The organism is Pseudomonas sp. AKS31, from assembly GCF_023634765.1.
Lineage (GTDB): Bacteria > Pseudomonadota > Gammaproteobacteria > Pseudomonadales > Pseudomonadaceae > Aquipseudomonas.
Map to the genome: position 1 here is coordinate 106,216 of NZ_JAMLFX010000010.1, position 48,628 is coordinate 154,843.

Genomic DNA, 48,628 nt, shown 5'->3' on the forward strand with positions numbered 1-48,628 from the left:
CCGGACTTCAAGAGCGGTGCTAGGTTTAGCCCACCGCCCGTGTAGCTCAGCCGGTAGAGCAGCGCACTCGTAACGCGAAGGTCGCAGGTTCGATTCCTGTCTCGGGCACCAGCTTCTTCATCTCCCCACTTCTTGTCATGCGGATTTATGTTCCGCAGGTCAGCTTTTTGTGCGAGAGATGTAAAGAGCCGTGTAATTCGTCATGCAAACGTCCTATATTCGGTGCCTGCATGAGCATCGCTTAGCAGTTTTCAGATGATCCCGAATGGTTCCGAAGGCCGGTCAATCCGCGTCAGAGAGATCCTTGATGATCCAGATCCATCCTCCATTCCTAAGATCAGCGAGAACGCCATGACCGAATTAACTCAAGAGCAACGTCACGAACAAGCACTGGAAAAGTACATTCTGGACGTACCGGACCTCAAAGAAGAGATCAAGGACCTGAGTCCTGACGATCAGAAAGACCAGATCAAGTGGGCCTTCGAAGACGAGGCCGAGGCTCAGGGCCTGCAACCGTGGGAACTCGCGCTCAAGTACACGAGCACGCCGGAGGAGTACGAAACCCAACGCCTCGAAATGCACAAAGAGGCGGCCGAAGTGCTGGGTGTCGAATGGGACGAGTACTGCGAGATGAATAATCTCGTCGTATAAAAGCAGCTACGAGTTTCCAGCGGCAAGCTGCAAGTCACAGCAAAAGCGCTGTGGCTTGTAGCTCGAAACTTGCCGCTGCTGTTAAAGGCTGAGGCGCATCGACAGATCCACCGCTTTCACATCCTTGGTCATCGCGCCGATCGAGATGTAATCCACCCCGGTTTCGGCGATCGGCAGCAGCGTGCTTTCGTTGATGCCGCCGCTGGCTTCCAGCTTCGCCTTGCCGCCGTTCAGGCGCACCGCTTCGCGCATGTCGTCCAGGCTCAGTTCGTCGAGCATGATGATGTCGGCGCCGGCGGCCAAGGCTTCCTTCAGCTCCTGCAGACTTTCCACTTCGACTTCCACCGGTTTGCCCGGCGCGATCTTGTGCGCGGCGGCAATGGCTTGGGGGATGCCACCGCTGGCGGCGATGTGGTTTTCCTTGATCAGGAACGCGTCGTACAGGCCGATGCGGTGGTTGTGGCAGCCACCGCAGGTTACCGCGTATTTCTGCGCCAGACGCAGGCCCGGCAGGGTTTTGCGGGTGTCGAGCAGTTTGACCTGAGTCTCGGCAACGAAGTCGGCCAAATATTGCGCACGGGTTGCAACACCGGATAGCAGTTGCAGGAAGTTCAGCGCGCTGCGTTCACCGGTCAACAGTGAGCGGGCCGGCCCTTCCAGATGAAACAACGGCTGATTGGGGTTAACCCGCTGGCCATCAACCACCTGCCAATGCACCGCGACCCGCGGATCGAGCTGACGAAACACGGCATCAACCCACGCCGTGCCGCAGATGACGGCAGCGTCGCGCGTGATGATGGTGGCTTTGGCCAGGCGTTCGGCCGGGATCAATTGCGCGGTGATGTCGCCGCTGCCGATGTCTTCGAGCAACGCACGGCGCACGTTGGCTTCGATTTCGGCGGTCAAATCGGCGAGACGTAGATTCGGCATAACGGGCTCCACAAACAAAGTGGTTCGATTATAGGGGCATGGCGCGAGCCAACCCAAGGCGAGAACGTGCGGGCTTGCCTGCATCCGGTCGATTTTCTTTGAGCAAACGGCGCCCGGACAGGGTCACTGAGAGGGCATAGGGGAAACCCTGACGACTATGGCGCCGTGGGCAAGTTATGAAAGATAATCCGCCTTGCATTTGACGTCATGGCTTTGACGTCCTGATTGAACTTATGGGAGCGAGCCTGCTCTTTCAGTGACATTGCTGCGGCTGACACACCGCTATCGCGAGCAGGCTCGCTCCCACAGGGATCCGGGTTGGCTTGACCGAACGAATCACCGTTTCAGGAGGCCTGGATGCACAACGACGGGAAAGTGGTGCCTTTGCACAAGGGCGCTACCGATCAGGCGAATCACTCGCCGCTCGCCCGCCTGCCTGTGATTCTGCTTCAGGTTCGCGACAAGGCTGCTCAGCAACTGCGCCAAGGTTTGCAGGAGCTGTTCGATAACGCCGATGACACGCTGTTTGAAATGGCCGACCGGGCGCGCAACGACGTCGAGCAGAATATTTTTTTCGAAGCCATGCGTGACCTGCGCCTCAAGCGCAAAAACATCGAGCGCGGCTTTCTTGAGCAATTTTTCGAAGCGTTCGTCGGCCTGACGCAATACGACCCCACGCACAACACCCTGCCGCACGCCCTGGTGTACGACGAACAGGCACCGCGCAGCGACGACATGGAGCGCAGCGTGGCAGTCGAGACCATGGTCGGTCGCGTACTCAAGCGCGACGGCTTTGCCCTCGATCAACTGACCGCGCGCCTTAACGCGCTGCTCGGCAACACTCTCGACGATCAGCACAACCCGCTCGGTCCGGCGCTGCTCTGCGAGTTCTTCCTGCAGGCCGGGCGTAATCTGGGCGTGGAGATCAAGGTCAAGCTGATCCTGCTCAAACTGTTCGAGCGCTACGTCCTGGCCGACACCGAACAGCTTTACGCCGAAGCCAATCAATTGCTGCTCGCTACCGGCGTGTTGCCCGAACTGAAGGCCGCCCCGGCGCGGCGTGCGATTGATCGTGCGCTCGCCAATGTGCACAGCGAGGAAAACGACGACACGCCGGCCGTTGATGAAGGCGTGCAGGAGGTTTTCGCCGCGTTGCAGCAATTGCTCGCGCAGGTGCGCGGCAGTGTCGCGCCGACGCTGGAGCCCAGCGTTGCGGCGCAACCGATCTCCACCCGCGACCTGCTGCGCCTGCTCTCGCACTTGCAACAATACGTGCCGACGCTGGCGGCACAGGATGACTTCGATCTGCGCAATCAGCTCGAACAGCTGCTGACCCGGGTCAGCGTCAGAAGCGGCAAATCGCGGATCGTCGGCGATGCGGACGAGGACGTGATCAACCTGATCGCCATGGTCTTCGATTGCATTCTTGACGACCGTAATGTGCCGGATTCGCTCAAGGCCTTGATCGCGCGGTTGCAGATCCCGATGCTCAAGGTCGCGGTGCTCGACAAGAGCGTCTTCAGCCGCAGCACCCATCCGGCGCGGCGCCTGCTCAACGAAATCGCTGAGGCGGCGATGGGCTGGGGCGACTGCGACGGCGAGGCGCGCGATAGCCTCTACCTGCGTATCGAACAAGTGGTGCAGCGCCTGCTGACCGATTTTGTTGACGATCCGGCAATCTTCTCCGAATTGCTGGCTGATTTTCTCGCCTTCACCAGTGATGAACGCCGCCGCAGCGAGCTGCTTGAACAGCGCCTGCGTGACGCCGAAGAGGGGCGAGCGAAAACCGAACTGGCGCGGCGTCGGGTCGAACGTGCGCTGAATCAAGCGTTGCTGGGCAAGATCCTGCCGCCGTCCGTGGTCACCTTCGTCCAGGACGCGTGGAGCAAAGTATTGCTGCTGACCTGTCTCAAGCATGGCGATCAGTCCGCTGAGTGGCAGGCCGATGTGCAAACCATGGAGCAATTGATCTGGAGCGTGCAGCGTCATGACGACGCTGAATCCAGCCTGCGCTTGCTGGCGCTGGTGCCAGGGTTACTCAAGTCGCTGCGCGATGGCCTGAGCAGTTCGGCGTTCGATCCATTTGCCACCAGTGAGTTTTTCAGCGAGCTGGAAGGCCTGCATGTGCGGGTTCTGGAGCGCTCCGATCAAACTGATCAGGCTTTGCCAATGGTCGAGGTGTCGCAGCAGATCATCCTGCAAACCGCTGATGAAGGTAGCGCGGCGTTGACCTCGGTACGTTTGCCCCACGATGCCGCCGGTCTGCGCCAGGTCGAGCAACTGCGCCTGGGCAGTTGGGTGGCGTTTGAGGAAGACGATGAACACAGCCTGCGCTGCAAACTGGCGGCCATCATCGAAGCCACCGGCAAGTACGTGTTTGTCGATCGCACCGGGATGAAGGTGCTGGAGCGCAGCCGCATCGCGCTGGCCTTTGAGTTTCAGCGTGGGACGGTGCGTGCGCTGGACGATACTTTGCTGTTCGACCGCGCACTCGAATCGGTGCTGGGCAATCTGCGGCGACTCAATCGCGCCAAGTGATCGCGCGCCGGGGGCCGATCACGGCATACTGGGCGCCAACACAGTCGGCGTTGAAGGAATCGGTATGCAGTTGGATCCCGCTAGCGGGTGGTGTCACGGGGTGCAGGTGTGCCCATCGCCCAACTTCAATGAACGCCCGGCGGGCGAAGTTTCCCTGTTGGTCATCCACAACATCAGCCTGCCACCGGCGCAGTTCGCCACGGGCAAGGTGCAGGAATTTTTCCAGAATCGTCTGGATGTCACCGAGCATCCCTATTTTGCAGGGATTGCCGACCTGCGCGTCTCGGCGCATTTTCTGATTGAACGTGACGGCAAGGTCACCCAGTTTGTCTCCTGTCTTGAGCGGGCGTGGCATGCCGGTGTGTCGGTCTTCGAAGGACGGGAAACCTGTAACGATTTTTCCGTGGGCATCGAACTGGAAGGCACCGATGATCTGCCGTTCACCGATGCGCAGTATCAGGCGTTGACGGCGTTGACCCGCCAGTTGCAAAGCGCATTTCCGGCCATCACCGGCGCCCGCATCTGTGGGCACAGCGACATAGCACCCGGGCGTAAGACCGATCCTGGCCCGGCATTCGACTGGGCGCGTTACCGCGCGGCCCTGGCACAAGAGGAAGGACAATGAGTTTTCTGGTGTTACTGCTGGCGCTGTGGATCGAGAAGTTTTCGGCCCTGCGTCATCGGGTTCAACGCGATGGCGGATGGATCCGCGAACTGAACAAACTCGAAACCAGCACGCGCCTGGCCAGACAGCCCTGGCTGGTGCTGACGATTCTGGTGCTGTTTCCGGTGGCGCTGCTGGCGTTGCTGCTATTGGTGCTGGAGCCGGTGGCCTACGGCTTGCTGGCATTGCCGGTGCATCTGCTGGTGGTGATTTACAGCTTGGGTCGCGGCGATTTGCTTGGCGGTCTCGGGCCGTTCCGTGATGCCTGGCGGCGTGAGGACTTGCAAGCCGCAGCGCACGTGGCCAAGCGCGATCTGGATATCTGCGCCGACAGCGGCGAGCAGTTGCTTGAAAGCGTGCAGGGGCATCTGCTGTGGCAGGCCTATCAGAGCTTTTTTGCGGTGATCTTCTGGTATTTCGTGCTCGGCCCGGTGGCAGCATTGGCGTATCGCCTGTTGGCGCTGGCGCAAGAACACGGGCAGAACCCGGCACTGGTCGAGCGCGCCGCGCAACTGCGGCATGCCTTCGACTGGCTGCCGGTACGCTTGTTGGCGGCGAGTCTGGCGCTGGTCGGCAATTTTGTCGCGGTCAGTCGGGTGATGCTGCATGAGTTGCTGAATTGGAACATCAGCGCTGCGCAACTGATCAATCGGGTCGGTCTCGCGGCGGGAGAGATTCCGCCTCCGGTGGTCGGGCCGGAGGGCATCAACACCCTCGATTGCCTGTGGGAACTGCTGCTGCGTGCGGCGGTGTTGTGGTATGCCGGGTTTGCCTTGTGGACGGTTCTGGCGCACTGATTCAAAGAAAGATCAAAAGATCGCAGCCTGCGGCAACTCCTACGAGGAGATCTGTGTGTCCCGGGCTGCGATGTCGTTAACCTTAAGTTACAAAACCTCCCTCCGATTTGAGCTATACAGAGATGGCGTTCGATAGTGGCTATCTGCTGTCGCCCCGCGCCTGCCAATAAAAACAAGAAAAACCAAGGGAGACTTCCAGTGAAGAGCTTGCTCTATCCCGCCGTCTCGCTGATGAACCGTCTGAGCTTCGGCATGAAGTTCAGCCTGATCAGCGTGCTGTTTCTGGTGCCGATGCTGGTGACCAATTTCTATCTGGTGCGCGATTCCTATCGTGAATTCCAGGGCACCCGCGTCGAACTGCAAAGCCTCGATCTGCTGGGCAGCAGCCTGGCCCTGCGCCGGGATCTGGAAACCCTCAACAACCTGGTACAGATCAACGTCACCCTCGGCCAGTCCGGCAAGGCCGGCAACGTCGAGGCGCAGATCACCACCCTTGAGCAAGCAGTGTTGGCACGCCTGCAAGGGCTGACGGCGATGACCGACGATCCTGAACAGACTCAGCTGTTCGACGGCAAACGCGATGAAATGATCGCCGCATTCAAGGCCCAGCAAGCGGAAAATTCGTTGCAGAGCAAAAGCGCGTTGATCGGCAAATTGCTCGCCAGTTCGCAGATTTTCAGCCAGATCATCACCAGTCAGGCCGGCCTGAGTCGCGATAACCAGAGTGACATCCGCCAGCTCAGCGAACTGGTCACCCTGATCACACCGACCGTCACGCAAACCCTCGGCGAAGGCCGGGCGATGGGCTCGTATTCATTGGGCCAGGGTTTCCTCAACAGTTCGTCGAGCACCCGTTTTGATGAGTTGCTGGTGCAGATCGAAAAACTGCAGGCCGAGTACGCGCTGAAACTGCAGGACGCCCTTGGCTCAAGCAAAGCCGCGCGGGATACCCTCAGCGCGGCGGCTGACAGCAGCAAGGCCTCGCTGAAACAGGCCAGCGAATTGTTCGAAGAACAAGTGGTGATGGCCGACACCCTCGATGCGCCGTGGCAGGCGTTTTACGATGAGGTCACCGGGCTGATCGACCGGACTTACCAGCTCAACGAAGCCACGCTGAAATTCCTCGACACGCAATTGCAGCAGCGTCTGGCGCAGAACCGCACGCACATGGTGTTGCAAGCGGTGGCGCTGTCGGTAGTGTTCGTGCTGATTTTCTATCTCTACGGTGGTTTCTACGCCTCGACCCGCACCACGCTGAAACGCTTGGGCGCGATGATGGACAAGGTCGCGGCCGGCGATATGACTGTCAACTTCAAGGCCAGCAGTCGCGATGAACTGGGTGAGTTGGGCGAGGTGTTCAATGGCACGGTGCGCAAGATTCACGACTTGATCGAGCGCGTGGGCCAGACCGTCGCCGAGGTCGAGCGTCAGGCCGGGCAGGTCGAGAACGTTTCCGCACAGAGCAATCAGGCGGTCGCGGGGCAACGCACGCAGATCGAGCAAGTGGCAACGGCGATGAACCAGATGTCGGCCACCTCGCTGGAAGTGGCGCGCAGTGCAGCGGCAGCGGTGAGCAGCGCCCACAGCGTCAATGACGAGACCATCAGCGGTCGCGGTCTGGTCGAATCACAGCAGGGCAGCATTGCCGCACTGGCCAGCGAGATCGACCAGTCGGTGTTGGTCATCAACCAATTGGCCAGCGACAGCCAGTCGATCAGTCGCGTGCTGGAAGTGATCAAAAGCATCGCCGAACAAACCAACCTGCTGGCGCTCAACGCTGCGATTGAAGCGGCGCGTGCCGGCGAGCAGGGACGCGGTTTTGCCGTGGTCGCCGATGAAGTACGCACCTTGGCCAAACGCACCCAGCAATCAACTGAAGAAATCGAACAGATGATCGCCAAACTGCACGGCGGTGTCGGCGCGGCCGTGAAGGCCATGGGCGTCAGCCATCAGATGGCCAATGGCACGGTCGGGCAGTCGGAAAAGGTCCAGCAGGCGCTGGAAAACATCCTTGGTGCGGTCGGTATGATCGTCGATCAGAACCAGCAGATCGCCGCTGCGGTTGAACAACAAACAGCGGTGGCCCACGACATCGATCAGAACATCGTCGAGATCAACCGCGCTGGCGAGCGCACGGCGCAAGGTGCGCATCAGACCGAAGATGCCAGCCGGGCGCTGTCAGCCCAAGTGGTAGAGCTTAAACAGCTGATCAGCGCCTTCCGCGTCTGAGCTGTACACAAATCCCCTGTAGGAGCTGCGGCACGCTGCGATCTTTTGATCTTGATTTCAAAGATCAAAAGATCGCAGCCTCGTTTCACTCGACAGATCCTACAGGGGGAGATGTGTTACCAGCCGAATACTTCGCAGCTGTTGGCGGTGCTGGTGGCGGCCAGTTGTTCTGGGCTGATATTCATCGGCTCGGCCAGCGCCGCGCAAATCGCTGGCAAGTGTGCCGGTGAATTGCGAACGCCTGGAAACATCGCAGGTGCCATGTCCGGTGAATCGGTTTCCAGCACAATCGAATCCAGTGGCAGTTCCGCCAGCACCCGATGCATGCGCAACGCTTGTGGCCAGGTCGGCGCGCCGCCCAGGCCCAGTTTGAAACCAAGCTTGATGTACTCCCGCGCTTCTTCACGGCTGCCGGCAAAGGCGTGGATGATCCCTGCACGTTTGAGTTTGAAGCGTTTGAGCGTCGCGATCACCGCCGCATGGCTGCGCCGCACATGGATCAGCGCCGGCAAATGAAAGTCAGCGGCCAATTGCAGTTGCGCCTCGAACAGCGCCTGTTGCCGCTCGCGGTCGAGGGTTTCGATGAAGTAATCCAGACCGATTTCACCCACCGCACACAACTGCCGATGACCGCGCAATCGCGTCAGCCAATCACCGAGTGTCGACAAATCTTCGGGTCGATGCTGATCGAGATACACCGGATGCAGCCCAAACGCCGCGTACAAATCGGCATCGCTCTGCACCAGATCCCAGACTCGTTGCCAATTGCCCTCATAGACCCCCAACACCACCATCCGCCGCACCCCGAGGGCGCGGCTTTCGGCGAGCAACGCCGAGCGATCGGCGTCGAAGTCGGGGAAGTCGAGGTGGGTGTGGCTGTCGATCAGCTCCACGGCTCAGTCCCGGTGAATACGCTGCTTGAAGGTCCGCGCGATGGCCTGCACGCCGGGCTTGTACTCCGACTGCTCGACCGCCGCCAAGGCCAGTTCCAGCGCCTTGTCGGCGATCAACTGGTGTTGCTGGGCCATGGCGTTGACCGGCAGCGGCAGGAAATCCAATAACTGCGTATCGCCGAAGGTGCCGAGGCGCAGCGGGCGGGACTTCAGCGGGAAGTCATGCAGCGCATCGAACACGCCTTGCAGCAGCACGTAGGAAGTGGTCACCAGCGCATCGGGCAAATGCCCCAGACGTTGCAGGAGTTCTTCCATCAATTGCTTGCCGCATTCGCGACTGAAGGATTCGGCGTGTTCGACCAGCACTTCGCCCTTGAAGTCGACCAGCGCCTGTTTGAAACCGGCGGCACGCTCCTGACTGATGCTCAGTTCCGGGCGCGCACCGAGCAGGACGATCTGCTTCGGTTGCGGGTCGAGCAGGCTTTGGGTCAGGTGCAGGCTGGCTTCGCGGTCGTCACTGATCACCGAGCAGAAGTGCTCGGGTTCCATGACCCGGTCGATAGCGATGATCGGCAGGCCCTTGGCCTGCAACTGGCGGTAACTGTCATCCCCAGTCGGCAGGCAACTGGCGACGATCAGTGCATCGCAGCGGCGCGCCTTGAACAGTTGCAGCAACTGCCGCTCGCTGTCCGGCGCATCGTCGGAGCTGGCGATCAGCAATTGATAGCCGCGCGCCCGCGCACCTTGCTCAAGCAGTTTGGCGATCCGCGCGTAACTGGGGTTTTCCAGATCCGGCAGAATAAAGCCCAGCGTGCGCGTGTGCCGACTGCGCAGTCCGGCCGCTTGAGGGTTTGGCGTGAAGCCGTGCAGATCGACCACCGCCCGCACCCGCTCGACGGTGGCGTTGCTGATGCGTTGCTGTTCGGCCTTGCCGTTGATGACGTAGCTGGCGGTGGTCACGGACACTCCGGCCAACCGCGCGATATCACTGAGTTTCAACCCGGGATTTCCTTGTTTTTTCGAGCTTGCCGCCACATTTTCGCCAATCCTACCCGATTAGGGCAGGCGACTATTGTCGCAGCGCATCCGACAAGTTGGACTTCAAGGATGGGACATTATCGAGTAACGTGCCGATCAATCTAGATTAAACGTTTCAGCAAGCGTATTTTCTACGTTTTAGACGTCTTTGGCCGGTTCTGCCGTGAAACCGCCAAAACTGCCGCTGAAAAGCAAAGCGGTAAAACGCCTAAGCTGCAAACCATCCAAAACAATACCTGGCACTCATAAAGCGCCAAAAAGGAGATCGCATGCTCGAGCTCACTATAGAGCAGATATCCATGGGCCAATCGGCTGTGGATAAACCCGCTGCCCTGCAACTGCTCGCCAATCACCTGGTGGCCGATGGTCTGGTTGCCGACGGTTACCTCGCTGGATTGCAGGCACGGGAAGCCCAGGGCTCGACCTTTCTCGGTCAAGGTATTGCCATTCCCCACGGCACCCCGGAAACCCGCGATCAGGTATTCGCCACGGGCGTGCGCCTGATGCAGTTCCCGGAAGGCGTGGATTGGGGCGATGGCCAGATCGTTTATCTGGCGATTGGCATCGCCGCCAAATCCGACGAACACCTGCGCCTGCTGCAACTGCTGACCCGCGCCCTCGGCGAGACCGATCTGGGCCAGGCTCTGCGTCGTGCCAGTTCCCCCGAAGCGCTGCTGAAGTTGCTGCAAGGCGCGCCACAGGAACTGGCGCTGGATGCGCAGATGATCGGCCTCGGCGTGTCGGCCGATGATTTCGAAGAGCTGGTCTGGCGTGGCGCGCGTCTGTTGCGTCAGGCCGATTGTGTGAGCAACGGTTTTGCCGGCGTGTTGCAGCAGGTCGAAGCGCTGCCGCTGGGTGATGGTTTGTGGTGGTTGCACAGCGAGCAAACCGTGAAGCGCCCGGGCCTGGCGTTCGTGACGCCGGACAAACCGATGCGCTACCTCGGTCAGCCGCTCAGTGGTCTGTTCTGCCTGGCCAGCCTTGGCGAGGCGCATCAGGCGCTGCTTGAGCGCCTGTGTGCGTTGCTCATCGAAGGTCGCGGCCATGAACTGGGCCGCGCCACCAGCAGCCGTAAAGTCCTTGAAGTGCTCGGCGGTGAATTGCCCGCCGACTGGCCGAGCGCACGCATTGCCCTGGCCAACGCCCATGGTTTGCACGCACGCCCGGCGAAGATCCTCGCGCAACTGGCGAAGAGTTTTGACGGTGAGATTCGTGTGCGCATCGTCGACGGTCAGGACAGCGCCGTGTCAGTGAAGAGCCTGAGCAAGCTGCTCAGCCTCGGTGCCCGACGCGGTCAGGTGCTGGAGTTGATCGCCGAACCGAGCATCGCCGCGGATGCCTTGCCGGCACTCTTGGCCGCGATCGAAGAAGGCCTCGGTGAAGAAGTCGAGCCGCTGCCAGCCGTAAGCCAGCAGCGCGAGATCATTGCCGACATCGCCGAAGTGCTGATCGCCCCGGCGTCCGGTGCTCAGTTGCAGGCGATCCCGGCAGCCCCCGGCATTGCCATCGGCCCGGCGCATATTCAGGTTCAGCAAACCATCGATTACCCGCTGCGCGGCGAGTCCGCCGCCGTTGAGCGCGAACGTCTCAAGCAAGCGCTCAGCGACGTGCGCAGTGACATTCAGGGCCTGATCGAGCGCAGCAAAGCCAAAGCCATTCGCGAGATCTTCATCACCCATCAGGAAATGCTCGACGACCCGGAACTCACCGACGAAGTCGACACCCGCCTCAAGCAGGGCGAAAGCGCCGAAGCGGCGTGGATGGCGGTGATCGAAGCAGCGGCCAAGCAACAGGAATCGTTGCAGGATGCCTTGCTCGCCGAACGGGCGGCGGATCTGCGCGACATCGGTCGCCGCGTACTGGCGCAACTGTGTGGCGTGCAAACGGCGAGCGAGCCTGAGCAACCGTACATTCTGGTGATGGACGAGGTCGGCCCGTCCGATGTCGCGCGGCTGGACCCGGCGCGCGTGGCGGGGATTCTTACTGCACGTGGCGGGGCCACCGCGCACAGTGCAATCGTCGCCCGAGCCCTCGGGATTCCGGCGCTGGTCGGTGCTGGCGCGGCAGTGTTGCTGCTGCAACCGGGCACGCCGTTGCTGCTTGATGGTCAACGCGGTCGCCTGCACGTCGACGCCGATGCTGCGACTCTGCAACGCGCCGCCGAAGAACGCGACACCCGTGAGCAACGCCTGAAGATTGCCGCCGAACAGCGTCATCAACCGGCACACACCACCGACGGCCACGCCGTTGAAGTGTTCGCCAACATCGGCGAAAGCGCCGGGGTCACCGCAGCTGTAGAGCAGGGCGCCGAAGGCATCGGTCTGTTGCGTACCGAACTGATTTTCATGGCTCATCCGCAAGCGCCGGATGAGGCGACGCAAGAAGCTGAATACCGCCGGGTCCTCGATGGCCTCGCCGGTCGACCGCTGGTGGTGCGCACGCTGGATGTCGGCGGCGACAAACCGCTGCCGTATTGGCCGATCGGCAAGGAAGAAAATCCGTTCCTCGGTGTGCGCGGTATTCGCCTGACCTTGCAGCGTCCGCAGATCATGGAAGCGCAATTGCGCGCCTTGCTGCGTTCGGCGGACAACCGTCCGTTGCGCATCATGTTCCCGATGGTCGGCAGGGTCGAAGAGTGGCGTCAGGCCCGCGACATGACCGAGCGGCTGCGCCTGGAAATCCCGGTCGCCGATCTGCAACTGGGGATCATGATCGAAGTGCCGTCCGCCGCTTTGCTCGCGCCGGTACTCGCGAAGGAAGTCGACTTCTTCAGCGTCGGCACCAACGACCTCACCCAATACACCCTGGCCATCGACCGTGGTCACCCGACCCTGTCGGCGCAGGCGGATGGCTTGCACCCGGCGGTGCTGCAACTGATCGACATCACCGTGCGCGCGGCCCACGCCCACGGCAAATGGGTTGGCGTCTGCGGCGAACTGGCGGCGGACCCGCTGGCGGTGCCGGTGCTGGTCGGCCTCGGGGTCGATGAACTCAGCGTCTCCGGGCGCAGCATTGCCGAGGTGAAGGCACGCATCCGCGAACTCAGCCTGACCCAGGCGCAAACCCTTGCTCAACAAGCCCTGGCCGTGGGCAGCGCGAACGAAGTGCGCGCATTAGTGGAGGCCCTGTAATGGCCAAGATTCTTACCCTGACCCTCAACCCGGCGCTCGACCTCACCGTCGAACTGCCACGGCTGGAGGCCGGTCAGGTCAATCGCAGCGACGAGATGCACACCCACGCCGCCGGCAAAGGCGTGAACGTCGCCCAGGTGCTGGCTGATCTGGGACACCAAGTGACGGTCAGTGGTTTTCTCGGTGAAGACAACCTGCAAGCGTTCGAGACCCTGTTCGCCAAGCGTGGTTTTGTCGACGCGTTTATCCGCGTGCCGGGCGAGACGCGCAGCAACATCAAGGTCGCCGAACAGGACGGCCGCATCACCGACATCAACGGTCCGGGGCCGATGGTCGACGCTGCGGCGCAGCAGGCGTTGCTCGAGCGTCTGCTGCAGATTGCACCAGGTCACGATGCCGTCGTGGTCGCCGGCAGTTTGCCGCGCGGCGTGACTGCGCAGTGGTTGCGTGAGTTGATCGAACGGCTCAACCAGCTCGGTCTGAAAGTCGCCCTCGACAGCAGCGGCGAAGCGTTGCGCGCAGCGTTGCAGGCCGGTCCGTGGCTGATCAAACCGAACACTGAAGAACTCGCCGATGCACTCGGTTGCGAGGTGGTTTCTCACGCGGCCGAAGCTCAGGCTGCGGCGCGTTTGCATGCCCAAGGTATCGAGCACGTGGTGATTTCCCACGGCGCTGACGGTGTGAACTGGTTCAGCGTCGGTTCGGCACTGCACGCCACACCGCCGAAAGTCAGTGTTGCCAGCACGGTCGGTGCCGGCGATTCGTTGCTGGCCGGCATGCTCCACGGTCTGCTCAGCGCCGATACGCCCGAGCAAACCCTGCGCACGGCCACCGCAATTGCGGCGATGGCGGTGACGCAGATCGGTTTCGGCATCAACGATGCTGCGCAACTGGCGCAGCTCGAACAGGGCGTGCGCGTGCGTCCCCTGACAGAACAATAAGAGGGTTTGTCATGAAATTAGCCATTGTTACGGCTTGCCCGAACGGCATGGTCACCAGTGTGCTGTGCGCGCGTTTGCTCGATGCCGCCGCGCAGCGTCAGGGCTGGAGCACCAGCGTGGAAGTGGTCGATGCAGCGCACCCGGAACGTGAATTGTCGGCGGCGACGATTGCAGCGGCGGAGTGGGTGTTGCTGGTCACCACTGGCGCGGTGGACATGAGCCGCTTTGTCGGCAAACGGGTGTTCCAGATCGCCCCGGCGCAGGCGTTGCAGGATGTCGAAGCGGTGCTGCGTCGTGGTGCTGAAGAGGCAGAAGTTTACGTCGCCAGCGAGGCTGCACCAGCGACTGATGCGCCGCGCGCCCCACGCATCGTCGCCATCACTGCCTGCCCGACCGGTGTCGCGCACACCTTCATGGCCGCCGAAGCCTTGCAGCAGACCGCCAAGCGTCTGGGCTACGAACTGCAGGTCGAAACCCAAGGCTCGGTGGGCGCGAAAACCCCGTTGAGCGCCGCGGCAATTGCCGACGCGGACGTGGTGTTGCTGGCGGCGGATATCGAAGTCGCCACCGAGCGTTTCGCCGGCAAGAAAATCTATCGCTGCGGCACCGGGATTGCCTTGAAGCAGTCCGAAGCTACACTGAAAAAAGCCTTGGCCGAAGGCGCGGTGGAAAGCGCGGCGGCTGACGGCAAGGCACCGGCCAGGCAAGAGAAAACCGGCATCTACAAACACCTGCTGACCGGCGTGTCGTACATGCTGCCGATGGTGGTGGCCGGCGGTTTGATGATCGCGCTGTCGTTCGTGTTCGGCATCACCGCGTTCAAGGAAGAAGGCACGCTGGCGGCGGCATTGATGCAGATCGGCGGCGAGACCGCGTTCAAGTTGATGGTGCCGCTGCTGGCCGGTTACATCGCGTATTCGATCGCCGACCGTCCGGGTCTGGCGCCGGGGATGATTGGTGGTTTGCTCGCCAGTACGCTGGGCGCGGGGTTTATCGGCGGTATCGTCGCTGGTTTTATCGCTGGTTATGCGGCGAAAGCGATCAGCCGTTATGTCGCCTTGCCGCAGAGCCTCGAAGCGCTGAAACCGATCCTGATCATCCCGTTGTTCGCCAGTCTGTTTACCGGTCTGGTGATGATCTACGTGGTGGGCAAACCGGTCGCCGGCATGCTGTTGGCGCTGACGAGTTTTCTCGACAGCATGGGCACCACCAACGCGATTCTGCTCGGTGTAGTGCTCGGCGGCATGATGTGCGTTGACCTCGGTGGGCCGATCAACAAAGCCGCCTATGCATTCTCGGTGGGGCTGCTGGCGTCGCAGAGTTATGCGCCAATGGCCGCGACCATGGCCGCGGGCATGGTGCCGCCGATTGGCCTCGGTATCGCTACGTTTATTGCGCGGAGAAAGTTCGCCCAGACTGAACGCGAGGCCGGCAAGGCTGCCTTCGTGCTGGGGCTGTGCTTCATCTCCGAAGGGGCGATTCCGTTTGCCGCGAAAGATCCGTTGCGGGTGATCCCGGCGAGCATCGCCGGCGGTGCATTGACCGGTGCGTTGTCGATGTATTTCGGCTGCAAACTGATGGCTCCGCACGGTGGCTTGTTTGTGCTGGCGATTCCGAATGCGATCAACCATGCGTTGTTGTATTTGCTGGCGATTGTCGCGGGGAGTTTGTTGACCGCCGTGGTCTATGCGACGGTCAAACGCCCGGAAGCGGTCGAGCTGGCGCTGGAGCCTGCCAAGGCCTGACGGACACCGCAAATCCACTGTAGGAGTGAGCCTGCTCGCGATATCGGTCTGTCAGTGACATGAATGTTGGCAGATATACCGATATCGCGAGCAGGCTCACTTCTACAATTGGTTCTGCGGTGTGTCTGGTGTCATGTGTGTTTCATGATCGCGTGCTTAAGTTTTCCTTTTTTCAGGGAGAACACCATGAGCGATTTCAACCCCGGTCGCCGGCGTGTCGTGCAAGGTATCGGTGCCGGTCTGCTGATGCCGGGTCTGGCGCCGGCGGTGATTGCGTCGGTCAAGGATCGGCCGCAACTGACCGATGGCGTGCAGTCCGGCGACCTGCAAGGCGACCGCGCGATGATCTGGAGCCGCAGCGATCGCCCCGCGCATATGGTGGTCGAGTGGGACACCCGCAGCCAGTTTCGTCACCCGCGCCGGGTAGTCTCGACGCTGGCCGATGCCCGCAGCGACTTTACCGCCCGCGTTGAACTGACCGGGCTACCCGCCGATCAGGCGATTTTCTATCGGGTGTATTTCAAGGACGCCCGTACCGGCGTCGCCAGCGAGCCGTGGCTCGGTCACCTGCGCAGCGCTCCGACGGCGCGGCGCAATATTCGTTTCGTCTGGAGCGGCGACACCGTCGGCCAGGGCTTCGGTATCAACCCGGACATCGGCGGCATGCGCATCTACGAATCCATGCGCCTGCGCCTGCCGGACTTCTTTATCCACAGCGGCGACACCATCTACGCCGACGGCCCGGTACCCGCGCAGCTCACCACCGAAAACGGCCGCATCTGGCGCAACCTCACCACCGAAGCCAAGAGCAAAGTCGCGCAGACCCTCGCCGACTATCGCGGCAACTACCGCTACAACCTGATGGACGAAAACATCCGCCGCTTCAACGCCGAAGTGCCGCAGATCTGGCAGTGGGACGACCATGAAGTGGTCAACAACTGGTCGCCGGGCAAGCAGCTCGACGAGCGCTATCAGGAGAAAGATATCCACACCCTGGTCGGCCGTGCGCGTCAGGCCTGGCTGGAATATTCACCGATGCGTTTGCAGGCCGCCGACGGCGGCGGGCGGATTTATCGCAAGCTCAGTTATGGGCCGATGCTCGATGTGTTCGTGCTCGACATGCGTAGTTATCGCGGCGCCAATGACGACAACCTCGGCGCGGCGAAACCGTTTCTGGGACGTGAGCAACTGGACTGGCTCAAGCGCGGTTTGAAGAAGTCGAAGGCCCAATGGAAGGTCATCGCCGCTGACATGCCGATTGGCCTCGGTGTACCGGATGGTGAGGTCAGCCCGGGTGTCGCGCGTTGGGAAGCGGTGGCTAACGGTGACCCGGGACCGGCGCAGGGGCGCGAGGTGGAAATCGCCGAATTGCTCGGTTATCTGCGCGCGCAGCAGGTGCGCAATTTTGTCTTCCTGACGGCGGATGTGCATTACTGCGCGGCGCATCACTATCACCCCGATCGCGCGGCGTTTCAGGATTTCGAACCTTTCTGGGAGTTTGTCGCCGGGCCGTTGAATGCCGGGAGTTTCGGGCCCAATCCTCTGGACAAGACCTTTGGCCCGGAAGTGGTGTTCGAGAAGGCGCCGCCGGCGCAGAACACTTCGCCGTTTGCCGGGTTTCAGTTTTTTGGCGAGGTGAACATTGAAGGGCAGAGCGGGGAGATGAGTGTGGTGTTGCGGGATTTGAATGGGGTGGCGGTGTTTGAGCAGAAGTTGCAGCCAGTTTGAAGCTCAAAAGCTAACCCTCACCCCAGCCCTCTCCCGGAGGGAGAGGGGGCCGACCGAGTTGTCTGAAGAGGTACGTCGACCTGAAAGACCGTGTCGATTGTGAGATTGGACGCAACGCCTTTCTCTCGATTATGGATTCGGTAAAGCAGTCGCAGGTCGGCGTACATCTCAAGCATCCCCCAATCAGTCCCCTCTCCCTTTGGGAGAGGGTTAGGGTGAGGGGCTTTTAATAGACGTCGCGACGATAGCGGCCCTGTTCAATCAGGCGTTCGACTTCAGCGCTGCCGAGAATGTCGTTAAGCACTTGATCAACGCCTGACGCCATCCCCTGCAAACTGCCGCAGATGTAAATCACCGCACCGTCCGCCAGCCATTTCTTCAGCTCGTCGGCCGACTCACGCAAGCGATCCTGCACATAAATCTTCTCGGCCTGATCCCGCGAGAACGCCAGGTCCAGCCGCTCCAGATCTCCATTGATCAACCACTCTTCCAGTTCCGCGCGGCAGAGGAAATCGTGCTGACGATTGCGCTCGCCAAACAGCAACCACTGGCGTTGTTGACCGTCGGCAATCCGCGCCTTGAGCAAGCTGCGCAACCCGGCCAGGCCGGTGCCGTTGCCCAGCAGAATCATCGGCACGGGTTCGTTCGGCAGGTGGAAGCCACTGTTGCGACGCACGCGCAAACTGATGCTGCCGCCCACGGGCGCGTGCTCGGTCAGCCAGCCGGAACCGATGCCAAGGGTGCCATCGGCATGTCGTTCCTGACGCACGATCAACTCCAGCACGCCGTCGGCGGCAATCGAGGCGATCGAGTATTCGCGCATGGCCAGCGGCACCATCGCGTCGACCAGTGACTGCGCGTGCAGACCGACCAGATTTGCGCGGTGCTCGGGCAATTGCCGCGAGGCCAGTGCGACTTCCAGCGGCTCGTCGAGGCCGTTGATTTTTACGTTGGTCTCGCCACGAATGCCGAGGCCGTCGAGGAAATGTTCGATGGCCCACGGGCAATTGCGCGGCAGGACTTCGACCAGATCACCGGCCAGCCAACTGCTGGTGTTCGGTGCGCTCAGGCCCAACAAGTAAACCGGCGCACCGCTGCTGTCCGGGTTCATCAGTTCGCGGCGTGTCAGCGTCCAGTTGTCGTAGCTCGGCGCTTGCCAGGTGTCGACCGGGGCTTGGCCGGTGAGCAGGCCGAGTTGGGTTTGCCAGTGGCGCAGGGCGTAGGGATCGCCGCTGTCGACCTCCACCGGCGCGAACAGCGTCTTGCCACCGTGCTCGCTCAACCATTGATGCAAGCGCTTGGCGAAACCACAGAAGTGCTGATATTGACGATCGCCGAGGCCGAGTATCGAGTAATTCAGGCTGTCGAGGGTTGCAGCCCTGGACAGCACTTTGCGTTCGAACCCACGCGCGCTGTCCGGCGCTTCGCCGTCGCCAAATGTGCTGACCACAAACAGTGCGTTGTTCGATTCACGCAGATCCTGTTCGCTGAGATTTGCCAGCGGCTGCACTTTCACCGGCAGTCCGGCGGCCTGCAATTGCCCGGCGGTCTGCCATGCCAGTTGCTCGGCGAAACCGCTCTGGCTGGCAAAACCGATCAGCCAGGCCGAGGCATCGCCGCCCGGTTGTTCGAGTCCTTTGCGCGCATCCTTGATTTGCTTTTTCTTGCGCCGACGGTCGAGGTACAGCAGCCAGCCGGTGATGAAAAACAGCGGCATGCACACCGCCGCGACGGTGATGATGATCCGCCCGACCAGACCGAAATAGCTGCCGACGTGCAGCGCATAAATGCTGGTCAGCAGTTGCGCCTTGAAGCTCTTGTCGGCGTAACGGTCGACGCGTTTGACGATGCCGGTGGCCGGGTCGAGGGTGATCTGGTTCAGCGCGCGATCATGCGGCGAGCTGTCGAGCAGGTAGAACACGGTCGCCGGTTGGCCCGCGACGGCCGGCATACGGATGTTGTAGGCGGCCAGACCCGGGCCGGCGGCGCTGTAGATGCTGCTCCACATCGCTGCGTAATCGGCGGTCGGTGCCGGGCCTTCCGGCGCCGGCCCGCGACCACCGCGCACGCGCTCGTTTTGCGGTGCGTCGGAGAGCAATTTGGTCAGGCCTTTGTTGTACCATTCGTACGACCACGACAACCCGGTCAGTGCCAGCAACAGATAGACCAGCAGGCACCAGGTGCCCGCCACCGAGTGCAGATCCCAGTTGAAGGCGCGGCCCTTTTTCTTCCAGTCCAACGTCAGCCATACGCGCCAGCTGTGCCACTGACGTGGCCAGCGCAGGTACAGACCGGAGAGGCAGAAGAACAGCAGGATCAGCGTACAGGCACCGGTGATGTTGCGGCCGGTGTCGCCCATGGCGAGGAAACGGTGCAGTTGCAGCATCAGGCCGAAGAAATCCTGGCCGACCGCATCGCCCATGAACTTGGCGGTGTACGGATCGAAGTAGCGCATCTCTCCGCGCCGCTCACCTTTTGGCGGGGTGAAGAACACCTTGGCCGCGTGGCCGCTGTCGGTTTCGACCCAGAGCATCGAGACTCTTTTCCCCGACGCGGCTTCGATGCGCTCAACCAGCTCGACGGGCGGCAGCGCGCCGGCCACCTGCTTCTCCACTTGCAGGACGGAGGGATTCAGCGCTCGCAGGATCTCGTCCTGAAACGAATAGGTCGCGCCGGTGATGCCCATCAACGCCAGCACCAGGCCTGCGGTGATGCCAAAAAACCAGTGCAACTGGAACAGGGTTTTCTTCAACACGTCACTCGCCGTCCGTTCGGAAATTGTCATCACGGCGCGCATTATGCCGTGGGTTATCGAGAAGCGTTCTTTCTTACGCACAAAAGCCCCGTTCAATTGAATGAACGGGGCCGGATCTGGTTAGCAGATCTCCTGTGGGAGCTAGCTTGCTAGCGAATGCGATCTGTCAGTTGACTGATACACCGCTTTCGCTAGCAGGCTAGCTCCCACATTTACAGCGTTGTTTAGAAGTGGAAATTGGTGCTCAACAGTGCCGTACGGCCCGCCGCCTGGTTGGCGAAGTGGGTCGAAAAGGCTTTGTCGTAGTAGGTTTCGTTGGTCAGGTTCTGCACGTTGAGTTGCAGGTCGACGTTCTTGGTCAGCTTGTACGCGGCCATTGCGTCGTAGCGAACATACGAATCGACCATGGTGGTGTTGGCCACGCTGCCGTACACGTCGTCGACGTAGAACGCACCGCCACCGATCGTCAGCTTCGGCGTGACCTGGTAAGTGGTCCACAGGCTGGCGCTGTTTTTCGGCGTGTTCGGCAGTTCGTTGCCATCGTTGGCCCTGCCCATCGGACCGCCGTCGACCTGTTCACTGTCCATGAAGGCGTAACCGGCGAACACTTGCCACTTGTCGGTGATCTTGCCGCTGGCCGACAGTTCGACACCTTGCACGCGGGTCTTGCCGGCGTTTTCGTACGACGTGGTGTCGACTTGCACACGGGCGTTTTCTTTCTCGGTGCGGAAGACGTCAGCGGTCAGCGACAGGCGGTCGTTGAGCAGGTCCCACTTGGTGCCGATTTCATAGTTCTTGGTGGTTTCCGGCTCCATGTCGCTGCTCAGCAGGTTGCCGCTGCGATCCGGGGTGCCGCCCAACGGGTTGCCTTCCTGACCTTCGCCCAGGGTGTTGCCCGGTGGCGTGGCGGAGGTGGCATAAGAGGCGTAGATGCTGCCGTTTTCCGCAGGCTTGTAGACGACGCCGAACTGACCGGTGACGAATTCGCTGGTGTCATCGCCCTTGGACGTGGTGCGGCCAGCGGCGTTGTAGGTTTTGTAGTCAGTGTCGAAGTGGTCGTAGCGCAGGCCCATGTTCACCAGCCACTGCTCGGACAGCTCCAGGGTATCGAACACATACAGCGCGTAGGTGTTGGCCTGGGTGTCGGTGCCGGCGTAGTTGCGCGAGATTGCGCCGTTCCACGGATCGTTCGGGTTCGGGTTCGACAGCGAGGTGCAGTTATAGCCACTCGAAGCGCCGATCATCGACGGCGTGCAGTTGTTGCTCGCGTTGCCCGGTGTGCGCGGCGTGGTGTCGGTGTTGACGTTGTACGAAGACTTCTGGCTTTCCTCGCGGGTGTATTCCACGCCGGTGGAGAAGCTGTTCTTGAAGCCGGCGACGTAGAAATTGCCGAACAGATCAGTCTGGTTGGTGGTGGTCTCGGTGTTGCTTACCCGAGTATTGGCCCGGCGCCAGAGGCTGCCATTGTTGACGTTGCCCTTGCTGTCGTCCGGCTGGGTCAGGATGTAGTCCTGCATGCTGGTGCCGTGACGCAGGGTGTTCTTGATCGTCAGCGAATCGCTCAGGTCATGCTCGATGGCGAAGGTCGCGGTGTCGGTGCGGCCCTTGCGGAAGTCGCGATCCAGACCGTAGAAATTGCTGTGGTCACCGCCGGCGTACGGCTTGTCCGGATTGGACTTGGTGCGCGCAGCCGAACCGCCAGTCGGGATGGTGTAAGGGATGCCCGAATCCGGGGTGTCGTTGCTTTCGAGGTGGTAGTAGTCGAGGTTGACGCGGGTGTCGGTGCCCAGGCCAAACGCCAGGGACGGGGCGATACCCCAACGGTCGTAATCGACTTTGTCGCGACCGGCAACGTTGCTCTCGTGGCTCATCAGGTTCAGACGGCCAGCGGCGGTGTCGCTGAACTGGTAGTTGCCGTCGAGGGTGTAGCGCTGGGTCTGGTCGGAGCCCCAGGTGAAGCCGCCGTCGAACGAGTTGCCCAGATGCGCTTTCTTGCTCACCAGGTTGATGCTGCCGCCTGCCGCGCCACGACCGCCGATGGCGGAGTTCGGGCCTTTGCTGACTTCAATGTTTTCCACGGCGAAGATTTCGCGGCTTTGCGAACCGGTGTCGCGCACGCCGTCGAGGTAGGTGTCGCCCTGGGCGTCGAAACCGCGAATGAACGGGCGATCGCCCTGTGGGTTGCCACCTTCACCGGCGCCGAAGGTGATGCCCGGCACGGTGCGCAGCGCGTCCTGCATGTTCAGGGCGCCGGTGTCTTTGAGCACTTGTTGCGGAATGACGGTGACCGAGCGCGGTGTATCGACCAGCGGTGCAGTGTACTTGGGCGAGGAGGCTTTTTCGACCTGGTAGGACGTCGAATCCTGCGCTTCGCCGGTGATGGCGGTGGCGTCCAGGGCGATGGCATTGCCGGCGGCTTTGCTGTCGGTTTTTTCAGCGGCGAACACCATCTGGCCAGCGGAGCCGGCGGTGATTGCCACACCGATTGCAGAGGCGAGCAGACGTGGTGAACTGACCGGTAATTGTGCGTGTTGACGTGCCATTTTTATTCCCCTCCCCAAGGATTTGAGGCGGCGGAATATAGGGTAAACAGGTATTCGTATCAATTGCGAAATATTGTTATTCGCACTGAATTTACATTCTTTACAATTTAACCTTACGGTTTTTGCCAGTTCATTCGTCTCTCGGGTTTTACACGGTCAATAAGAATCAATACCATTGCCGCCTCTTTGCCATCAGGTGACATCGCCATGCTGCTGCACATTCCCGGACTGTTCGCGAAAGACGAAGTGCAGCGTATCCGCGAGGCGCTGGAGCAGGCCGATTGGGCTGATGGCAAGATCACCGCCGGCTTTCAATCAGCCAAGGCGAAGCACAATCTGCAATTGCCCGAAGGGCATCCGCTGGCCAAGGAAATCGGCGCGGCGATGCTGGAGCGGTTGTGGAAAAATCCGCTGTTCATGTCCGCCGCGCTGCCGCACAAAGTCTTCCCGCCGTTAGTGAACTGTTACACGGCCGGCGGCAGTTTCGATTTCCACATCGACAACGCAGTACGCCAGCCCAAGGGCAGCATCGAACGGGTGCGCACCGATCTGTCGGCGACGCTGTTCTTCAGCGAGCCTGAGGATTACGAAGGCGGCGAGCTGGAAATCCAGGACACCTTCGGCACGCAACGGGTGAAGTTGCCGGCCGGCGACATGGTGTTGTACCCCGGCACCAGCCTGCACAAGGTCAACGCGGTCACTCGTGGCGCGCGCTATGCGTCGTTTTTCTGGACGCAAAGCCTGGTGCGGGAAGATAGCCAGCGGGCGTTGCTGTTCGAGATGGACGGTGCGATTCAGCAACTGACTCAAGACCTGCCTGATCACCCGTCACTGATTCGCCTCACCGGCACGTATCACAACTTGCTGCGGCGCTGGGTCGAGGTATGAGTTTCCAACTGCGTCGCGAGGAAGTCCTCAGCGGCGAACAACTCAGCGCCATGCTCGGCGAAAGTCCGGCCCGTGCTGCCCAGGCGATTTTGCTGGCGGCGGGCGAGGGCGAAGTTGAAGCGCAGGCGTTGCTTGGGCAAATCCTGCTGGATGGTCAGGGCATCGCCCAGGATCAAGCGCTGGCGCTGCGCTGGTTTGGCATCGCTGCCGGGCGCGGGCATCTGATGGCGCGCAACATGCTCGGGCGTTGTCATGAGCATGGTTGGGGTTGCGCGGCGGATGCGGCGATTGCCGCGCGGCATTACCGGATTGCAGCGGAGGCCGGGCTGGATTGGGCGATGTACAACCTCGCCAATCTGTTGGCGACCGGGCGCGGGGTGGCGGTGGATCATCTGCAGGCGCTGGCGCTGTATCGCCGCGCGGCCGAATTGGGCCATGCGAAATCGATGAATCTGCTGGGGCGGTATCTGGAAGAAGGGCAGGTGTGCCCGGCGGATCCTGCTGCGGCGCGCGATTGGTATCGGCGTTCGGCTGAGGGAGGGGATTTTCGCGGGCAGTTCAGTTTCGCGGCGGTATTGGCGGGTGAAGGGCTGATTGATGAGGCGGTCGATTGGCTTGAGAAAGCCTTGGCGGGCGGCAATCTGAATTTTCTGCGGGTGGCGAGTCAGACGCTGGCGAGTGCTGTAGATCCGAAGATTCAGGCGTTGGCTGGGCGGTATGCGCTTCGGTGCCAATAGCCCTCACCCTAACCCTCTCCCAGAGGGAGAGGGGACTGACCGGGGGATATTGAAGAGTTACGCCGACCTGAAAGTGCTTTGCCGAATCCATAATCGACACGGTCTCTCCGGTCGGTGAATGACGCTTTACATCTCGGTCGGCTCCCTCTCCTTTGGGAGAGGGCTGGGGTGAGGGACCTCGGTCTCAAGTACCCCGCAAAACTTCAAGCCGAACGCACAGATACAAAAAAGCCCATGACGTGTCATGGGCTTTTTGCATTACGGCTTCAGCGCTTATACGTAAAAAGACTTCAACGGCGGAAAACCATTGAACTCAACCGCGCTGTAACTGGTGGTGTACGCACCGGTCGACAGCCAGTACAGACGATCACCGATCGCCAGGTTCAGCGGCAGACCGTACTTGTAGTTCTCGTACATGATGTCGGCGCTGTCGCAGGTCGGGCCGGCGATGACCACTTCTTCCATCTCGCCTTTCTTCTCGGTCCAGATCGGGAACTTGATCGCTTCGTCCATGGTTTCGATCAGGCCGGAGAACTTGCCCACATCGGTATACACCCAACGCTCGACGGCGGTGCGCGACTTGCGTGCAACCAGTACCACTTCGCTGACCAGAATGCCGGCGTTGGCGATCAGCGAACGGCCCGGCTCGAGAATGATTTCCGGCAGGTCATCACCGAAGTCTTCTTTCAGGAAACGGATGATTTCTTCGGCGTAGGTTTCCAGGCTGTTGGTGCGGGTGATGTAGTTGGCCGGGAAGCCACCGCCCATGTTGATCAGCTTCAGGTGGATGCCGTCTTCTTCTTTCAGACGTTCGAAGATCACTTTGACCTTGGCGATCGCTGCGTCCCAGACGCTGATGTCGCGTTGTTGCGAACCGACGTGGAACGAGATGCCGTAAGGCACCAGACCGAGGTCGCGAGCGAGAATCAGCAGGTCCATGGCCATGTCGGTCTGGCAGCCGAATTTGCGCGACAGTGGCCAGTCAGCCGTGGTCGAGCCTTCGGTGAGAATGCGCACATAGACTTTCGAGCCCGGGGCAGCCTTGGCGATGTTGCGCAGGTCGGCTTCGGAGTCGGTGGAGAACAGACGCACGCCCTTCTCGTAGAAGTAGCGGATGTCCTTGGATTTCTTGATGGTGTTGCCGTAGCTGATACGGTCCGGGCTGACGCCACGATCCATCACCTTGTCCAGCTCATAGATAGAGGCGATGTCGAAGCTCGAACCTTTTTCTTTGAGCAGGTCGATGATCTCGACGGCCGGGTTGGCCTTGACCGCGTAGTAGACCTTGGCGAATTCGAAACCGGCGCGCAGGTCATCGTAGGCCTGGGCGATCATCGCGGTGTCGATCACCACGAACGGGGTTTCCTGTTTGTCGGCGAACGCTTTCATTTTGTCGAATGTAGCGCGCGCGAAATAGTCTTCGACCTGGATCGACATACTTGGGACTCCTAGTGGCAAACGTCGTTAATCAATGGGTGCAAATGAACGTCCTCCGTATCCCCACTTTGGTTCGCCTACTTCCCAAGGCATGTCGCCGAAAGCAAAAAGGCCATGGGATGTGCAGCTTTTCCCTTGGCCTTGCTGTCTCGTCGTCAGTACTTGAGCCGGATGGATCGTTTCCAGCATGGACGTTCGGCGCGAACTTTAGGGCGTGAGGGGCGTGAGATCAACTAAAAATGTCGCGTTTTTGCACGCTTCTGACGTGCGTCGCGTTCATCACTCTTTGTAGCCGACCGAGATGACGGGCAGATGTTCCCCGGGATTTTTTCAGTGTTAAAAATACCTGCACGTTCGCTGCTTTTGTCGGCCAAGTCGTGGGTAAGTGTGATGGGCGCAACATCGGCGACGTTGGCCGCGTGAGGAGGGTTTGAAAGGGATTTTGGCTGTTTCGCGGGTTGTCTCTTACATGCTGTCCGGTCCGCAGGTGTTGAGATTCTTTTCCGCTAGGCGAATGAAGAAAAAATCACCCAGATCCTGTGGGAGCGAGCCTGCTCGCGAAGGCATTTTCACAGCCAACATCATTGTTGACTGATATTGCGCTTTCGCGAGCAGGCTCGCTCCCACAGGTTTCGTGTTTTACGCGACGACGGCTTCAGCCGGCGAGACGATACTGGTCTTCATCCCGCGCGAACGACCCGAACTCAGATAAGCCGCAATCGACTCCTGCGTGACCTCACCGAGGAACACCCGCTCGGCGTCCATCACCGGCAACCACGCGCGGTTGAACTCGTACATGCGCGACAGCAGGATGCGCAAATGCTCGTCGTACGCCGCCGTGGCGTTGAACTCACGCAGGAACTGCGCGCAAGTGCCGGTCTGGCGGTGCAGGTCGCGACGACGCACATACCCCAGCGCCTTGTTCTCGGCACAGGTGACCACCACGTAGCGACGGTCATGCTCGTCCATCAATTCCAGCGCGTCGGCCACTGGCGTCTCCGGGCTGACCGACGGCGCGTTGTCCGCCGCATCTTCTGCCTTCACCAGCAACAGACGCTTGAGCGTGCTGTCCTGGCCGACGAAGCTGCTGACAAAGTCGTCCGCCGGATGCGCCAGCAGCGTGTCCGGATGATCGATCTGCAGCAGTTTGCCGGCGCGGAAGATCGCAATCTTGTCGCCCAATTTGATCGCTTCGTCGATGTCGTGGCTGACCATGATCACGGTCTTGTTCAGCGCGCGCTGCATCTCGAAGAATTCGTTCTGGATCATCTCGCGGTTGATCGGGTCGACCGCACCGAACGGTTCGTCCATCAGCAGCAACGGCGCATCGGCCGCCAGTGCACGGATCACGCCGATGCGCTGTTGCTGGCCGCCGGACAATTCACGCGGATAGCGATGCAGGTACTGCTTGGGCTCCAGCTTGATCATGCTCATCAATTCGCGGGCGCGGTCGTGGCATTTCTGTTTGTCCCAGCCGAGCAGTTTCGGCACGACGACGATGTTCTCTTCGATGGTCATGTTCGGGAACAGACCAATCTGCTGGATCACGTAGCCGATGTTGCGGCGCAGGGTCACTTCGTCGAGGTCGGTGGTGTCTTCACCGTTGATGAGGATCTTGCCCGAGGTCGGTTTGATCAGGCGGTTGATCATCTTCAGCGTGGTGCTTTTGCCGCAGCCCGATGGCCCGAGGAACACACAGATTTCGCCTTCATTGACGGTCAGGCTTACCGAATCCACGGCTTTGACATCTTTGCCGTTGCTTTGGAAAGTTTTGCTGAGGTTTTGAAGTTCGATCATTTAAGGAGTCCTTTTGGAGTCAACGAGCGTTGCAGCCATTGGAGAAACAGGTCAGCGAAAATGGCCAGAAGACTGACCAGCAGTGCGCCGACGATCAGCATCGACATGTCACTGCGGCTGATGGAAGCGAGGATCAACACACCGAGGCCGCCGGCGCCGATGGTCGCGGCGATGGTCATCACGCCGATGTTCATCACCACGGCGGTGCGCACACCAGCGAGGATCACCGGCACGGCGATCGGTAGTTCGACCATGCGCAGGCGCTGGCCGAAGGTCATGCCGATGCCGCGCGCGGCTTCACGGATGCCCGGTTCGACGCCCGTCAATGCGAGGTAGGTATTGCGCATGATCGGCAGCAACGAATAAAGGAACACGGCGGTGATCGCTGGCATCGGGCCAAGGCCCTGACCGAACTTGGAGTAGAACGGCAGCAGCAGGCCGAACAGGGCAATCGACGGCACGGTCAGCAGCACCGTGGCGCTGGCCTGCAAAGGGCCGGCGAGGGTCGGAAAGCGGGTCATCAGGATGCCCAGCGGCACGCCAACGACAATCGCCAGGGTCACGGCGATGCCGACCAGGGTGATGTGCTGCCAGGTCAGGTGCATCACCTGCTGCCAGTCGAGGTGGGAAAAGGCGTTCAGAAATTCCATGACTTTTCCTCCTTAGTTGAGTGGGTGCTGGCGCAGGAAATCGGCGGCAACTTTCGACGGACTTTCGTGATCGACATCGACCCGCGCGTTGAGTTGGCGCATGGTCTCGTCATCGAACAGTTCGGCCAGTGGCTTGAGTTGCTCGGCCAGTTGCGGGTGCGCGTCCAGATACGCCTGACGCACCACCGGTGCGGCGGTGTAGTCGGGGAAGTAGTGTTTGTCGTCTTCCAGCAGCTTCAAGCCGAAGGCATTGAGGCGACCGTCGGTGGTGTAGACCAGACCGGCAAACACCTGGCCGTTGCGCAGCGCGGTGTAGACCAGCCCCGCGTCCATCTGACGGATGTTCTTGCGGGTCAGGTTCATGCCGTAGAGATCGACCATGCCGATCAGCCCGTCGGAGCGGTTGGCAAACTCGGTGTCCAGCGCCACCAAGTGATTGGTCTTGGCTTCAGCGCGCAGCACTTCGTTCAACTGGCTGATGTTGTTGATCTGCGGATATTCCTCAGCCACTTTTTTCGGCAGCGCGAGGGCGTAGGTGTTGCTGAATTTCGACGGGGTCAGCCAGACCAGGCCTTTTTTCGCGTCGAGTTCTTTCACCCGGGCGTAGGACTGGGCGCTGTCGAGTTTTTCGGTGACATGGTTGTAGGCCACCAGCGACACGCCGGTGTATTCCCAGAGCATGTCCAGCTGCCCGCTTTCGTGGGCGCTGCGGGCGAGGTTGCTGCCCAGACCACCGGTGATTTGCGCGTCGTAGCCTTTGCTGCGCAGGTATTGCGCGGTGATTTCCGCGAGCAGGGTCTGCTCGGTAAATACTCGTGCGCCGAGGCGGATAACCGGTTTTTCAGCGGCTTGGGCGACGCCTGCGAACAGCAGGATACAGCCCAGAATCAAGCTCAATCGTTTCATAGGTATTCCTTCACAAAGCCTTAAGACGGGCGCAAACCGCGTTCCAGCCAGAGGCGGCTGGCGAGGGTGACGACGCCATCGAGCAGCAAGGCCAGCAGCGCGGTGCACGCGGCGCCGAGCAGCAGTTGCGGCTGATTGTTCAGGGCGATGCCAGGGAAGATCAGGCTGCCGAGGCTGTTGGCACCGATCAGGAAGGCCAGCGGCGCGGTGCCGACGTTGATTGCCAGCGCGACACGCACACCACCGACGATGATCGGCACGGCGTTGGGCAATTCGACTTTCCACAGCACCTGGCGTGGGGTCATGCCGATGCCGACGGCCGCTTCTTTCAGCGAGCCCTGCACATTTTTCAGGCCCTCGTAGGTGTTGCGCACAATCGGCAGCAACGAAGCGAGGAATAAAGCGAAGATCGCCGGGCCACTGCCGATGCCGAGGACACCCAGGGCAATCGCGAGCACGGCCAGCGGAGGCACGGTGTTACCGATATTGAAGATCTGCATGAAGCGTTCAGCGCGGCCGACCATGGTCGGGCGACTGAGGAAGATACCGGCGGGGATGCCCACGACCAGGGCGGCCAGCATTGAAGCGAGGACGAGAATCAGATGAGCTTGCAGGTAAAACAACAAATCGTCGCGGTAGTGTTCGATCGTGTTGATGCCGATCCAGTGGACCAGCAGGGCCAGGAGCGCGATCACCACCGCACCTCCCATCAGCCCTTTGCCATAGCGGATAGCCACAGGCGGACTCCTTTTCTTGTAGTCGGCGAACGCTCTCCCGTGTGGCATGCCATACATGGCTGCCGGGAATAAACGTTCGCGAGAAGCAGCTCCCTCAGCACCGGCAAAAAGCGGTCTGAAAGCGAGCCATGAGCGCAGCCTCGTCAGGCTAACTTGCTGATTTTTCAGCCCCTGACGAAAATTCGTAACAGGGGATGGACGTCTCCGGGCTTTAAAAGGTTCCCATCTGCGGCAGCATTTGGCCACCCTTAATGTGCTCAACGGTTCGGTTATTGCATCGAGTTGGGCTATAATCGCGGCCCTTTTTTGAATCACCGCCAGGCGATTTCCCATGACCAACCAGGCCGCCGAAGTCGCGAAACGCCGCACTTTCGCCATTATTTCCCACCCCGATGCCGGTAAAACCACGATCACTGAAAAGCTCCTGTTGATGGGCAAGGCGATTGCAGTGGCCGGTACGGTGAAATCCCGTAAATCCGATCGCCATGCGACATCCGACTGGATGGAGATGGAGAAGCAACGGGGTATTTCCATTACCACGTCGGTCATGCAGTTCCCGTATCGCGAACACATGATCAACCTGCTCGACACCCCGGGCCACGAAGACTTCTCCGAAGACACCTACCGCACCCTGACGGCGGTGGACTCGGCATTGATGGTCCTCGACGGCGGTAAAGGTGTAGAGCCGCGGACCATTGCGCTGATGGACGTCTGCCGTCTGCGTGACACGCCGATCGTCAGCTTCATCAACAAACTCGACCGTGATATCCGCGACCCGATCGAACTGCTCGACGAGATCGAAGCCGTTCTGAAGATCAAGGCTGCGCCGATCACCTGGCCGATCGGTTGCTACCGCGACTTCAAGGGCGTGTACCACCTGGCGGATGACTACATCATTGTCTACACCGCCGGTCACGGTCACGAACGCACCGAAACCAAGATCATCGAAAAACTCGACTCCGACGAGGCGCGCGCGCACTTGGGCGACGAGTACGAGCGTTTCATCGAGCAGCTGGAGCTGGTTCAGGGCGCCTGCCACGAATTCAACCAGCAGGAATTCCTCGACGGTCAGTTGACCCCGGTGTTCTTCGGTACGGCATTGGGCAACTTCGGTGTTGACCACGTATTGGACGCCGTCGTTGATTGGGCGCCGCGTCCGCTGGCCCGTGTGGCCAACGAGCGTACCGTTGAGCCGGTCGAAGAGAAGTTCTCGGGCTTCATCTTCAAGATCCAGGCGAACATGGACCCGAAGCACCGCGACCGTATCGCCTTCATGCGTATCTGCTCCGGCAAGTACGAGAAAGGCATGAAGATGCGCCACGTGCGCACCGGCAAGGACGTGCGCATCGGCGACGCCCTGACGTTCTTCTCCTCCGAACGTGAGCAATTGGAAGAGGCGTACGCCGGCGACATCATTGGTCTGCACAACCACGGCACGATCCAGATCGGCGACACCTTCAGCGAGGGCGAAGTCCTCGGCTTCACCGGCATTCCGCACTTTGCGCCGGAGCTGTTCCGTCGTGTGCGTCTGCGTGATCCGCTGAAGTCCAAGCAGTTGCGTCAGGGGCTGCAGCAGTTGGCCGAAGAGGGTGCAACGCAGGTGTTTTTCCCGGAGCGCAGCAACGACATCATTCTGGGCGCCGTGGGTGTGCTGCAGTTCGATGTGGTCGCCAGCCGTTTGAAGGAGGAATACAAGGTTGAGTGCTCGTATGAGCCGATTACTGTGTACTCCGCACGCTGGATTGAGTGCAGCGACAAGAAGAAGCTTGAGGAGTTTTCCAACAAGGCTGTGGAGAACCTGGCGGTCGATGGCGGTGGTCACCTGACTTACCTGGCGCCGACGCGGGTTAACCTGGCGTTGATGGAAGAGCGTTGGCCGGATGTGAAATTCCGCGCGACGCGTGAGCATCATTAAGCTGAGCCATGGTATGGATGATTCCGTTGCGTAAGCAGCGGGATTCTTCCAAATGGTCTCGAAAGGCCCTGCAAGCGTTGCTTGCAGGGCCTTGATCGTTTTCCGATTTGAGTTTTACAGATCCTCGGCAAGATAGAGTCTGTGAGTGCTCTCGATTTGTTCAATCAGGGCTTCATTTTCAATGCCGGCAGTGCTTGCGAACTCTCGCCAGCGGCTAACTGCGGCGGCTACTTCGCTGATGATTTTCTTTCCCTGCAGCCTGGGTATCTGTCTAGCCAGCGCTAGAAGGTCATCTACAATGAAATCATCCCTTTTCCCGTTGATTGTCATCTGGTGGCTGGATACCCACGGAGAGTCGACGCGATAAGCCCAGCACATGTCATACGCCGGAGTAAGCCGCCAAACCCCGTCACGCCATACCTGAAAAGCAATATTGCGAGTGTGATCATCTTGATTGCGCGCAATAACGTTGAACACCGCGCGCCGAAAGAGCTCAACGTGGTCCTCCCTGGGCAAACCGAGGTCCCTTGCTACCAACAGCGCTTGTTCATAGGAGTACGCACCAGGTTTGGTGTAGTCAGCAATGTCCATGGCGCACAATGTTTGCACATGAATCTTGTCACCATCATCCATTCGGTCGAACCGGCGTGTCATGAAATGTGCGCGAGGGCCATCAATGTGCAAGCGGCACTCAGTCATGGTGATGCCCGAGGCCAAGGTCATCAGATGATAGGCGAACTCCACTCGGCCGAAGCCTGCGGGGTCGCCTAGCGATTCAGCTCCTTTAGGCACGTCAAACTTGAACAGCCAATAGCTGTAGCCCTCCGGCGCTGTGATTTGTCCTGAGCAGAGCTCACCGGTCTTCTCGTTGATTGCAATGATTGCCTTGGGTCGCTGCCCGCCAGCGGATGAGCCGACCTGAAACATATGCTTGAGAGCTTCCTCATCCTTTCTATTGTCATGACCCAATTGCAGCCCGGAGAACTGTTGCTGGCGCTGGTTTAGAATTTGTCCGGCAAGTTCTACCAAAGACTCCAGTTCCAGTTTTTCGATCTTGGTTTTGACCTTGTCCACGGCTGGACGGAACTCCAGCGCGCCCATGCCTCGGGCGCCGATATAGAGCAATCTCTCGACAGGAGAGAAGCTTCTGGGGTCACGCCCTTCTTTAGCTAGCCAGGCATCGATCACCGCGTTACCGAAGTCATCCGGCAGCGAGTCCGAAAGACATGGTGGGAGAGACTTGAAGGCTTGATCGTTCAGCGAAGGGAAGGCGTAGATTTCACCAGTGACGGCTCGCATGGTCAGAGGCGCAATTTCAAGCCCGATTTCAGTGAACGCTGGATCAAACTCAAATGTTCCAGTCGCCGGGGCCTGACTTTCATCCCAAAGCACGGCCCCGACCCTGACATCCCACATCCAGACCTCTGCAGTTATTGGCAATTCATTTCTTCCTTGGAATCAGTAGTGGTTTGGCTGCGCCTTGGTCATTGCCTTTGCTTTTCTGGCCCGTTTCCAATGGAGTGCTTTGATAAGCGCGAATTCGACCATCACTCGTTCGAACGACTCCCAGCGCACGAACGCGCCCCGTTTTGCCTGTCTGAGCCGCAGCAATCGGGCTCGCACGGGGCGGCTCGATCAATCCAGAAATCAGGTCGAGAGAATCAAGTTCCCGGAGCACGGCGATCAGGAGCTGCAGGGTGCCTCGTCCTTTTTCCAGCTTTTGAATCGTTGGGGTGCTGACGCCGACCTGTGCTGCCAGCTGATCTTGTGTGATGTCTTTGCGTACGCGGCGTTCGCGTAACGCTTCACCCAGCTGAGCTGAGATAGCATCGTCGCTTTTACGTTGTATACGCATAATGCAAACATTCCTTTTCTTTATTGCTAAATTTAGCGCCAAAGGAAAAATATTCTTTGTATTGTTGTTTTGTAGTTTTGATGATTTTGAGAGGAAAGCAAATTTTTTTTGTATTGCAGGATTAATTCGGCGCTAACGCAAATATTTCTTTAGGTTATGGCGGGATGGTTTCCGCACTCTATTTGCAGCCCTGAAAATGGGTTTTCAAAAATATGGACTAAAAACGCTGCAATTCTTGACGGCACTCGCGCTGTGAAATTCAGTCCGCCTGGCTTCGAGCAATCTTGCCGATTCAATTCAGATCCTACGCGCAGTAGACAAAAAACACGCGAGCTTTCATGTAAGCACTTTCCTGTCCTTCGGTAGGCAAACTCGGAGCGTGTATTTCACTCGTGACGAATGACCTCCTGACGGCTAGGGTTCGAAGCTCACGCAGCCTTCAAGGATCAATTGAATGACGAGTCGACTGACTCACCTGCTACGCCTCGACGGTTATTTCGGCGTGATGGCCTGGGTGCTCGCGGCGCTGTTGTTCATCAATCGCCTGAGCAGCATGGTCAAGCTGTTCATGGCGTTGTACCTGCGTCAGGAGCTGGGGCTGGCGATCGAGACGGTTGGCTGGTTGCTGTCGGCGTACGGTGCGGGTTTGCTGGTCGGTTCGATGCTCGGTGGCTGGCTCAGTGATCATGTGCGCACGGCGCGGCTGACGGCGGCGTTGTTCTTTGTTTCGGTGTGGGTGTTGATCCTGCTGGGGCTGGTGACGCACGTGCCGTTGCTGGCGGCATTGCTATTGCTCAGCGGAACCGTCGATGGCGCCATTCGCACCCTGCATCAGCGGCTGATCATGGAATATTGCGAAGTCGCTCAACGTTCGCGTGCGCAGGCCTTGAGCCGGGTGGCGCGCAACCTTGGCATGGCCGCCGCCGGTGTGGCGGGAGGGGTGTTGGCGCAGGCTGATTTTCGCTGGGTGTTTTTCGGCAGTGCGGCGATGACGTTGCTGGCCTTGCTGTGGTTTGTCCGCACTACGTGGCGTCGACCAGTGCTGATCAATGAGGAAAAGTCCACGGACGACGCAGGTTCCTGGGTGCCATATCGCGACAAACCGTTCCTCTGGTTGCTGGCGGCGACGGCCGTGCTTGGCATCGCGTTCGACACGGTCTACAGCACGCTGGGTAACTATCTGCGTGATTACTATCAGTTGAGCACCGAGGCGATCGGCTGGCAGTTCGGGCTCAATGCGTTGCTGGTGATCGCGCTGCAGATTCCGCTGTCGCACTGGGGCGAGCGCTGGGGGACGCGGCGGCAAATGCTCGCGGGGAGTTTGTTGCTGGCTGGCGGATTGGGCATGTTGCCGTTCGGTTCCGGGCTGGCGTTCGTCTGTCTGTCGACGCTGATCTGGACCTTGGGTGAAGCGTTGTTCATGCCGCCGCTGAATGTGCTGGCGATGCAGTTTGCGCAGAGTGGCAAAAGCGGTCAGTACTTTGGCCTGTTCTTTATGAGCTGGAGTGCCAGCGCGTTGCTGTCGCCGGTGCTCAGCGGTCAGTTATACGGCAACTTCGGTGGCCACAGTGTCTGGCTGGCCAGCACTGTGTTGGTGCTGATGTCGCTCCCCTTGACGTGGCAAGCCACGCGCCCGCTTAGCTGATCCGGCGATAGGCATTATTCGAAACCTGTCTGTCGGTGAAGGGCATTTCTGCCGGCTCGTAAGCGTCCTATCTGGTGAACCCGATGGATCGGAACTAGATTTCACACAGCGCCAGTCAGGCACGAATGTCTCACCTGAAAATGGATGGAGTCGGCTATGAAAAGCAGGTTGCTACGGGTTTTATTGCTGTTGAAAGTGATGGTCATGCTGTCCCTCGGCAGCGCGACGGCCTGGGCCGAGTGCGAGGATCACGACTCCCAGGCCTTTAACGGCCAGGTCGGGCATAGCGGCTTGATGCTCGCCAAGTCCGAGTCCGAACCGGGCGATCAGGGGCAGGGTGGCAGTGCCGATGATGACGACTCGACTACCGATGATCCGGATTCCGACGATGAAGACGGTGACAGCCAGACGTAAATCGCAGGCAAAAGAAAACCCCTTCTGCCTCGACTGATGCGCAATCGGGGCGGAAGGGGTTTGCTCAACACTTTATCCCTGAATAAACACGATCCCTGTAGGAGCTGCGGCACGCTGCGATCTTTTGATTCCGATTCTGACAATCAAAAGATCGCAGCCTTGTTTCACTTGACAGCTCCTACAGGTTTTGTGTCGGTCTCCAGATTTGCTTACGCCGCGCCGTCGAGGAATTGCTCGGCGTAGTGGCAAGCCACCTGCCGGCTGTCGAGCTGGCGCAACGCCGGCTCTTCCGTGCTGCAACGCTCGGTCGCATATGGGCAACGCTTGTGGAAAGCACAGCCCGGTGGCGGGTTCAGCGGGTTGGGTAGTTCGCCGACGATCTTGATTTTCGGCTTGTTCGGGTCCGGGTGAATGGTTGGGGTCGCCGACAGCAGCGCCTGGGTGTAAGGGTGCAACGGACGCTCGTAAATGTCGTTCTTCGGCCCCAGTTCCACCGGGCGACCGAGGTACATCACCATCACGTCATCGGCCACGTGCTGCACCACCGCGAGGTTGTGCGAGATAAACACGTACGCGGTGTTGAACTCCTGCTGCAGATCCATGAACAGGTTCAGCACCTGCGCCTGAATCGACACGTCGAGCGCCGAAGTCGGTTCATCCGCCACCAGCACTTTCGGTTGCAACATCATCGCCCGGGCCAGGGCGATACGCTGACGCTGACCGCCGGAGAACATGTGCGGATAGCGCTGATAGTGCTCAGGGCGCAAGCCGACCTGCTTCATCATTGCCTGGACTTTTTCGCGACGCTCAGCGGCGGAGAGGTTGGTGTTGATCAGCAGCGGTTCGCCGAGCTGGTCACCGACTTTCTGCCGAGGATTCAACGACGCGTACGGGCTTTGAAAAACCATCTGCACGTCTTTGCGCAATTGCTTGCGCTGAGCCTTGTCGGCGCCAGCCACTTCCTGGCCAGCGATTTTCAGCGAGCCGGAAGACGGGTCTTCAATCAGCGTCAGAGCACGGGCCAGAGTGGATTTGCCGCAGCCCGACTCACCCACGACGGCGAGAGTCTTGCCGGCTTCCAGTTCGAACGACACGCCGTTCAGTGCGCGTACGGTCGCATGGCCCTTGAACAGGCCACGGGAAACTTCGTAGTGACGGGTCAGGTCGCGGGCGGTAAGTACGACGGCCATTACGCCACCTCCTGGTTGAGCGGGAAGAAGCAGCGGGCGAGGCTGTGGCTTTTCGGATCAAGACCTGGACGCTGCGCGCGGCAGCTGTCCTGCACATACGGGCAGCGCGGCGACAGCAGGCAACCCTGCGGACGGTCGTAGCGGCCCGGAACGATGCCCGGCAGGGTCGACAGGCGTGAGGCGCCGAGGCTGTGCTCGGGAATCGCCTTGAGCAGGGCTTCGCTGTACGGGTGCGCCGGGATGTCGAACAGTTGCGGCACCTGACCGACTTCAACGGCTTGACCGGCGTACATCACACAGACGCGCTGGGCAGTTTCAGCCACGACCGCGAGGTCGTGAGTGATCAGCACCAGGCCCATGTTCTGTTCTTTCTGCAATGCCAGCAGCAGGTCCATGATCTGCGCCTGAATCGTCACGTCGAGTGCCGTGGTCGGTTCGTCGGCGATCAGCAGTTTCGGCTCGCCGGCAATCGCCATGGCGATCGCAACACGCTGGCTCATACCGCCGGACAGTTGATGCGGGTAGGCGTCCATACGGCTCGCAGCGCCCGGGATTTCAACTTTTTCCAGCAGCTCGATCGCACGTTTGCGTGCTTGCTTGCCGGACATTTTCAGGTGCAGACGCAGCACTTCTTCGATCTGGAAACCGACGGTGTAGCTCGGGTTCAGCGCCGTCATCGGATCCTGAAAAACCATCGACAGGTCTTTGCCGACGATTTGCCGACGCTGACGATTGCTCAGCTTGAGCATGTCTTTGCCGTCGAAGCTGAGCGAGTCGGCGGTGACGATGCCGGGATGCTCGATCAGGCCCATCAGCGCCATCATGGTCACGGATTTACCCGAACCCGACTCGCCCACGATGGCCAGTACTTCGCCTTTGTCGACTTTCAGGTCGAGGCCGTCGACCACCGGGGTCGCGGTCTTGTCGCCGAAGCGAACGTTGAGATTCTTGATTTCTAGCAGTGACATGGGAATCTCCTCAGGCGGCGTTCTTGAGTTTCGGGTCCAGCGCATCGCGCAGGCCGTCGCCCATCAAGTTGATTGCCAGCACGCTGAGCAAAATGGTCAAACCAGGCAGGCTCACCACCCACCAGGCGCGTTCGATGTAGTCGCGGGCCGAGGCCAGCATGGTGCCCCACTCAGGGGTTGGCGGTTGTACGCCAAGGCCGAGGAAGCCCAACGCAGCGGCATCGAGAATCGCCGACGAGAAGCTCAGGGTCGCCTGAACGATCAGCGGCGCCATGCAGTTGGGCAGCACGGTGATGAACATCAGACGTGGCAGACCAGCACCGGCCAAGCGCGCGGCGGTCACGTAGTCGCGGTTCAGTTCGCCCATCACGGCGGCACGGGTCAGACGCACGTAGGACGGCAAGGACACCACAGCAATGGCGATCACGGTGTTGATCAGGCCAGGGCCGAGGATGGCGACGATCGCCACCGCCAGCAGCAGCGACGGCAGGGCCAGCATGATGTCCATCAGACGCATGATGGTCGGGCCGATCATCTTCGGGAAGAAACCGGCGAACAGACCGAGGAGGATCCCCGGAATCAGCGACATCACCACCGACGACAAGCCGATCAGCAGCGACAGGCGCGAACCCTGGATCAGACGCGACAGCAGGTCACGCCCCAGTTCATCGGTGCCGAGCAGGAACTGCAACTGCCCGCCTTCCAGCCACGCCGGCGGCGTCAGCAGGAAGTCACGGTATTGCTCGCTCGGGTTATGCGGCGCCACCCATGGCGCGAAGATCGCGCAGAAGATGATCAGCAGCATGAACATGAGGCCGGCAACTGCGCCCTTGTTCTTCGAGAAGGCTTGCCAGAATTCTTTGTACGGCGACGGGTACAGCAGGCTTTGATCCGCGTTGGAAGCAGCGGTGGCTACTGAGGATGTTGGAGTGCTCATGGTTATTGACCTCAGCGCTGATGACGGATGCGTGGGTTGGCAAAGCCGTAGAGGATGTCCACTACGAAGTTGACCAGAATCACCAGGCAGGCGATTAACAGGATGCCGTTTTGCACAACCGGGTAGTCCCGGGCGCCGATGGCTTCGATCAGCCATTTACCGATGCCGGGCCAGGAGAAGATGGTTTCGGTCAGGACCGCACCGGCGAGCAGGGTGCCGACTTGCAGACCGACCACGGTGAGTACCGGAATCAGCGCGTTACGCAGACCGTGGACGAACACCACGCGCGATGGCGACAGGCCTTTGGCCTTGGCGGTGCGGATGTAGTCTTCGCGCAGCACTTCGAGCATCGACGAGCGGGTCATCCGCGCGATCACCGCCAGCGGAATGGTGCCCAGCACGATGGCTGGCAGGATCAGGTGATGCAGCGCGTCGAAGAACGCACCGACGTCATCGGCCAGCAGCGTATCGATCAGCATGAAGCCGGTGCGTGGCTCGATGTCATAGAGCAGGTCGATCCGCCCGGAAACCGGGGTCCAGCCCAGGCTTACCGAGAAGAACATGATCAGGATCAGGCCCCACCAGAAGATCGGCATCGAATACCCCGCGAGGGAGATGCCCATCACCCCGTGGTCGAACAATGATCCTCGCTTGAGTGCCGCGATCACCCCGGCCAGAAGACCGAGAATGCCGGCGAACAACAGGGCGGCCATGGACAGTTCCAGGGTCGCCGGGAAGAGGGAGGTGAACTCGGTCCATACGCTTTCACGCGTGCGCAGGGATTCGCCGAGATCGCCTTGAGCCAGTTTGCCGATGTAGTCCAGATACTGGGCATACAGCGGCTTGTTCAGACCTAGGCGTTCCATTGCCTGAGCGTGCATTTCGGGGTCGACCCGACGTTCGCCCATCATCACTTCCACGGGGTCGCCCGGAATCATGCGAATCAACGCGAAAGTCAGCAAGGTGATGCCGAAAAACGTGGGGATCAACAACCCCAGTCGGCGGGCAATAAAACTAAACATCGTGTGTGGTACCTCATCAGCCGGTTAGGCGTGCCCGGCCTCCCTGGGGTCAGGGAGGCCGGGAGTTTCTTATCTACTTCACCTGGGTGGTGGCGAAGTTATTAGTGGTGAGAGGGCTGATGTGATAGCCCTCTACATTGTTACGCATTGCGGTAAACATGCGGGTGTGGGCCATGCTGATCCATGGCTGATCCTGATTAAACAGCACTTGCGCCTGTTCGTAGAGCTTTGCGCGTTCGGCCGGATCAACTTTAGCCCGTGCTTCATCCAGCAGTGCCTGGAATTTCTCGTTGCACCAGCGAGCATAGTTCTCGCCATTTTTTGCCGCCTCGCAACTGAGCATAGGCGTCAGGAAGTTATCCGGGTCACCGTTGTCGCCCGCCCATCCGGCCGAGACCATATCGTGTTCGCCGGCCTTGGCGCGTTTAAGCATTTCGCCCCATTCCATCACACGGATGTCGATCTTGATCCCGACTTTCGCCAGGTCAGCCTGCATCATCTGTGCGCCGAGCATCGGGTTGGGGTTGGTCGGACCGCCGCCGTTACGGGTGAACAGGGTGAAGGTTGTGCCTTCCGGAACCCCGGCTTCCTTGAGCAGGGCGCGGGCCTTGTCGAGGTCGCGTGGCGGGTTCTTCAGGTCGTGGTTGTAGCCGAGCAGGGTCGGCGGGTACGGGTTGACCGCGACCGACGCATTGCCTTTGCCGAACAGCGCGTTGACATAGGCTTCCTTGTCGAAGGCAATGTCGATGGCCTTACGCACACGCACGTCGCTCATGTACTTGTGCTGGGTATTCATGGCGACGTACGAGACGGTCATCGCATCCAGTTCATCGACTTTCAGATTGCTGTCTTTCTTGATGCTCGGGATGTCATCCGGTTTCGGATACAGGGCGATCTGGCACTCGTTGGCCTTGAGCTTTTGCAGGCGTACGTTGTTGTCGGTGGCGATCGCCAGGATTAGCGCGTCAGCCGGCGCCTTGCCACGGAAGTAATCCGGGTTGGCCTTGAAACGCACCTGCGCGTCTTTTGCATAACGCTGGAAGATGAACGGGCCGGTGCCGATCGGCTTGTTGTTCAGGTCACCGGTCTTGTTGGCCTTGAGCAACTGGTCGGCGTATTCGGCCGGGTAGATCGAGGAGAACGCCATCGCGATGTCGGCCAGGAACGGCGCTTCGCGGCGGGTCAGGGTGAACTTGACGGTGTTGTCGTCGACTTTTTCGACGTTTTTCAGCAGTTCCTTGAAGCCCATGCTTTCAAAGTACGGGAAGCCCACGCTCGACAGTTTGTGCCACGGGTGATTCGGGTCCAGCTGACGCTGGAAGCTCCAGACCACGTCGTCGGCGTTCATGTCGCGGGTCGGCTTGAAGTATTCGGTGGTGTGAAACTTGACGCCTTTGCGCAGGTGGAACGTGTAGGTCAGGCCGTCTTCGCTGATGTCCCAGGACTCGGCGAGTGCCGGGATCACTTCAGTGGTGCCGGGCTTGAAGTCAGCCAGGCGATTGAAGATGGTTTCGGCCACAGCGTCCGCCGTGACTGCAGTTGTGTACTGGACCATATCGAAGCCTTCCGGGCTGGCTTCGGTGCAGACCACCAAGGGTTTGGCCGAGACGCCGACAGCGACACTCAGCAACGCAGCCGCGATGGCCGCACGTAGGGGAAGCATTTTCATCGATAACCCTCTGCAATCGGTTGAAGACAAAAAGCCGAACGGCCGACTCATCATGAGTCAGCCGTCGGCTGGCGTTTTTTACAGGATGTTGAATGGAATCGTGGTCACGAGACGGAACTCGTTGATGTTGCCGTCAGCCTGATTCTCGCTGGCGCGGTGCGTGGTGTACGTCGCGCGAATTGCGGTGGCTTTGAGCGGGCCGCTTTGCACGGCGTAGGAAGCGCCGATGCCGTATTCGTAGTGAGTTTCGCCGTCCATCAGGCTCAGATCGCCGCGCTTGGCGCCCGGGTCGGTGTAGGCAGTACCACGGTAGTGAGTACCGTCGATGCCCCAGCCGCGAGCCTGGTAGATGTTGAACTTCAGGCCTGGCACACCGTATTCGGCCATGTTGATGCCGTAAGCGATCTGGAAGGACTTCTCGTTCGGGCCGTTGAAGTCCGACAGCAGGGAGTTGGCCAGGTAGATGCCGTTGGTTTCATGCAGGTAGTCGAAGTAGGTGTCGCCATTCACTTCCTGGTACGAGAAAGTCAGGCTGTGAGCCTGGTGCGCCAGACCCAGCGACAGCGAGTAGGTATCGTTGTCGATCTCGCCCATCAGCTTTTTGCCTTCGTCGACGGTCTTGTAGTAGTTCAGACCGGTGGTCAGGCTCAGGACCTGGCTGTCACCCAGTTCGTGGGTGGCGCCGAAGTAGTACTGGTTCCAGAAGTCTTCGACGTTGGAGCCGTACAGGCTGGTTTTCAGGCTCTTGAACGGCTGGTAGTTGACGCCAGCAATGTAGACCTTGTCTGTCTCAACGCCAGTGGCCGAGTACTCGGTGCGGAATTTCGACAGGCTCTGCTCGGTACGTGGCGAAACACGGTCGAAGCCACCCAGGTCGAACGACAGGTTGTTGAACTCTTCGCTGTGCAGGGTAATACCCTCAAAGCTCGAAGGCAGCGGACGGTTGCCGATGACGTCAACGATCGGGGTGCTGAAGTTCTGACGACCGGCGGTCAGCGTGGTGTTGGAGACACGCAGCTTGACGTTGGCCAGACCCAGTTTGCTCCACTGGTCGACAGCGTCGCCGTCGGAGTGCGCCAGGGTACGGTTGGAACCGCCGGCGATGTCCTTGCGGTCACGGTCCAGAACGATGGCGTTGTAAGCGGCGACTTCGGTGCTGACGCCAACGGTGCCTTGGGTAAAGCCCGAGGTGTAGTTGACGATGGTGCCTTGCACCCAGTTGATACGACGCGGGGTCGGTGTCTTGACCACTGGCGAAGTGTTCTTGTCGCTGTTTTTCACGTAGCTGAAACGGTCGTCACGACGCTTCAGTTCGTTGGCGTACCAGTTACGGGTTGTGCCGCCCAGGCTTTGTCCATCGATAAAGCCTTTGGCCTCGCTTTGGGCGCTACTGCCGGCCAACGTGGTAGGGACGAACTCCTGACTTGCAGGTTCTGCGTACGCCGTGGCGGTGACGCTGCTGATGGCCAGGGCCAGTATCGCGGTGCTGCTCAGTTTCATGGGTGAAGCTCCTTTACTTTCTTTTTATGCCGGCTTTTTTTGGTATGCCGGTTATTGGTTTAGAACTCGTTCACACATCGCAAACGTTTGCAAAAAGCCGTATTGACGAATTTCGGCAAAGCGCTTGCGTGAGGGGCTAGACAGCGCCCCCCAGCATTGCGGCTAATCATCTGATTTAATCGATACCGACACCCGAGAACACGTTGCGACCGAACGGGCTGACTTTGAACCCTTCGATCCTGGCGCTTAACGGTTGGTTGACCGTCGAGTGGGCGACAGGCGTGATCGGCACTTGCTGTTTAAGCAATTGCTGAGCCTGTTTGTAGAGCACGGTGCGTTGGTCGCGGTCGGTGACGACCTTGGCCTCTTTGATCAGCTTGTCGTAAGCCGGATCGCACCACATGGAATAGTTGTTGCCGCCGATGGCATCGCAGCTGTACAGCGTGCCGAGCCAGTTGTCCGGATCGCCGTTGTCACCGGTCCAGCCGATCAGGCTGACGTCGTGCTCGCCATTCTTGGTGCGCTTGATGTACTCGCCCCATTCGTAGCTGACGATCTTCACTTTCAGACCGATCTTGGCCCAGTCCGCCTGGAGCATTTCGGCCATCAGTTTGGCGTTCGGGTTATACGGACGTTGCACCGGCATCGCCCACAGGGTGATCTCGGTGCCTTCCTTGACGCCGGCAGCCTTGAGCAGCTCTTTGGCTTTTTCCGGGTTGTAAGCGGCGTCTTTGATGCTGTCGTCGTAGGACCACTGGGTCGGCGGCATGGCGTTGACGGCCAGTTGACCGGCGCCTTGATAAACAGCGTTGAGAATCCCCTGTTTATTCACCGCCATGTCCAGCGCCTGGCGCACTTCGAGCTGGTCGAATGGCTTGTGGCGCACGTTATAGGCGATGTAGCCGAGGTTGAAACCCGGCTTGGTGATCAGTTGCAGTTTCGGGTCGGCCTTCAGCGCTTCAACATCGGCAGGGCGCGGGTGCAGGGTGATCTGGCATTCGCCGGCCTTGAGCTTCTGCACGCGCACCGAGGCGTCGGTGTTGATCGCGAAAATCAGGTTGTCGAGTTTGACCCGGCTCGGATCCCAGTAATGTTGATTACCGGTGTAACGAATGTTCGAGTCTTTCTGATAACTCTTGAACACGAACGGCCCGGTGCCGATCGGTTTCTGGTTGATGTCGCTTGGCTTGCCTTCGGCCAGCAGCTTGTCGGCGTATTCGGCGGACAGGATGGCAGCGAAGCTCATGGCGATGTTCTGGATGAACGCGGCGTCGACGCTGTTGAGCGTGAACTCCACGGTCAGCGGCCCGGTCTTCTCGACCTTGGCGATGTTCTTGTTCAGGCTCATCCCGTTGAAGTACGGGAATTCGGTGGGATAAGCCTTACGGAATGGTTGCTGGGCATCCAGCATGCGATTAAACGTGAACAGCACGTCATCGGCGTTCATGTCGCGGGTCGGTTTGAAGTACGGCGTTGTATGAAACTTCACACCTTCACGCAGGTGAAAGGTGTACTTGAGACCATCCTCGGAAATGTCCCACTTGGTGGCCAGACCGGGTACGACATTGGTCGCGCCTTTTTCAAACTCGACCAGTCGGTTGTAGATCGGTTCGGCAGCGTCGTTATCGGTCGCTGTCGTGTACTGCGCGGTGTCAAAGCCCGCCGGGCTGCCTTCAGAGCAGAACACCAGACTTTTGCTGGCGGCGAAACTGGCGGACGAGGCGGCCAACAGGCCGGCGCCCAGCAATGTGGAATAAATCAAGGTATGGCGCATGACGCTCCCTCTTTTTTTAGTGTTGTTCAATGTACCGTCGCCTCATCCAGAGACGTTTTGGTGGCATCGAGCTCAATCCAATACGTACGGCAACCGGTGGCCCACGCAGACACTGGTCAGTACCCGACGGTAGGGGCCGCGGTTCTGGCAGTAAATGCGTAAATGCCTTAAAGCTCGTAGGAAAAGGCGACGCGTCCTATACCTCTGCGGTAATCCGCAGTGGAATTGGATGTAGGCAATTTCCTAACTTCCCGGCAGGTAAAACAACGGCGACGTTAAAAACGTCGCCGTTGCAGTGCCTTATTTGCTGACGCTGACGCCGTAGAAGGAGTTCAAGCCGAAAGGGCTGATCTTGAAATCCTGCACGTTGGCGCGCATGGGTTGGTACACCGTCGAGTGAGCGATAGGTGTCATTGGAACTGCATCTTTGAGAACGTGCTGCGCCTGTTTGTACAGTTCGGTGCGCTTGTCCTGGTCGGTTGTACGCTTGGCTTCTTTGACGAGGCCGTCAAACTTCTTGTCGCACCACTTGGAGAAGTTGTTGCCGCTGAGCGAGTCGCAACCGAACAGCACGTTCAGCCAGTTGTCCGGATCACCATTGTCACCGCTCCAGCCAATGATCATGGCCTGGTTCTCGCCACCTTTGGAACGCTTGATGTACTCGCCCCACTCGTAGCTGGTGATCTTCACTTTCAAGCCGATCTTGGCCCAGTCGGACTGGAGCATCTCAGCCATCAGTTTGGCGTTCGGGTTGTACGGACGCTGAACCGGCATCGCCCACAGGACGATCTCGGTACCTTCCTTGACGCCGGCTTCCTTGAGCAGCTGTTTGGCTTTCTCAGGGTCGTACTTGGCGTCCTTGATGGTGGTGTCGTAAGACCACTGGGTCGGCGGCATGGCGTTGACGGCCAGTTGGCCCGCGCCCTGGTAAACCGAGTCGATGATCTGCGGCTTGTTCACGGCCATGTCCAGCGCCTGACGTACGCGCAGGTCAGCCAGTGGGTTGGCCTCGTTGCTGCCCTTGACCTTGTCCATCACGTTGTAGGCGATGTAGCCCAGGTTGAAGCCAGCCTGGTCAGGCATCTTCAGGGATTTGTCTTCTTTCAGCGCTTTCAGGTCAGCCGGACGTGGGAACAGGGTGACCTGGCACTCGTTCTTTTTCAGCTTCTGAATACGTACCGACGGGTCGGTGGTGATAGCGAAGATCAGGTTGTCGATCTTCACATCCTCAGGCTTCCAGTAATCCTTGTTGCCGGTGTAACGGATGTTGGAGTCTTTCTGGTAGCTCTTGAACACGAACGGGCCGGTGCCGATCGGCTTCTGGTTGATGTCGGCAGCCTTGCCTTCTTTCAGCAGCTGCGCTGCGTACTCGGCGGATTGTACCGACGCGAAGCTCATGGCCATGTTCTGGATGAACGCGGCATCCACTTCTTTCAAAGTGAACTTGACGGTGTGGTCGTCGACTTTATCGATCTTGGTGATGTTGGTGTCCATCCCCATGTCGGTGAAGTACGGGAATTCGGTCGGGTACGCCTTACGGAACGGGTCATCCTTGTTAATCATGCGATTGAAGGTGAACAGCACGTCGTCGGCGTTGAACTCACGAGTCGGCTTGAAATACGGGGTAGTGTGGAACTTGACGCCTTCACGCAGGTGGAAGGTGTACGTCAGGCCGTCATCGGAAATGTCCCACTTGGTCGCCAGACCAGGAATCACGGCGGTGTCGCCGCGCTCGAACTGGGTCAGGCGGTTGAACATGGTTTCGGCTGAGGCGTCGAAGTCGGTTCCGGTGGTGTACTGGCCTGGGTCGAAACCGGCCGGGCTGCCTTCGGAGCAGAACACCAGGTTAGTCGCAGCGGATGCGAAAGGTGCGGAGGCTAACAAGCCTGCGCCGACTAAAAACGGAATGACCGCGTGTTTAAGCATGTTGGCCTCATGATTTGTTGTCATTTTTTAGTTGTGAGGTACGACCTCGTGAGTCGTGCCTGCGGATACTTATGCAGGGGCCATACCCATTGCAAGATCCAGAGCGACTGCCGGCCTCAAAGCGTGGCACGAACGTACCTTAATGTCGCATCTGTATAACTTCTGACGCATTTGACCGTTTGCGGGTGGTTTTTACGGTGCAAATGAAGCCCCAAAACGGTGCGCTGGTCACCTTGTGCGCGCCGCCTTGGGGCTTGGTGTTACTTATTTATACCCACGCCATAGAAGGGGGTTAGACCGAACGGGCTGATCCGGAAGTCGGTGACTTCCTTGCGCAGCGGCTGGAACACCGTGGAGTTGGCAATCGGTGTGATCGGCACTTGCTGTTTAAGGATCAGTTGCGCCTGTTGATACAGTTTTACCCGTTGCTCTTTATCCGTGGATAACTTGGCCTGTTGCACCAGTTTGTCGTAGGCCGGATCGCACCATTTGGCGTAGTTGCTGCCTTTTACCGCCGCGCAGCTGTAGAGCACGCCAAGCCAGTTGTCCGGGTCACCGTTGTCACCTGTCCAACCATAGATCATGGCGTCGTGTTCGCCATTTTTGGCGCGTTTGATGTACTCGCCCCATTCGTAGCTGACGATGTTGGCCTTGATGCCGATTTTCTCCCAATCCTGCTGGATCATCTGCGCCGACATGCGCGCATTCGGGTTCGAAGCGCGCTGCACTGTCATCGCCCAAAGGTTGATGGTTGTACCCGGCGCAACCCCTGCTTCTTTCAGTAGCACCTTTGCTTTTGCCGGGTCGTAGGGCGCGTCCTTGATGTTCGGGTCATACGACCATTGCGCCGGCGGCAACGCGTTTTGGGCCAACTGGCCGGCGCTTTGGTAGACGGCTTTGATGATCGCTGGTTTGTCGATAGCCATGTCCAGCGCCTGGCGCACTTTGAGCTGGTCGAGAGGCGCATGGGTGGTGTTGTAGGCGAGGAAACCGAGGTTGAAACCGGCTTGTTTGAGCACGCGCAGGTTCGGGTCTTTTTCCATCACTTCGATGTCGGCCGGGCGTGGGTAGCCGCTGACCTGGCATTCGCCGGCCTTGAGTTTTTGCAGGCGCACGGCGGCGTCGGGAGTGATCGAGAAAATCAGGTTATCGATTTTGACGTCTTCGGGTTTCCAGTAGGCCGTGTTGGCGGCGTAGCGGATTTGTGAATCCTTCTGATAGCGCTTGAACACGAACGGGCCGGTGCCGATCGGCTTCTGGTTGAGGTCGGCGGCTTTGCCTTCCTTCAACAGTTGGGCGGCGTATTCGGCTGATTGCACCGAGGCGAAGCTCATGGCGAGGTTTTGCACGAAGGCGGCGTCGACGTTGTTGAGGTTGAAGCGCACGGTGTTGTCGTCGAGTTTTTCGACCGATTTGATCGTGGTGTTGAGGCCCATGTCGGTGAAGTAGGGGGACTCGGCGGGGTAGGCCTTGCGGAAGGCGTTGTCCGGGTCGAGCAGGCGCTGGAAGGTGAAGAGCACGTCGTCGGCGTTGAAGTCGCGGGTGGGTTTGAAGTAGTCGGTGGTGTGGAATTTTACGTTTTGGCGCAGGTGGAAGGTGTATTGCAGGCCATCCGGGGAGATGTCCCATTTTGTCGCCAGGCCGGGTTCGATGTCGGTGCCGCCGCGTTCGAATTGGGTGAGGCGGTTGAAGACGGTTTCGGCGGAGGCGTCGAAGTCGGTGCCGCTGGTGTATTGGCTGGGGTCGAAGCCTGCGGGGCTGGCTTCGGAGCAATAAACGAGTGTTGTGGCGGCGTTGGCGATCGGGGTTATGGCTGTTAGTGCGAGGGTGATTAATAGTGGTTTGAGGGTGGATCTTGGCATGGCGTCCCCGGGGAGTTGGAGGTGGTTGTGTTTCAGGGTAGCGGGGATTTGGGGGGCTTCGGAAATATCGTTTTTCTTGGGGGAGTGTCTATCTCGGTATATCTGGGCGTTTTTTGTTGGGGGCATATCCGTTGCTGCGGTAACGACGGCTTAGGGTTCCGCCCTTACGGCCATCCCTTTCAAGGTCTTCGGTAAAATCGCTGAAATTTCATTCAG

At 59.6% G+C, this 48,628-nt stretch carries 35 protein-coding genes and 1 tRNA gene; 15 read left to right on the top strand and 21 right to left on the bottom strand.

Annotated features, from left to right (window positions below; all coding sequences use genetic code 11):
• The first annotated feature begins 35 nt into the window (after positions 1-35).
• Positions 36-111, top strand: a tRNA-Thr gene (locus M9827_RS21710).
• Positions 112-351: 240 nt separating this feature from the next.
• Positions 352-651, top strand: a complete 300-nt coding sequence (locus M9827_RS21715; RefSeq protein ID WP_250607077.1) for a DUF6388 family protein — start codon at positions 352-354, stop codon at positions 649-651.
• Between the two features lie 81 nt (positions 652-732).
• Here the strand turns inward: M9827_RS21715 and nadC are convergent, their stop codons facing one another.
• The gene (gene nadC, locus M9827_RS21720) at positions 733-1,581 is read right to left on the bottom strand and encodes a carboxylating nicotinate-nucleotide diphosphorylase (RefSeq protein WP_250607078.1); all 849 of its coding nucleotides are present in this window, start codon (positions 1,579-1,581) and stop codon (positions 733-735) included.
• A gap of 357 nt (positions 1,582-1,938) precedes the next feature.
• Here nadC and M9827_RS21725 point away from each other — a divergent pair, with 357 nt between their 5' ends.
• The 4 genes from M9827_RS21725 to M9827_RS21740 all read left to right on the top strand — a co-directional run bounded on the left by M9827_RS21725 (position 1,939) and on the right by M9827_RS21740 (position 7,809).
• On the top strand, positions 1,939-4,119 hold the full coding sequence (locus tag M9827_RS21725) for a DUF1631 domain-containing protein (RefSeq protein WP_250607079.1): 2,181 nt from the start codon (positions 1,939-1,941) through the stop codon (positions 4,117-4,119).
• A gap of 64 nt (positions 4,120-4,183) precedes the next feature.
• Positions 4,184-4,744, top strand: a complete 561-nt coding sequence (gene ampD, locus M9827_RS21730) for a 1,6-anhydro-N-acetylmuramyl-L-alanine amidase AmpD (RefSeq protein WP_250607080.1) — start codon at positions 4,184-4,186, stop codon at positions 4,742-4,744.
• Positions 4,741-5,580 carry a regulatory signaling modulator protein AmpE gene (ampE, locus tag M9827_RS21735; protein WP_250607081.1) on the top strand — a complete coding sequence of 280 codons (840 nt, stop codon included), beginning with the start codon at positions 4,741-4,743 and terminating at the stop codon, positions 5,578-5,580. Before ampD ends, ampE begins: the two co-directional genes overlap by 4 nt.
• 198 nt (positions 5,581-5,778) lie before the next feature.
• Positions 5,779-7,809 (top strand): methyl-accepting chemotaxis protein, encoded by a 2,031-nt coding sequence (locus M9827_RS21740; RefSeq protein WP_250607082.1) that lies wholly within the window; start codon positions 5,779-5,781, stop codon positions 7,807-7,809.
• A 116-nt stretch (positions 7,810-7,925) separates the two neighbouring features.
• On the opposite strand, the gene M9827_RS21745 is transcribed toward M9827_RS21740, so the two are convergent.
• Together M9827_RS21745 and cra are read right to left on the bottom strand one after the other, a co-directional pair.
• Entirely contained in the window at positions 7,926-8,702 is a 777-nt protein-coding gene (locus tag M9827_RS21745) for a TatD family hydrolase (protein WP_250607083.1), read from the bottom strand.
• A gap of 3 nt (positions 8,703-8,705) precedes the next feature.
• Complete coding sequence (gene cra, locus M9827_RS21750; protein ID WP_250607084.1) at positions 8,706-9,701, bottom strand: catabolite repressor/activator; 996 nt, start codon at positions 9,699-9,701, stop codon at positions 8,706-8,708.
• A gap of 308 nt (positions 9,702-10,009) precedes the next feature.
• Between cra and ptsP the strand changes: the two genes are divergently transcribed.
• The 4 genes from ptsP (at position 10,010) to M9827_RS21770 (ending at position 17,285) form a co-directional block, all read left to right on the top strand.
• A complete protein-coding gene (gene ptsP / locus M9827_RS21755) occupies positions 10,010-12,871 on the top strand; it encodes a phosphoenolpyruvate--protein phosphotransferase (protein ID WP_250607085.1) in 2,862 nt (953 codons plus the stop codon).
• Positions 12,871-13,812, top strand: a complete 942-nt coding sequence (pfkB, locus tag M9827_RS21760) for a 1-phosphofructokinase (protein WP_250607086.1) — start codon at positions 12,871-12,873, stop codon at positions 13,810-13,812. The genes ptsP and pfkB overlap by 1 nt, the downstream gene beginning before the upstream one ends.
• An 11-nt stretch (positions 13,813-13,823) precedes the next feature.
• A complete protein-coding gene (locus tag M9827_RS21765; protein WP_250607087.1) occupies positions 13,824-15,557 on the top strand; it encodes a PTS fructose-like transporter subunit IIB in 1,734 nt (577 codons plus the stop codon).
• 186 nt (positions 15,558-15,743) lie between these two features.
• Positions 15,744-17,285, top strand: a complete 1,542-nt coding sequence (locus M9827_RS21770; protein ID WP_250607088.1) for an alkaline phosphatase D family protein — start codon at positions 15,744-15,746, stop codon at positions 17,283-17,285.
• A 226-nt stretch (positions 17,286-17,511) separates the two neighbouring features.
• Here the strand turns inward: M9827_RS21770 and M9827_RS21775 are convergent, their stop codons facing one another.
• Positions 17,512-20,040: a PepSY domain-containing protein gene (locus M9827_RS21775; protein ID WP_250607106.1), complete on the bottom strand. Its 2,529-nt coding sequence runs from the start codon at positions 20,038-20,040 to the stop codon at positions 17,512-17,514.
• A 224-nt stretch (positions 20,041-20,264) separates the two neighbouring features.
• A complete protein-coding gene (locus M9827_RS21780) occupies positions 20,265-22,583 on the bottom strand; it encodes a TonB-dependent receptor (protein WP_250607089.1) in 2,319 nt (772 codons plus the stop codon).
• Positions 22,584-22,790: 207 nt separating this feature from the next.
• Here M9827_RS21780 and M9827_RS21785 point away from each other — a divergent pair, with 207 nt between their 5' ends.
• Both M9827_RS21785 and M9827_RS21790 read left to right on the top strand, forming a co-directional pair.
• Entirely contained in the window at positions 22,791-23,471 is a 681-nt protein-coding gene (locus M9827_RS21785) for a Fe2+-dependent dioxygenase (protein ID WP_250607090.1), read from the top strand.
• Positions 23,468-24,208, top strand: coding sequence for a tetratricopeptide repeat protein (locus M9827_RS21790; RefSeq protein WP_250607091.1), 741 nt, complete (start codon positions 23,468-23,470; stop codon positions 24,206-24,208). The genes M9827_RS21785 and M9827_RS21790 overlap by 4 nt, the downstream gene beginning before the upstream one ends.
• Positions 24,209-24,481: 273 nt before the next feature.
• Here M9827_RS21790 and M9827_RS21795 read toward each other — a convergent pair whose 3' ends face one another.
• The 5 genes from M9827_RS21795 to M9827_RS21815 form a co-directional block, all read right to left on the bottom strand.
• Positions 24,482-25,645 carry a type III PLP-dependent enzyme gene (locus M9827_RS21795; protein ID WP_007915304.1) on the bottom strand — a complete coding sequence of 388 codons (1,164 nt, stop codon included), beginning with the start codon at positions 25,643-25,645 and terminating at the stop codon, positions 24,482-24,484.
• Between the two features lie 639 nt (positions 25,646-26,284).
• The gene (locus M9827_RS21800) at positions 26,285-27,442 is read right to left on the bottom strand and encodes an osmoprotectant ABC transporter ATP-binding protein OsmV (RefSeq protein ID WP_016986352.1); all 1,158 of its coding nucleotides are present in this window, start codon (positions 27,440-27,442) and stop codon (positions 26,285-26,287) included.
• Positions 27,439-28,092 (bottom strand): ABC transporter permease, encoded by a 654-nt coding sequence (locus tag M9827_RS21805; protein WP_007915307.1) that lies wholly within the window; start codon positions 28,090-28,092, stop codon positions 27,439-27,441. The genes M9827_RS21800 and M9827_RS21805 overlap by 4 nt, the downstream gene beginning before the upstream one ends.
• A gap of 12 nt (positions 28,093-28,104) precedes the next feature.
• Positions 28,105-28,998 (bottom strand): glycine betaine ABC transporter substrate-binding protein, encoded by an 894-nt coding sequence (locus M9827_RS21810; protein WP_038357501.1) that lies wholly within the window; start codon positions 28,996-28,998, stop codon positions 28,105-28,107.
• 20 nt (positions 28,999-29,018) lie between these two features.
• Positions 29,019-29,708, bottom strand: a complete 690-nt coding sequence (locus tag M9827_RS21815; protein ID WP_169844036.1) for an ABC transporter permease — start codon at positions 29,706-29,708, stop codon at positions 29,019-29,021.
• Positions 29,709-30,066: 358 nt separating this feature from the next.
• Here M9827_RS21815 and M9827_RS21820 point away from each other — a divergent pair, with 358 nt between their 5' ends.
• Complete coding sequence (locus M9827_RS21820; protein ID WP_250607092.1) at positions 30,067-31,650, top strand: peptide chain release factor 3; 1,584 nt, start codon at positions 30,067-30,069, stop codon at positions 31,648-31,650.
• Positions 31,651-31,764: 114 nt separating this feature from the next.
• Here the strand turns inward: M9827_RS21820 and M9827_RS21825 are convergent, their stop codons facing one another.
• Positions 31,765-33,090: a type II toxin-antitoxin system HipA family toxin gene (locus M9827_RS21825; RefSeq protein WP_250607093.1), complete on the bottom strand. Its 1,326-nt coding sequence runs from the start codon at positions 33,088-33,090 to the stop codon at positions 31,765-31,767.
• Position 33,091: 1 nt separating this feature from the next.
• Positions 33,092-33,505, bottom strand: coding sequence for a helix-turn-helix transcriptional regulator (locus tag M9827_RS21830; protein ID WP_038357502.1), 414 nt, complete (start codon positions 33,503-33,505; stop codon positions 33,092-33,094).
• A gap of 454 nt (positions 33,506-33,959) precedes the next feature.
• Between M9827_RS21830 and M9827_RS21835 the strand changes: the two genes are divergently transcribed.
• Together M9827_RS21835 and M9827_RS21840 are read left to right on the top strand one after the other, a co-directional pair.
• Positions 33,960-35,150, top strand: a complete 1,191-nt coding sequence (locus tag M9827_RS21835) for an MFS transporter (RefSeq protein ID WP_250607094.1) — start codon at positions 33,960-33,962, stop codon at positions 35,148-35,150.
• Between the two features lie 156 nt (positions 35,151-35,306).
• Entirely contained in the window at positions 35,307-35,564 is a 258-nt protein-coding gene (locus M9827_RS21840; protein ID WP_250607095.1) for a hypothetical protein, read from the top strand.
• A 209-nt stretch (positions 35,565-35,773) separates the two neighbouring features.
• Here M9827_RS21840 and M9827_RS21845 read toward each other — a convergent pair whose 3' ends face one another.
• From M9827_RS21845 to M9827_RS21885, 9 genes are all read right to left on the bottom strand, one after another.
• The gene (locus M9827_RS21845) at positions 35,774-36,754 is read right to left on the bottom strand and encodes a peptide ABC transporter ATP-binding protein (protein ID WP_007917625.1); all 981 of its coding nucleotides are present in this window, start codon (positions 36,752-36,754) and stop codon (positions 35,774-35,776) included.
• On the bottom strand, positions 36,754-37,722 hold the full coding sequence (locus tag M9827_RS21850; protein WP_095125386.1) for an ABC transporter ATP-binding protein: 969 nt from the start codon (positions 37,720-37,722) through the stop codon (positions 36,754-36,756). Before M9827_RS21850 ends, M9827_RS21845 begins: the two co-directional genes overlap by 1 nt.
• 10 nt (positions 37,723-37,732) lie before the next feature.
• On the bottom strand, positions 37,733-38,659 hold the full coding sequence (locus tag M9827_RS21855; protein WP_250607096.1) for an ABC transporter permease subunit: 927 nt from the start codon (positions 38,657-38,659) through the stop codon (positions 37,733-37,735).
• A gap of 11 nt (positions 38,660-38,670) precedes the next feature.
• Positions 38,671-39,681 (bottom strand): ABC transporter permease subunit, encoded by a 1,011-nt coding sequence (locus M9827_RS21860; protein ID WP_007917620.1) that lies wholly within the window; start codon positions 39,679-39,681, stop codon positions 38,671-38,673.
• Positions 39,682-39,754: 73 nt separating this feature from the next.
• Entirely contained in the window at positions 39,755-41,350 is a 1,596-nt protein-coding gene (locus M9827_RS21865) for an ABC transporter substrate-binding protein (RefSeq protein WP_250607097.1), read from the bottom strand.
• Between the two features lie 78 nt (positions 41,351-41,428).
• Positions 41,429-42,850 (bottom strand): OprD family porin, encoded by a 1,422-nt coding sequence (locus tag M9827_RS21870; RefSeq protein ID WP_250607098.1) that lies wholly within the window; start codon positions 42,848-42,850, stop codon positions 41,429-41,431.
• A gap of 175 nt (positions 42,851-43,025) precedes the next feature.
• Positions 43,026-44,624 (bottom strand): ABC transporter substrate-binding protein, encoded by a 1,599-nt coding sequence (locus M9827_RS21875; RefSeq protein ID WP_250607099.1) that lies wholly within the window; start codon positions 44,622-44,624, stop codon positions 43,026-43,028.
• 300 nt (positions 44,625-44,924) lie between these two features.
• On the bottom strand, positions 44,925-46,550 hold the full coding sequence (locus M9827_RS21880; RefSeq protein WP_250607100.1) for an ABC transporter substrate-binding protein: 1,626 nt from the start codon (positions 46,548-46,550) through the stop codon (positions 44,925-44,927).
• 260 nt (positions 46,551-46,810) lie between these two features.
• Complete coding sequence (locus M9827_RS21885) at positions 46,811-48,412, bottom strand: ABC transporter substrate-binding protein (protein ID WP_250607101.1); 1,602 nt, start codon at positions 48,410-48,412, stop codon at positions 46,811-46,813.
• Positions 48,413-48,628: the final 216 nt, after the last annotated feature.

Bases quoted from the DNA above. Each gene is read 5' to 3' on its own strand.
- M9827_RS21810 (WP_038357501.1), bottom strand. From the start codon at position 28,998: ATGAAACGATTGAGCTTGATTCTGGGCTGTATCCTGCTGTTCGCAGGC.
- M9827_RS21835 (WP_250607094.1), top strand. From the start codon at position 33,960: ATGACGAGTCGACTGACTCACCTGCTACGCCTCGACGGTTATTTCGGC.
- M9827_RS21795 (WP_007915304.1), bottom strand. From the start codon at position 25,645: ATGTCGATCCAGGTCGAAGACTATTTCGCGCGCGCTACATTCGACAAA.
- M9827_RS21770 (WP_250607088.1), top strand. From the start codon at position 15,744: ATGAGCGATTTCAACCCCGGTCGCCGGCGTGTCGTGCAAGGTATCGGT.
- M9827_RS21845 (WP_007917625.1), bottom strand. From the start codon at position 36,754: ATGGCCGTCGTACTTACCGCCCGCGACCTGACCCGTCACTACGAAGTT.
- M9827_RS21765 (WP_250607087.1), top strand. From the start codon at position 13,824: ATGAAATTAGCCATTGTTACGGCTTGCCCGAACGGCATGGTCACCAGT.
- M9827_RS21725 (WP_250607079.1), top strand. From the start codon at position 1,939: ATGCACAACGACGGGAAAGTGGTGCCTTTGCACAAGGGCGCTACCGAT.
- ampE (WP_250607081.1), top strand. From the start codon at position 4,741: ATGAGTTTTCTGGTGTTACTGCTGGCGCTGTGGATCGAGAAGTTTTCG.
- M9827_RS21820 (WP_250607092.1), top strand. From the start codon at position 30,067: ATGACCAACCAGGCCGCCGAAGTCGCGAAACGCCGCACTTTCGCCATT.
- M9827_RS21885 (WP_250607101.1), bottom strand. From the start codon at position 48,412: ATGCCAAGATCCACCCTCAAACCACTATTAATCACCCTCGCACTAACA.
- M9827_RS21840 (WP_250607095.1), top strand. From the start codon at position 35,307: ATGAAAAGCAGGTTGCTACGGGTTTTATTGCTGTTGAAAGTGATGGTC.
- M9827_RS21800 (WP_016986352.1), bottom strand. From the start codon at position 27,442: ATGATCGAACTTCAAAACCTCAGCAAAACTTTCCAAAGCAACGGCAAA.
- M9827_RS21860 (WP_007917620.1), bottom strand. From the start codon at position 39,681: ATGTTTAGTTTTATTGCCCGCCGACTGGGGTTGTTGATCCCCACGTTT.
- ampD (WP_250607080.1), top strand. From the start codon at position 4,184: ATGCAGTTGGATCCCGCTAGCGGGTGGTGTCACGGGGTGCAGGTGTGC.
- M9827_RS21850 (WP_095125386.1), bottom strand. From the start codon at position 37,722: ATGTCACTGCTAGAAATCAAGAATCTCAACGTTCGCTTCGGCGACAAG.
- M9827_RS21785 (WP_250607090.1), top strand. From the start codon at position 22,791: ATGCTGCTGCACATTCCCGGACTGTTCGCGAAAGACGAAGTGCAGCGT.
- M9827_RS21865 (WP_250607097.1), bottom strand. From the start codon at position 41,350: ATGAAAATGCTTCCCCTACGTGCGGCCATCGCGGCTGCGTTGCTGAGT.
- M9827_RS21870 (WP_250607098.1), bottom strand. From the start codon at position 42,850: ATGAAACTGAGCAGCACCGCGATACTGGCCCTGGCCATCAGCAGCGTC.
- M9827_RS21715 (WP_250607077.1), top strand. From the start codon at position 352: ATGACCGAATTAACTCAAGAGCAACGTCACGAACAAGCACTGGAAAAG.
- M9827_RS21805 (WP_007915307.1), bottom strand. From the start codon at position 28,092: ATGGAATTTCTGAACGCCTTTTCCCACCTCGACTGGCAGCAGGTGATG.
- M9827_RS21855 (WP_250607096.1), bottom strand. From the start codon at position 38,659: ATGAGCACTCCAACATCCTCAGTAGCCACCGCTGCTTCCAACGCGGAT.
- nadC (WP_250607078.1), bottom strand. From the start codon at position 1,581: ATGCCGAATCTACGTCTCGCCGATTTGACCGCCGAAATCGAAGCCAAC.
- M9827_RS21875 (WP_250607099.1), bottom strand. From the start codon at position 44,624: ATGCGCCATACCTTGATTTATTCCACATTGCTGGGCGCCGGCCTGTTG.
- M9827_RS21790 (WP_250607091.1), top strand. From the start codon at position 23,468: ATGAGTTTCCAACTGCGTCGCGAGGAAGTCCTCAGCGGCGAACAACTC.
- M9827_RS21815 (WP_169844036.1), bottom strand. From the start codon at position 29,708: ATGGGAGGTGCGGTGGTGATCGCGCTCCTGGCCCTGCTGGTCCACTGG.
- M9827_RS21830 (WP_038357502.1), bottom strand. From the start codon at position 33,505: ATGCGTATACAACGTAAAAGCGACGATGCTATCTCAGCTCAGCTGGGT.
- M9827_RS21780 (WP_250607089.1), bottom strand. From the start codon at position 22,583: ATGGCACGTCAACACGCACAATTACCGGTCAGTTCACCACGTCTGCTC.
- M9827_RS21880 (WP_250607100.1), bottom strand. From the start codon at position 46,550: ATGCTTAAACACGCGGTCATTCCGTTTTTAGTCGGCGCAGGCTTGTTA.
- ptsP (WP_250607085.1), top strand. From the start codon at position 10,010: ATGCTCGAGCTCACTATAGAGCAGATATCCATGGGCCAATCGGCTGTG.
- pfkB (WP_250607086.1), top strand. From the start codon at position 12,871: ATGGCCAAGATTCTTACCCTGACCCTCAACCCGGCGCTCGACCTCACC.